This window comes from Micromonospora sp. NPDC049102 (genome assembly GCF_043197485.1).
Lineage (GTDB): Bacteria > Actinomycetota > Actinomycetes > Mycobacteriales > Micromonosporaceae > Micromonospora.
Map to the genome: position 1 here is coordinate 312,258 of NZ_JBICTE010000001.1, position 56,854 is coordinate 369,111.

Here is a 56,854-nt window from a genome sequence, read left to right on the forward strand (position 1 = left end):
GATCTTGGCGTCGAGCAGCAGCAGCCGCCCGTCGCCGTTCTTGGCGAGCGGGTTCACCTCGACCAGGGTGGCGTCCTCGGCGACGAACGCCTGCCACAGGCCGACGGCCACCTCGACGACCTGGTCGGCGACCTCGGCCGGGAAGCCGGCCGCGGTGACGATCTCCCGGGCCTTGGCCTCGTCGACACCGGTGTTCGCGTCGATCGGCGCCTTCACCACGCGGTCCGGGGTCTCGGCGGCGACCTGCTCGATGTCCATACCGCCGGCCACGCTGGCGATGCAGAGGAAGGTGCGGTTCGCCCGGTCGAGCAGGTACGAGAAGTAGTACTCCTCGGCCACGTCCGCCGTCACCGTGATCATGACCTTGTGGACGGTGTGGCCCTTGATGTCCATGCCGAGGATGTCGGTGGCCCGCGCCACCGCCTCATCCGGGCCCTCGGCAAGCTTCACGCCACCGGCCTTACCTCGGCCGCCGACCTTCACCTGCGCCTTGACGACCACTCGACCGCCGAGGCGTTCGGCGATCGCGCGGGCCTCTTCCGGGGTCGTGGCGACGCCGCCGGCAAGCACGGGCAAGCCGTGCCGCTCGAACAGGTCCCGCCCCTGGTACTCGTACAGGTCCACGATTGCGCGTCCCGTCCCGTCTCCGCGGCGCGCCGTCGCGCCGCCACCAGCGTTCAGAAAACAGTTTGACGCCTGTCATCTGTTGAAACAGGCCATTGGCGGCAGCCTAGCGAGGTGGGCACCGCCGGCAACCGAGCGGGTGCGCGGTGTGCGGTAATGCACAACTCCGTGTCGAGCGGAGCAGATTCCGGCCGCGTCGCGCGCGCCGTCAATCGTCCGGAGGATGTTGCCGGGGGTCCGTAACCCGCCCGTCGGGGCGTCGTTGAGTCAGGTGTCGGCGCGCTGAGCAGCGCAAAGACGGGATACGGCCGATGCCCTGTCGGTCGAGGGGTGGCGGCGGGGCATCGTGCATAGAGGGGCCGGACGTGTGAGGGGTGCGTCCGGCCCCTCCCCCGTGCCCGGATTCCGGCGCTCCCGGGCACGACTGCCGTCCGGGGCGGCCGCCCTCAGGCGACCGGCTGCGCCACGTTCTCGCGGACCCACTCGACGATCGCCTGGGTGGTCGCACCCGGCGTGAAGATCTTCGCGACGCCCAGCTTCTGCAACTCCGGGATGTCGTCGTTCGGGATGATGCCGCCACCGAAGACGACGATGTCCCGGGCGTCGCGCTCGCCGAGCAGCTCCAGCACCCGGCGAAAGAGCGTCATGTGCGCGCCGGAGAGCACGGAGAGACCGACAGCGTCGGCGTCCTCCTGGATGGCCGTCTCCACGATCTGCTCGGGCGTCTGGTGCAGGCCGGTGTAGACGACCTCCATCCCGGCGTCCCGCAGGGCGCGGGCGACGACCTTCGCGCCGCGGTCGTGGCCGTCCAGACCTGGCTTCGCGACGACGACCCGAATTCGAGAGCTCATCAGCGCACACCTTTCACCGGCTCCACGGCCTTCACCTGAACGAACGGTAACCCGCCCGAGCAGGGTCGGGAAATCCGGGCCGGAAACACGTACGACATCCCGACGGTCACGGACGCGACCCCTGGCAACCGCCACCGGGCCGACCGTGTCGTCAAGCCGGACGAGTCCGCCGGATCGGTCATGCTCGACGACGAACGGGTGGTTACGGGGGCACCGTTCGACGGCACGATGCGTGACAATCACGGACGCAAACGGACAGATCGACACGCCAATTCGGCGGTCTGGCTTGTGACTCGCCTGGTGGTTGGCTAACGTGTCCACGGTTGTCATCAGGTCCATGGACGGGTGACGACGCGGTCGGCAGACGTTCAACTGAGCTTCACGGACGCTTACCGACCGCCTCGGAACCCCGACAACGGAGGGTGTGCGTGCGCCAGCGCCTGTCGTCTGAGCCCGATCGATATCGCGGTCGCCGCCGCGTCCCCACGCCCCCGCGTAGCCGCTACGCGGCAGTCGTCACCACCGCCTTCGTCGGCGCAGGCATCGTCGCGCTGGGCGCCTCGGCCCTGCCGGACGCCAAGGACGTCAGCCCCTCGGTACTCGACGAGCTCAAGCAGGCGTCGATCACGAGCCAGGACGCCGCGGCCCGTGCCGACAACGCCGACCGCGCCTCCCGGGACAGCCGCACGAAGGACGCGGCCGAGCCCGAGGTCTGGATGCTGCCGCTGCAGGGCTACGACTTCAACTCCCCGTACGGGATGCGGTGGGGCAAGCTGCACACCGGTGTCGACCTGGTCGTCCCCGAGGGCACGCCGTACGTGGCGGTCCACGACGGCCTGGTCACCAAGGCCGGCTGGTTCGGCGGCTACGGCTACACGGTGATCGTTCAGCACGCCGACGGCAGCGAGGCCATCTACGGCCACTCCTCCGCGGTCAGCGTCAAGGAAGGCCAGCAGGTCAAGGCGGGCGACCAACTCGGCCTCGTGGGCCAGACCGGTCACGCGTACGGCACGCACCTGCACCTCGAGCTGCATGTCAAGGGCGCGCCGATCGACCCCGTTCCGTACCTGCAGGAGCGCGGAGTGGACATCAAGCTGCAAGTAGAGGCAATTTACAGCGAGGTAGCCGCGTCCTGACGCTGCGCACTGACCGCTGGCCGCCCGGATCTGTCGATCCGGGCGGTTTTGTTTGCGCCGACCCCCGGCGATGTCTCCTCGGTCACAGCAGGGACTGTGGCCGAGCACACAGGCCAACATGATCGCTTTTGCGGGCAGAACGGTCCAGACAGGTGCGTAACGGTCTGGATTGCCCGGAGCTGGCGAGCAGGTCGTCCGGTCCCGGCGGTCACCCCGAGAGGCCCGGCACCAGTATTTCGAGGTCAAGTGCCCCTCGACTGTGAAGGCCCGCCGTGCAGGAAGACAGCCCCGTCCAGAACGAGAACACCCCCGACACCACCGACGAGCAGCCTCGGCGCGCCCGCCGGCGGAACCGCCTCATCGTGCTCGGCGCGGCCGGTCTGGTCGCCCTCGGGCTGGGCGGCGTCGCCGTCGCCACCACCGGACCCGACCGGCCCGCGCCCACCACCGTCTCGCTCGACGCGCAGTCCCGGGCCGAGGCCGCCAGCCGGGCCGACCGCTCGGCCCGCGAGTCGAGCCCGCCGGCCTCCCCATCCGCCAGCCCGACCGTGAGCCCGTCGACGCCCAGCGCCAGCCCGTCGCCGACGAAGACCGCCACCGCCAAGCCGAAACCGAAACCGAAGAAGACCGTCAAGCCGACGGCCGCCTGGGTCGACCCGATGCCGGGCGCGTCGGTCACCTCCTGCTTCGGCCAGCGCTGGGGCACCCTGCACGCCGGTATCGACCTGGCCCTGCCCTCCGGCACTCCGATCCGTGCCGCGGCGGCCGGTACGGTCACCCAGGCCGGCGACGCCGCCGACGGGTACGGAAACTCCGTCTTCATCGACCACGGCAACGGCTACCTGACCCACTACGCCCACCAGAGCCGCATCGCGGTCACCGTCGGACAGGCGGTCAAAGCCGGCCAGGTGATCGGGTACGAGGGCGCCACGGGCGACGCCACAGGCCCGCACCTGCACTTCGAGGTGCACCAGGGCATGTGGAACCAGATCGACCCCGCCCCGTTCATGCACACCCGAGGCGTAAACCTAGGCTGCTAACCCCCACCCCGCACCCCCACCCGCGCCGATCTTGCACTTTCTGCGGCGACATAAAGGGCAGGAGCCCCCATGTCGACAACCGAAAGTGCAAGATCGACGCGGTAGGTGGAGTGGGACGGCGGCGCGGAGGGGTGGGGTGGGTTTGGGTGGGTTAGAGCTTGTCTACTGGGGCGTGGCGTAGCACCAGCCACATGGTCTGGTCGCCGAAGTCGATCTGTGCGCGGGCGCCTGGGCCGTGGCCCTCGACGGCGAGCACCCGGCCCAGGCCGTAGCGCTGGTGGTTGACCCGATCGCCGGCGGCGACCTTCGGCCCCTGCGGCAACTCGCTGGCCGTGGTCAGGCGACTGCCGTCCACGCCGAGCCGCTGGGCGAGCTGGGCCGCCTTCGGCGTACCCCCGGTGAAGGTGCCGCGCCCGCCGGGCGCGCGGTCCGCGCGGCCACCGACGCCGCCGCCTCCGCCGGCCCACGAGGTGTACGACCCCTCGGTGCGCTCCCAGCGCACCAGCTCCGGCGGCAGCTCCTCCAGGAAGCGCGACGGCGGGTTGTAGGACGGTTGCCCCCACGCGGAGCGGGTGACGGCCCGGGACAGGTAGAGGCGCTGCCGGGCACGGGTGATCCCCACGTACGCCAGTCGGCGCTCCTCCTCCAACTCGCGGGTGTCGCCGAGCGAGCGCAGGTGCGGGAAGACGCCGTCCTCCAGCCCGGTCAGGAAGACCACCGGGAATTCCAGGCCCTTGGCGGTGTGCAACGTCATCAGGGTGACGACACCCTGGTGGTCGGGGTCGTCGGAGGGGATCTGGTCGGCGTCGGCCACCAGCGCGACCTGCTCCAGGAACCCGGCCAGGGTGGCCCGGTCCCCGTCCTCGCCCAGGGCCTCGATCCGCTCGGTGTATTCCCGGGCGACGCTGACCAGCTCCTGGAGGTTGTCGACCCGGCCGGCGTCCTGCGGGTCGAGGCTCTCCTCCAGCTCGGTGAGGTAGCCCGAGCGGGTCAGCAGGGCCTCCAGCACCTCCTCCGGGGTGCCGGTCTCGGCCAGTTCCCGCGCGCCGTCGAGCAGCGCCACGAAGTCGCCGATGCCGTTCGCCGCCCGGGTGGAGATGCCCGGCGCCTCCCGGGCCCGGCGCAGCGCAGCGCCGAAGGAGATCCGGTCGCGGCTGGACAGCGCCTCGACGCAGGCCTCCGCACGGTCGCCGATCCCCCGGCGCGGGGTGTTCAGCACCCGCCGCAGGCTCACGGTGTCGTCGTCGTTGACCACCGAGCGCAGGTACGCCAGAGCGTCGCGGACCTCCTTGCGCTCGTAGAAGCGCACCCCGCCGACGACCTTGTACGGCAGGCCGGCGCGGATGAACACCTCCTCGAAGACGCGGGACTGGGCGTTGGTGCGGTAGAACACCGCGACGTCACCGGGTCGGGTCTCGTCGGCGTCGACCAGCCGGTCGATCTCCCGGCCCACCCAGTCCGCCTCGGAGTGCTCGGTGTCCGCCACGTAGCCGACGATCCGCTCGCCGTCGCCGGCCTCGCTCCACAGCCGCTTCGGCTTGCGGGAGGTGTTGCGGTCGATCACCGCGTTGGCCGCGTTGAGGATGGTCTGCGTGGAGCGGTAGTTCTGTTCCAGCAGGATCGTCCGCGCATCGGTGAAGTCCCGCTCGAACTCCAGGATGTTGCGGATCGTCGCGCCCCGGAACGCGTAGATCGACTGATCGGCGTCACCGACCACGCACAGCTCGGCCGGGTCCAGCCCGTCGGTGCCGGAGACCAGCTCCTTGATCAGGACGTACTGGGCGTGGTTGGTGTCCTGGTACTCGTCCACCAGCACGTGCCGGAACCGCCGCCGGTAGCTCTCCGCCACGTGCGGGTGGGACTGGAGCAGGTGCACCGTCGTCATGATCAGGTCATCGAAGTCCAGCGCGTGCGCCTCGCGCAGCCGGCGCTGGTAGAGCGTGTACGCCTCGGCGAGCGCCCGCTCGTTCGGCCCGCTGGCCCGCGCGGCGAACTGCTCCGGGTCGACCAGCTCGTTCTTGAGGTTGGAGACCTGGGCGGCCAGCCCACGGGCCGGGTAGCGCTTCGGGTCGAGATCCAGCTCACGGGTGACCAACTGCATCAGGCGGCGCGAGTCGTCCGCGTCGTAGATCGAGAACGTCGACTTGAGGCCGGCGTGCTCGTGCTCGGCGCGCAGGATGCGGACGCACGCCGAGTGGAACGTCGACACCCACATCAGGCGGGCTCGCGGGCCGACCAGCGCGGCCACGCGCTCCTTCATCTCGCCGGCCGCCTTGTTGGTGAACGTGATGGCGATGATCTCGCCGGGGTGGACGTCCCGTGCGGCGAGCAGGTATGCGATCCGGTGGGTGAGCACCCGGGTCTTGCCGGATCCCGCGCCGGCGACGATCAGCAACGGGGAGCCGGCGTGGCTGACCGCGTCGCGCTGCGGCCCGTTCAACCCGTCGAGGAGCTGTCGCGGATCGAGGCGCGCGAAGGCCGACCCGGGGCGGTTCGGACGGGCCGGCGCGGACTCCGGCGCGGGCGGGGACGCGGGGATGTCGAAGAGAGGATGCATCGCCCGACAAGTCTATGCCGCCAGTCGGACACTTCCCGACCGGTGCTGACCCGCCCGTCGCGTCGCCTGCGACCGGGACACGACCCGAGGATCGGCGGCGAATCCTTGCGGAGCGGAGACCGACGTGGGCATACTCGACGGCGTGATCGCTGCGCGCTACTACTTTTACTACGGCACCGGGAGTCCGGCTGCCGTGGGTCGCGCCTGATCGATCAGACCTGCGAAAAGCCCCGGGCTCCTGGAGTCCGGGGCTTTTTCGTCCCGGGTTGCGGGCACGGGGCACCACAGCGCGAGAGGTACCCGATGATGACAGACGTGGTGGAGCAGAACGGCGGCCCGGCGCAGCCGGACCCGGCACCGGTCCCGGCCGACGGGACCGTGTCGGAGGCGGGGCCCCCGATGGAACCCGGCGATCCGACCGATGCGCGCACCGGCACCGTGGAGCCGAACGCCGCCGCCCGGATCGTGCAGATCAGGGAGCGGATCGACGAGATCGACCACGCGTTGATCACGCTCTGGCAGGAGCGGGCCGCGCTGTCGCGGGAGGTCGGCGCGACGCGGATGGCCTCTGGCGGCACACGCCTGGTGCTCTCCCGGGAGCGGGACATCCTGGAACGATTCCGGCTCGCCCTCGGCGCCGACGGCACGCAACTGGCGCTCCTGCTGCTGCGAGCGGGCCGCGGCCCGCTCTGAGGGAACTTCCCGGTGGGCCACCGGCACTTCCGGGGCCCACCGGCCACGCCAGCGGGCGACAGGACGCCACCAGGCGGCGTCGGTCCGCTCAGCCGGCCCGGACAGACAGAACCGCCTGCCGTCGTCGTGGTGACGTCGGCAGGCGGTTCCGGTGACTCACGCCTCGTGGGTGGCGACGATCTCGCGTCGCTCCGCGAAGTGGCAGGCGCTCGGGTGATCCGAGTCGCGCCGGATCTCCAGCAGCGGGACCTGCTGGGCGCAGACCTCCTGCGCCTTCCAGCAGCGGGTCCGGAACCGGCAGCCCGAGGGCGGGCTGATCGGCGACGGCACGTCACCCGTGAGCCGGATGATCGTCTTGTTGTTCCGCTGGGTCGGGTCCGGCACCGGCACCGCCGAGAGCAGCGCCTGGGTGTACGGGTGGGTCGGCCGCTCGTAGATCTCGTCCTCGGTGCCGATCTCGACGATCTTGCCGAGGTACATCACCGCCACGCGGTCCGACAGGTGGCGGACCACCGACAGGTCGTGGGCGATGAAGACGTACGACAGACCCAGCTCACCCTGCAGCTTCTCCAGCAGGTTCATCACCTGGGCCTGGATGGAGACGTCCAGCGCCGAGACGGGCTCGTCACAGACGATCACCTCGGGCCGCAGCGCGAGCGCCCGGGCGATGCCGATGCGCTGACGCTGACCACCGGAGAACTGGTGCGGGTACCTGTTGATGTGCTCCGGGTTCAACCCGACCAGGTCGAGCAGCTCGCGGACCTTGGTCCGACGGCTGCCCCGGGGCGCCACCTCCGAGTGGATGTCGAACGGCTCACCGATCAGGTCGCCGACAGTCATCCGCGGGTTCAGCGACGTGTACGGGTCCTGCATGACCAGCTGGATCTGCCGACGCAGCCGACGCAGGGCCCCACCGGAGAGCTTGGAGATGTCCTGGCCCTTGTAGACCACGCTGCCGGCGGTCGGCTTCTCCAGGTTCATGAGAACCCGGGCGAGGGTCGACTTGCCGCAGCCGGACTCGCCGACGACACCGAGCGTCTCGCCGGCCCGCAGACCGAACGAGACCCCGTCGACGGCCTTGACCTGACCGACGGTCTTCTTGAACACCACACCCTGGGTGACGGGGTAGTGCTTGACCAGGTCACGGACCTCGAGGATGTTCTCAGACACGGTTCACCAGCTCCTCGGCGAAGTGGCAGGCGCTGGCCCGGGAGTGGCCCACCTGAAGCAGCGGGGGGACCTTCTCCCGGCACACCGGCTGAGCCATGGGGCAGCGCGGGTTGAACGGGCAGCCCGGCGGGATGTTCATCAGGTTCGGCGGGAGGCCCTTGATCGTCCGGAGCTGCTGCCCCTTCTCGTCGAGCCGCGGGATCGAGTCGATCAGGCCCATCGTGTACGGGTGCGCCGGCTTGGCGTACAGGTCGTACACGTCGGCTTCCTCGACGATGCGGCCCGCGTACATGACGGCGATCCGGTCCGCGACGTCGGCGACCACGCCGAGGTCGTGGGTGATCAGGATCATGCCCATCTGCCGCTCACGCTGGAGCTCCGCGAGCAGGTCCATGATCTGGGCCTGCACGGTCACGTCGAGCGCGGTGGTCGGCTCGTCGGCGATCAGCACCTCGGGGTCGAGCGCCAGCGACATCGCGATCATCGCGCGCTGCCGCATACCGCCGGAGAACTGGTGCGGATAGTTGTTGAACCGACCCTTGGCGTTCGGGATCTTGACCTGGTCGAGCATCTCGATCGCGCGCTTCTTGGCGTCCGCGCGACCCATGCCCCGCCGAACCCGGAACTGTTCGGCGATCTGGAACCCGACCGTGAAGACGGGGTTCAGGGCGGAGAGCGCGTCCTGGAAGATCATCGCGATGCCCTCGCCGCGGATGCGGCGGCGCTCTTCGGCGGACATGCGGAGCATGTCCTTGCCGTGGAAGCGGACCTGCCCACCGGTGACGAAGCCGGGGGGCGTGTCGAGGATGCCCATGATGGTCTGCGCCGTGACGCTCTTGCCGGAGCCGGACTCGCCGAGCACGGCGAGGGTCTCCCCCGCGTCGACGTGGTACGTGACCCCGTTGATGACCTTTGCGACGCCGTCCCGGGTACGGAACTCCACCCGCAGGTCGTCGACCTCGAGCAGCCGGCCGGAGGGACGCCCGGACCCGCCGGATCCCGGCGCGGACTGCTCGGACACGAGAATGTCGGACACTGGATCTCCCCTAGCGGAGTTTCGGATCGAGGGCCTCGCGGACCGCCTCACCGAGCATCACGAAGCTCAGCACTGCGGCGACGAGGAAGGCTGCGGGGAAGAACACCAGCCCCGGCGCGACCCGGATGAAATCCTTGCCCTCGCTGATCATGATGCCCCAGGACACCACCGGCGACTTCAGGCCGACACCCAGGAACGACAGGGTGGCCTCGGCGCCGATGAACGAGCCGACCATGATCGTGCCGTAGACCAGCAGCGGGGCCAGGCAGTTCGGCAGCAGGTGCTTCAGGATGATCCGACCGCTGCCGGCACCCAGCGCGCGCGCCGCGACGATGTAGTCGGCCTCCCTGGTGGCGAGCACCGAGGAACGCATCAACCGCATCACGACCGGCCAGCTCAGCACGATCAGCGAGATGGTCACCAGGCCCATGATCTCGGCCTTGCTGTTGGTGCTGCCCGAGCCGTTGAACGTGGTGAGGATGACGATCGCGCCGAGCACGAACGGAACCCCGAAGAACACGTCGGCGATCCGGCTGAGCACGGTGTCGACCCAGCCACCGAGGTAGCCGGCGATGATGCCCATGGTGCCGCCGACGAGCAGGGTGCCGAGCACGGAGAGCACGGCGACCACGACGGAGGCGCGCGCGCCGTAGATGACCCGGGCGTAGACGTCCCGGCCCTGCAGGTCGTACCCGAACCAGGCGTCCCCGGACGCCTTGTTGAGGCTGCGCGAGAGCGATCCGTTGACCGCGTCGCCCGGGGCGAACAACGACGGGAACGCCGCCATCAACAGGAAGATGACGATGAACGTGGCCGAGATCCAGAACAGGGGCTTGCGGCGCAGGTCGCGCCAGGCGTCGCCGAGCAGGCCACGCGGCTTCTCGTTGCCCTGCGGCCCGGGGGCGGCGGGAGTGTCGGTCACCTGCGCGGGAGGGGTGCTGACGATCGATGCGGTGCTTGGGTCACTCATAACGGATCCTCGGGTCCAGGGCGGCGTAGAGCAGGTCGACCAACAGGTTCATCACCAGATAGACGACCACCAGTACGACCACGATGCCAACCACGGTAGCGCTTTCCTTGGTGACGATCGCGCGGTAGACCTCGCGGCCGATGCCGTTGATGCCGAAGATGCCCTCGGTGACGATCGCACCGCCCATCAGGGCGCCAAGGTCGGTGCCGAGCAGGGTGACCACCGGAATGAGCGAGTTGCGCAGCAGGTGCACACCGACGACCCGGCGCATCGGGAGGCCCTTGGCGATGGCCGTGCGCACGTAGTCGGCACGGCGGTTCTCCGCGATGCTCGTGCGGGCCACCCGGGCGATGTACGCCACCGACGCGCTACCGAGCACGAAGCCCGGGACGATCAGTTCGGACAACCGCATCTCGGACGAGACGGTCGGCTTGACGATGTGCCACTGCACACCCAGCAGCCACTGCAGCACGAAGCCGACGACGAACACCGGCAGCGCGAGCAGGAAGAGAGTGGAGACCAGGACCAGGTTGTCCAGGAAACCGTTGCGGCGCAGACCGGTCAGGATGCCCGCGCCGAGGCCGATGACGGCCTCGATGGCGAGCGCGACCAGGGCCAGCTTCAGCGTGTTCGGGTACGCCGTGGCGATGATGTCGCCGATGTCGCGCTGCGAGAACGTCTGCCCGAAGTCGCCCTGGAGGAGGTTCTTCATGTAGTTGCCGTACTGCACGAAGACGTTCTGGTCCAGGTGGTACTTCTCGGTCATGTACGCGACGTACTGATCTGGGCACCGGCGCTCGCCGCACTTGCCGGCGAACGGGTCGCCCGGGACGGACCAGACGAGCCAGTAGATCAGGAAGGTCGAGCCGATGAAGACGGGCACGAGTTGGAGCAGCCGTCTCAACAGATAACGGCCCATGGGGTGGTCCTCCAGACAGGGGGCGCGTCGGACGGCCGACACGGTGGTGACGACGTGGCGAGTGGGGTGTTGTAGCACCCACTCGCGGAACGGCCCCGGGTCGGGCTCACCGGATGTGGCGAGCCCGACCCGGGGTCAGACCGTACGGATCAGAGCTCGACCGAGGTGATGTCGAGTTCGCCGACGTTGTTCAGCTCGAGCTTCTTGATCTTCTCCGAGTGGCCGGACTGCTGGCCGTAGAAGTAGATCGGGATGGTCGGGACGTCCTGGTCGACAACCTCGACGGCCTTGGCGAACGCCTCGTGCGAGGCCTCCAGGCTCGGCGCGGCGCTGGCCTGCTTGGCCAGGGCGTCGACCTGCGGGTTGCTGTAGAGGCCGTCGTTGGAGGAGCCACCCTTGACGTAGAGCGGGTTGACCCAGTTCTCGACGTCCGGGTAGTCCTGCTGCCAGGCGGCACGGTACGGGCCGGTCATCTTGTGGGCGTTGATGTTCTGCCGGAAGACCGCGAAGGTCGGGATGCCCTCGGCGCGAGCCTCGATGCCCAGGTTGGTCTTGACCTGCTGCGCAACGGCGTCCATCCAGTCCTTGTGGCTGGAGTCGGCGTTGTAGTAGAAGACCATCTCACCGGTGAAGCCGCCGGCCTCGGTCAGCAGTTGCTTGGCCGTGGTCGGGTCGAACTTGCAGGCGGTGCAGTTGCCCGGCTTGGCGCCCGGGGTCAGCGGGTTCGCCCAGCTGTCGGCCGGCTTGCGGGTACCGAAGAAGATCTTGTCCGAGATCTCCTGCCGGTTGATCGACAGCGACACCGCACGACGCAGCTTGGCGTTCTGGAAGCGCTTGTCGTAGATCGGGAACGCGATGAACGCGGTCGACGGGGTGACCGTGTTCAGGCCCCGGTCGCCGAGGTCGGTCTTCCACTTGTCACCGGCGAGCGCCGAGGTGGGGACAACCTCCATGAAGTCGAGGTTGTTGGCCAGCAGGTCGGCGTACGCGGCCGTCTCGTCCTGGTACAGCTTGACGTCGACGTCCTTGATCTTCATCTTGTCACGCAGGCTGTAGTCGTCGAACCGCGTGAGCTTGATGAGGACGTTGTCCTGCCACGAGACGAACTTCACCGGGCCGTTGCCGATCGGCTTCTTGCCGAACTCCTCGGGCTTCATGGTGAAGAACGCGTCCGGCAGCGGCATGAAGGCGCTGTAGCCGAGCTTGGTCGGGAAGACCGCGGTCGGGGCGGCGAGGGTGACCTCGAAGGTCTGGTCGTCGACGACCTTCAGGCCGGAGAGCTCCTTGGCCGTCGGGGTCGGGGCCTTCTGCGGGCCGTCCGCGCCGTCCGGGTCTTCGGTGTAGGTCTTGTCGAAGCCCGCGATGTCCGCGAAGAAGGAGCCGTTCTGCGCGCCGTTCGGCGAGTACGCGGCCCAGTTCCAGGCGTCGACGAAGTTCTTCGCCTTCACCTCGGTACCGTCGTGGAACTTGGTACCCTTCTTGATCTTGATCGTGAAGACCTTGGAGTCCTTGGTGTCGATGGACTCGGCCAGCGCGTTGCGCGGGGCCCCACCGTCGTTCGGGTACTCGACCAGGCCGGTGAACAGCCAGTCGATGACCTTGCCACCGCCGGTCTCCGTGGTGTTCGACGGAACCAGCGGGTTCTCCGGCTGGACGCCGTGGATGACGATGGCGCCATCCTTGCTGGCGGCAGCGTCGCCGTCACCGTCACCGCTCGAGCAACCGCTCGCGACAAGCGCGGCAGCCGCGCTGAGCGCGATCGCGCTCGTCGCCCGCTTCGAGACTCTCATTCCGAGGGGCCTCCTCTTTCTAACCTGGTTCCGTCGTGGGTTTCACGCACGTTTGGGGGTGACACCGCCCGGCCACCCCGGGGCAGAGGTCGCCGGGACCACAGGGAAGTTGGGGACACCCCTGATGTTCCGATCCGCCGGGCTCCCCACCCGACGGGGCACGACCCTACGCAGGCGTCGCGACCACGAACCCGCCGGGAAACAGCGGAGATCATGGTCGTCGGCCGTACGGAGTGCCACACACCGAGGGTGAGGTGCTGCCACTGTGACACCCACTGGCCTCTTCCGTGAAGGTGCCGTTATCAAGCCGTTAGTTGCCCGCCATGATGTCGATACTTGAAAAATGATCATAAAACGGTCGCGCGGAGACTCGACACCTCGACGTACATGACCTGCCGGGGGACCTGAGCAGCGCTCAGATCCGGTTTCTGCACGCCGCCCCACCACCAAGATCGCCCGTCCCGTAGCCGGTCGTGCGCTCACCGTTCTTTGCCCGTCCGGACGATGTCCGCGTCCGCTGCACGGGCACCAGCACCGGCTGGGTGGACGAGGGCGTCTCGGACGGCTCTCTGATCATCGTGGCTGCCGCGACGACATCGGCCCCGGCACCGCTCGCGCGGTACCGGGGCCGATGGTGTGGCGGGGATGGATCAGGCGGTGAAGCGGACCTTGCGGCGACGCACCACCAGGATGGTCACCGCGCCTGCGGCGAGCAGCAGCAGACCGGCGGTCGCCGCCGTCGCGATCGGCGAACCGGTCAGCGGCAGACCGCCACCGTTGCTCGCCGGCGAGGTGGACGGGGCCGGGCTGGCCGGCTGCGCCGACTCCGACGGGGTGGCTTCCGGGGTGGTCGGCGACGGCGACGCGCTCGGGGTCGCCGACGGGGTGGCCGGCGGCGTCGTGGGGACGGCCGTGAAGGTGGCCGCCGCCCGGGCAGTGACGGTCGCGCCGGTGCTGCCACCGAGAATCAGCTTCTGCGCCTTCTTGGGGCCGGTGAACAGGAACACCCGGCCGAAGGAGACCGAGTCCTGCGCGGTCAGGGTCACGTTGACGGTGCCGGCTGCCTCGGCGGCCAGCCAGAACTGCCCGCCGTTGGTGGTCGTGGTGACCGGCTTACCCTCGGCGTCGACGGCGGTGCCGCCGGTGGCCGCGACGGTGATGGTGCCCGCCGGGCCCTTCACCGTGAACGGACCGGCCTTGCCGCCGACCGTCGCGGTGGCGCTGGCCGGGTCGACGGACAGCTCGGCGCGCGGCTCCGGCTGGTCGGTGGCGTTGTTGACGAGGTAGTCACGAACCTTCGTGATCACCTCGTACTGGTTGGGGGGCTGCAGGCCCTTCTCCCAGGCGCCCAGCTCGATGCCGTCGCTGAAGTGCCAGATCGCGGTCTGGGTGCCGAAGTAGAGCAGGTTGTCGAGCTGCTTCTTGCCGATCTTGGCGGTCACGCCCGCGGCGGCGAGGAGCTTGGTGGAGTCGGCGTTCGGGTAGCCGTGGGTGAGCACCCACTGCACCTTGCCGAGGTTCTTCACCTCGGACTCGTCCCAGGTGCCCTCCTCGTACTTGCCGTCGAGCTTCACGCTGGTGCGGTAGTCGATGCAGAACGCCGGCACCAGCTTGCCGTCGATCTTCAGGGCGAGCGCAGCCGTCGGGCGCGTCGTGCCATCGAGCTTCAGGACGACCTCGCTGCCGTCGACCATCTTGGCCACACCGGTGGCCGGAGCGGCGGCGGCGGCACCCGCCACACCGAGCGCCAGAGCCCCGCCGGCGACGGCCGCCAGGGCGACCCGCGCCCAGTGTCGTCCTCGTTGTCCCAACATCAGAAGTGGTACCTCTTCCCCAGGGGTGACCCGCCATCGCGGGTACGCTCGTGAGCCGCCGTTTCCACGGGATGCGAGACCCACGCGCGGAAACGGGACCGGGGCAGTATGGAACCACGGTTGATCTTTTGTCAGCCCCGCCCCGCAACATCCGTGGCATCTGCCCGAAATGCCGGCACAGAGGAATTGATCACACGAGCCGGCGGTCCGCCGCCCAGCGGGAAAGTTCGTACCGGTTGGACATCTGGAGCTTGCGCAGCACGTTCGACACGTGCGTCTCCACCGTCTTGATGGAGATGAACAGCTCCTTGGCGATCTCCTTGTACGCGTACCCCCGGGCGAGCAGGCGCAGCACCTCCCGCTCACGGTTGGTGAGCTGGTCCAGCTCCGGGTCGGCCACCGGCGCGTCCGGTCGGGCCGCGAACGCGTCCAGCACGAACCCGGCCAGCCGAGGGCTGAACACGGCGTCGCCGTCGGCGACCCGACGGATCGCCGCGGCCAACTCGTCCGGAGAGATGGTCTTGGTGACGTACCCCCGGGCGCCGGCCCGGATCAGCCCGATCACGTCCTCGGCCGCGTCGGAGACGCTCAGGGCCAGGAATTTGACCTGCGGATGAGTGCGCCGCATCGCCTCCAGCACCGCGCGGCCACCGCCGTCGGGCATGTGGACGTCGAGCAGCACCACGTCCGGCCCGGTGACGGCGATCCGGGTGACCGCCTCGGCCACGGTGCTCGCCTCGCCCACCACCTCGACGTGGGCGCCCAGCTCGGCACGTACCCCGGCCCGGAACATCGCGTGGTCGTCCACGAGGAAGACCCGCAGGCGTTCGGGGCGGCTGGCCGCCTGGTCGGGCTGTTCCGTCGGCTGCTCGGCCATGGTCATTTGTTCCTCTCCGCCGCGGACGAGTCCCGGGAGATCGGCAGGATCAACCGGACCTCGGTCCCCTCCCCCGGGCCGGACCGGATTTCGGCCCGTCCGCCGTGCCGCTTCATCCGTCCGATGATCGAACCCCGTACGCCGTGCCGGTGGTCCTCCACCGTATCCGGGTCGAAGCCCTTCCCTCGGTCCCGGACGAACACGCTGACCTGATCGGGCTCCACCTCGGCGTAGAGCGACACGGTCTGCACACCGGCGTGCCGTGCCGCGTTCACCAGCGCCTCCCGCGCCGCGGCGACCAGCGCGCCGACCTTCTCGTCGGTCTCGCGGTCCCCCACCACCACCGCCTCCACCGTGATCGCGAAGGTGTCCTCGACCTCGGCGGCGGCCTGCTCCAGGGCTGCGGCGAAACGTTCGTTCGGCGAGGCCGTGGGCTTGTAGAGCCAGTTGCGCAACGAGCGCTCCTGCCCCCGCGCCAACCGCTGCACCGTCTTGACGTCGCCGGCGTTGCGCTGGATCAGCGCCAGTGTGTGCAGCACCTGGTCGTGCACCATCGCGGCCAGTTCGGCCCGCTCCTGTTCCCGGATGCGGCCCTCACGCTCGGCGCGGAGCTGGTTGTACGTCCGCCAGAGCACCGGTGCCGCGACCACTCCGACCCCGGCCAACCCGACCAGCGCGAAGATCACCCCGTTGATCACCGCGTCGAAGTTCTGTGCCGGCGAGTAGACCGCCGCGACACCGATGATGCCGACCGCGACCAGCACCCCGCCCCCGATGAACCGGAGTACGAAGGCCCGCCGGTCGCTCTCCTCGACGACCGCCCCGAGCCACGGGACCGGCATCGCCTCGCCCCAGCGCCGCCGCCGCTCGGGCGCCGACTGGTGCCAGATCACGCCCGCGCCGACCGCGATGATGGCCACCAGCCAGCCGGCGGTGCCCGCCGCGCCCACCGAGTCGAAGACCATCACCTGGATCAGCAGGACACCGAGCCCGATCCCGACGAACGGCAGGAGCTGGGCCACGTCCCGCCGGGGCGGCACGGCGGTGTCACCGGGCCGCAGCGGCACCACCGCCCAGAACGCCGCGTACAGCAGCAGTCCGAGCCCACTCAGCCCGAGCAGCACCATGAACGCGACTCGCACGCGCAGCACCGAGATGCCGAGGTGGTCGGCGATGCCGGCGGCGACGCCGGCGGCCATCCGATGCTCGGGGGCCCGGTAGAGGCGCGGAGGTGGGGTCACGATGCTGATCGCAGGCTCCCTGGTCACGGTGGTGGGCGGGGCGCGGGGCGGTGCATCCGATCGTCACACGCTGCGGCGTCCGACGACCACGGGGACGCCCCCGACATTCCGGCCCCCCGGATCTCAGGGTGGCGTCAGGGTCGGGTCCTGAGGTCGTTCGGGCGAGGTGGGCAGCAGGATCGAGACATGACCGAGGAAGCTGCCCCGCCGCCCCGCCCCGGGTCGGCACAGCCGGGCGGTTCAGTACCGCCCGCACCGCCCACGACGCCCGCCGGCTGGACCGAGCCCACCACGTTCGGCCCGCCGGGCGCGCCGACGCCGGGCGCCACGTCCGGCGCGTACGAGCCGCCGAGCGCGGGCTACGCGCCCGGTGCCGGCTTCGCCGCCGGCACGGGCTACACACCGGGCGGGGGTACGACCGGCACGGGCCACGGCCCCGGCGCAGGTACGCCTCCGGGGCCCGGCGCGCCGCTGGGCGGTGCCGGCTTCACCTCGCGGTACGGGCTGGTCCGGCCCCGTGACGGCCGTTACCTGGCCGGGGTCTGCGCGGCGATCGGGCGGGCCACCAACACCGATCCGGTGCTGTGGCGGGTGCTCCTCGCGGTGCTCGGGTTCTTCGGCGGCATCGGCATCCTGGTGTACGTCGCCGCCTGGCTGATCATCCCGAACGAGGGCGACACGGCGTCCCCGGTGGAGTCGATGCTGGGGCGGGGCCGCTCCAGCATGTCCCCGGTGACCGTGATCATCCTGGGCATCCTCGTGGCCGCGAGCTTCGGCTACATCGTCACCGACGCCTTCCGGGCGGTGCTGCTCGGCGCGGCCATCCTGATCGGCGGCGCGTTGCTGCTCAACCGGGACAACCGGGGGCCACAGCCCCCGGGTGTGCCGGTGCCGCCCTCCCCGGCGGGCACGCCACCCGGCCCGGTCCCCCCGGTCGCCTGGCCGGCTCCGACGTACGGCACGGTCCCACCCGCAGGTCCGCTGGCGACCGCGCCGCTGTCGGGTGGCGCGCCGTCGTACAGCGGCCCGCCGGAGAGCGCGTACGCGTCAGTCCAGGGCGGCCAGCCGGCCACCATGGCGCAACCGACCCTCGGCGCGGAGCCGGTGTCCCAGGCGGCGGTGGTGACCGGGGTAGGCCCGGTGTCCGCACAGCCGGCCGGCGTCACGACCGGACCACAGGGCACCGGCTGGCCGGCGCACGAGCAGGGCTGGCCGGGCAGCGGCGCGCCCACCGTCGCCACGCCCACCAGCGGCTGGCCTTCGGCACCGATGACCGCCGTGCCAGCGGCCGGCCCTGTCAGCCACCCGGGGACGACGACACCGGGCGGGTACCGTCCTCCGTTCGCGCCACACGGCCCATACGCCACACCGGCGCCGCCCGCGTACCCCCCGCCCAAGCCACCGAAGCCGCCGAAGCGGCCCCGGGAGCGTTCGCCGCTCGGCGCGGTGACCTTCTCGCTGATCTTCCTGGCGCTCGGCGTGGTCGCCCTGCTCGACCTGCTGGACGTCTTCGACATCAGCGCCTCGGCGTACTTCGCGGCCGCGTTGGCCACCATCGGGCTGGGGCTGCTGGTCGGCACCTGGTTCGGCCGTGCACGCTGGTTGATCGCGCTGGGCCTGGTGACGGCCGCCGCGCTGGGCACGGCGACGGTCGCCGAGTCCTACGACCGGATCAGGGGTGTCGACGGCGCGGTCACCTGGGCGCCCACCGACTACCGCGACCTCGCCGACCGGTACGAGAACAGCTTCGGTGACGCCGTCCTCGACCTGCGGGGCATCGACTTCACGAAGCGGGACACCCAGGTGACAGTGGCGATCAACTTCGGTCAGGCAACTGTCGTCGTACCGCCCAACGTGGACGTCACCACGGTGGCCGACGTCAACGCCGGCGACGCCACTGTCTTCGGCAACCGCTCCGGCGGGATCGACGGCCGGCTGCGGGAGTCCACCGACCTGGGCGCGGACGGCCCCGGCGGCGGGAAGCTGCGCCTGTACATCCACGTCAATGCCGGCAACCTGGAGGTGACCCGGTGAAGGCTCACCGTACGGACCTGCTCTCGTTCGCATTCGGGCTGCTGTTCCTGGCCCTGTCGGCCTGGTGGCTGCTCGCTCAGATCCTCGGGCTCGCGCTGCCGCCGGTCGGCTGGTTCCTGGCCGGCGCGCTGATCCTGATCGGAGTGTTCGGTCTGGTCGGCGCGCTGCGCTCGGGCCGCTCGGGCCGCCCGGAGCCGAACGAGATCGCCGAGCCGGGTACGACGGACGCCGCCACGGGCACACCCGAGCCGGTCAGCGTCACGCCCGAGCCCAGCCCGGCCGAGCGCGGCACGCCGCAGACCGCCACCTTCGAGCCGGCCACCTTCGAGCCGGCCACCTTCGAACCCACGCCCGGCGCGCCCACGGCCGAGGTGCGGACCCCGGAGGCGCCCACGGCGGACGTGGTACACCCCGCCTGGCTGGCCCACGCCCCGGCAGAGCCGGAAACCCCGCCGGTCACGGCCGAGCCCGCCGAGCCGACCCAGGTCGACCACCCGGTCACCCCGGCCGACGCGAAGCGGGCAACCGGTCCGGCGGTCGGCGACGCTCCGGCCGGTGACAACGCTCCGACGGTCGGCGGGCATCCGGCCAGTGACAACGCTCCGACGGTCGGCGGGCATCCGGCCAGTGACGACGCTCCGGGGGTCGGCGACGAGCGGACGGGGCGGCGCGAAAGTTCCTGAGCCGGCTGTCTGCCCGCGTCGCCCTCGGCGAGGGCTCGGCGGTGCGGTCGGCGCGGGCAGGCGCATATGCTGGCTGGTGGAGATCTCGCCTCCGCCGGCCGGCCCGTCCCGCCATGGCGCCCCCGCCGCGATTCCCGTCTCTACCCCGTCAGGAGCCCGCCCGTCATGACGCAGTCCCCCGCCGTGCGTACCACCGGCCGGTCCGGTCCGGTCCGCATCGGCGAGCGCGCCGCCCGTACGCTCGTCGCCGAGCTGGCCCGGATGAACGACCCGAAGGTCGCCCTGCTGGTCGGCGCGAGCCCGGAGTCCGCGGTGCTGGCCGCGGCGATCGAGGCGTTGCTCCCCGGCGACCGGCTCACCGTGACACCCGCCGAGTCCTCCACCGCCGCCGCGCTCCGCGAGCACGTCACCGCCCAGGGCCGCTGGGTCGCTGACCGGGTACGCGTGGTCGACACGCTCGGCGACGCCGAGGCCGCCGCGGTGGTCATCGCCGGCGAGGCGTTCACCGGCACCGCCGAGGAGGCCCGTAGCGGCATTCAAGGCCTGTCGAAGTACCTCACCGACGGCGCGGTGCTGAGCGTCGCCACCACCGCCACGCCGGGCCGGACCACCGGCGCTGCCGGCGAGCTGGCCCGCCAGGACGCCCTGTACGGCGTCGGCGGGGACCTGGTGCTGCGCAACTCGCCGCCGGTACGGGTCTACCGGCTGCGGTTCACGCCGGCCAGCCCGGCTGCGGCCGACCGGCTGGCCCCCGCGTACCGGCCGTCGAGCGTGCCCCTGACCAAGGGCATGCACATCGACTCGAACGGTGTGGCCGCGGCCGGCATCACGTTGGGTCTGGCGGCGCTGGCCCGGGTGGCGCGTCCGTCGTCCAAGCTGTGGCTGCTGCCGGCGCTGGCGGCCGGCCCCGTCGCCGCGTTCTTCCGTGATCCTCAGCGGGACGTGCCGGAGGACCCGAACGCCGTGGTGGCCAGCGCGGACGGCAAGGTCCTGTCGGTGCAGCGGCTGTACGACGAGCGCTTCGGCGACGGCGAATGGCTGCGCGTGGCGGTCTTCCTGTCGGTGCTGGACGTGCACGTCAACCGTGCTCCGGTCGCCGGCAAGGTGGTGGACTACTTCGTCGCCGACGGCGGCTTCGTCAACGCGATGAAGCCGGACGCCGAGCACAACGTCGCCGCGTACACCGTTCTGGACACCAGCCGCGGCACGGTGGTGGTCGCGCAGCGGACCGGTCTGATCGCCCGCCGCATCGTGCAGCGCGCGCCGATCGGTGCGCTGCTGGCCAGGGGCGAGCGTTTCGGGCTCATCCGGTTCGGCTCGCGGACCGACGTCTACCTGCCGGCCGACGCCGCAGAGCCGCTGGTGGGGCCGGGCGACAAGGTGATCGGCGGTTCCACGGTCATCGCCCGCTGGCGCTGAGACCGGCATGCGAAAACGGGGCGCCGCTGTCCGCGGCGCCCCGTTTTCGTGGGTCTGATCAGGCGGTACGACGCTGGCGCAGCCAGAGCACCGGCCCGCTCACCAGGTAGCCGACCACGATCAGGGCGAACGTGAGCCGGATGTCGACGAGCGCGCCGAGCACCGGGGCGAGCCAGAGCCACGGCGGCAGCTTCACCAGACGCGCCAGCTTGGCGTACGGGAAGCTGGACACCATCGCGAAGGCGAGCAGTGCCACACCGGCCACCAGCACGAGACCGGGAACGGGCAGGCCGATCGCCACGGTGAGGGCGAGCACGGCGGCGGCCATGGTGGTCGGGACGCCGCAGAAGAAGCGACCGTCCTTCGGCGAGACGTTGAAGCGGGCCAACCGGATCGCCGCACACGCCGCGACCAGTGCACACGCCACCGCGGCCGCGGCCGTCGACACGGAGCCGGCGAGCGAGGCGTAGACCACCACGGGTGCGGCGAGGCCGAACGAGCACATGTCGGCCAGCGAGTCCATCTGGGCGCCGAACGGACTGGCGACGCCCAGTCGACGCGCCAACGCACCGTCGAGGCCGTCGAAGATGACGCAGGCGATCAGGCAGAGGGCGGCGATGCGCACCTCACCCTGCATCGCGAGGAAGATCGCCAGCATGCCGAGCATCAGGCTCGACAGGGTGCAGGCGTTGACGAGGGCGAACTTCATCCGGCGGGCCATCGTGCGCTCGCCGGGGAGCAGGGGGATCGATCCGGCGGTGGCCTCGTCGGTGTGCGCCATCGGCAGCGCCGGGCTGACCGGCATGACCGCCTCGATCTCGGCGCGAGTGACAGCCCCCGACCGGCTGAGCCGGTCCAGGCCGTAGCGACGGCGCTGGCGGTCGGCGTACCGGTGCTCGGTCAGTGTCAGGTCGGTGGCCCGAGGGTCACCGTCACGGCGACCCACCCGGACCAGCAGCACCTGGCGGGCGAACGTGCTGCTGCGGCGCAACCGGCCCGCCCAGCGACGCCCTGCGGGGCGCGGACTGTCAGTCGTACGACGCCGGCGCCATGGGGCTCTCGGCACGTTTCCTCCATCACCGGATCGGCTTACCGCCGTAGGGCGGGTGTCCGGCTGTCTCGTGCCGGACCTTGCGTGGCCCGGCAGCCGTTTTGCGGAGTACACCATCGCATAGGGGAACATGGCTTGGCGATAGCTGCCGGCGGTACTTATCTGGTGCAAACCGCGCGAACCGCCTTGTTATTCCCATCCCGGGCTTCATCGCCCGTTTCCCCCACCATTCCCGTCCCTGACTCTACCGGAGGGTAGCCAACTCGGCTCGCTGAGCCGAGTGCTATGAACCCAGCCGTCCGATTGCCGAGGCAGCGATACCGGTCAGCGGCAGGTCAGCGGTCTCGGCGGCGGTGAACCAGCCGGCCCGCGCGGTCGAGCCACCGGCGGACTCCGTCACCACCGCGTCGGTGGGTACGTCCACCAGCACCCGATAGATCACCCGGACGCCGTGCCAGTCCAGCGGACGACCCTCCGGGCCGAACGCGGCCGGGTTGTGCAGGTTGTCCACGCCGAGCAACTCCACCACGCGGCCCACCTGACCACCCTCCTCGATGAGTTCCCGGAGCAGCCCGACGGTCGGCTGCTCGCCGTGGTCGGTGCCGCCGCCGGGCAGGTGCCACTTGCCGGCCCCGGGGTAGCCGTCGGCGATCTGGGTCAGCAGGATCCGCCCCGCCGGGTCGGTGACCAGCCCGTACGCCCCGAAGCGCAACCGCCGGTCCGGATGCGACGCCGGGAGTGGCTCGACGGACGGATACGCGTCGGCCGGGAGTGGGACGACCGGCAGGCCGAGCAGTTCGGCGCTGAACGGCGTCAACGGCAGCTCGGTGGCGGCCTCGGGGCTGACCCAGCGGCCCTCGACCGTGCCCCCGCCGGTGACCTCCGACACATCGCCGTGCACGGTCATCTCGAAGAGCAACCGGTCGGTGTGCATCGGCACACCGTCACCCGCGTCGGCGTCCACGTCCGCGACGACGGATCGCAACCGGTCCACCGAGACGGTCAGCCCGGTCTGCTCGGAGACTGTACGCACCACGGCCCGCTCAGGGTGCTCCGCATGCGCGACGAGCCCTCCAGGCAGCGACCAGACCCGCTCACCACCACCCCGAACGACCAAGAACCGCCCCAGCTGCTCGAAGAACCCATAAACAGCAACCCGCCGCACCAAAACCCCCACGCCCCCCACTCCCCCACTCCCCCACCCACCCGACCCCACCCACCCGACCCATCCCACCGACCCAGCCCACCGACCCAACCCACCCGACCCAGCCCGGTGATCATGAAGTTATTGCCGTCCATCTCGGCGTGTCCTGACAATAACTTCATGATCACCGCAGTGCAGGGGTGATGCCGGGGAGGGGGAGAGGGGGGAGAGGGGGGAGGGGGGAGGGGGGAGGGGGGGAGGGGGATTAGGTTAGTTGGGCTGCTTGGACTGCTTCTGCTGTCACCTCGGTGAGGTGGTCGGTGGGGAGGGCGCCCAGTTCTTCGCGGGCGAACCAGCGGGCCTCGCAGGTGGAGCCACCCACGTCGGCGATGGTCAGCGGGTTGGGCTGGTCGACCACCACCCGGTAGAAGGCGCGTACGCCGTGCCAGTCGATGGGGTAACCCTCCGGGCCCAGCGAGGCGGCGTCACGGTGGCTCGCCACACCCAGCAGCTCGACGAGGCGGCCCGCCTGGCCGGTCTCCTCGACCAGTTCCCGGATGAGCGCCGCGCCGGGCTGCTCCCCGTAGTCGGTGCCGCCGCCGGGCAGGTGCCAGCAGCCGGCGCCCGGGTAGCCGTCGGAGATCCGGGTGAGCAGCACCCGGCCGGCCGGGTCGGTGCACACGGCGTACGCGGCGAAGCGCTGGGCGCGGTGCAGCCCGTCCGGGCCGGGGACCGCGTAGAAGGAGGGGAACTCGGGAGCCTCGTCGGGCACCACGTCGGCCGAGGAGGCGGGCAGACCGAGGGCGCGCGCGGTGAACGAGCGCAACGGCAACTGCCGCGCCTCGTCCAGCGTGTACCAGCGGGCGAGGTCGGTGGGGCGCTCGCCGGCCCGGTCGGCGAGGGTGCCGCCGCGCACCGCCACGCGGTAGATCAGCCGGTCGGTGTGGATGGTGATGCCGCGCTCGGGCAGGGCCCGCATGTCGGCGAGCACGTCCGCCAGGCCGCGGACGGCGACCGAGAGCCCCGTCTCGGCAGCGGTCTCGCGGACCACTGTGTGGTTGGGGTCCTCGCCGTGGTCGACCGCCCCGCCGGGCAGGGACCACGTGCCGGGGGTGCCGGAGCGCTCCGATGCGCGGACCAGCAACACTCGGCCGTCTGAATCAGCACAAACTGCGTATGCCGCGATCCTGCGAAGCGGCTCCAGCATGGTGGTCACGGGTCCAAATTCTCCCCGGGCCGCGTTACCGGAACGGAAAAGAGTCGGATTCCTGACTCCTGGCTTCCCGCTCAGGGATCGATCAGGGTAGGCATCCGGGCGGTCACCGAGGGCGGGGCGGGCCCCGCCGCGGACCGTGGAGACATGACACCTACCGCCGCTTCCCACGCCCCGTACAAGCAGCTCCGGCGACCCACCACCGACCGCATGGTGGCGGGGGTCGCCAGCGGCCTCGGCCGCTACTTCGACGTCGATCCCACACTGGTCCGCGTGACCTTCGCCGTCACCGGCCTGCTCACCGGCGGACTCGCCCTGCTCGCGTACCCGATCATGTGGTTCCTGATGCCTGAGGAGCCCACCGGCGCGCCCGCCTGGCCGCACCCGGCGGGCGTCGCGCCCACCGCCGGGTCCGCGCCCGGCGGTCCACAGCCGGGGTACGCCCCGACGCCGCCCTACCCGCCGACGACCCCGCCGGCGGCGTGAGGACGGCTCACTCCCACTCGATGGTGCCCGGCGGCTTGCTGGTCACGTCCAGCACCACCCGGTTGACCTCGGCGACCTCGTTGGTGATCCGGGTGGAGATCCGGGCAACCACCTCGTAGGGCAACCGGGACCAGTCGGCGGTCATCGCGTCCTCGCTGGAGACCGGCCGCAGCACCACGGGATGCCCGTAGCTGCGCCCGTCACCCTGCACGCCGACACTGCGCACGTCGGCGAGCAGCACCACGGGGAACTGCCAGACGCCCCGGTCCAGGCCGGCGGCCGTCAGCTCCTCGCGGGCGATCAGGTCGGCCTGGCGCAGCAGGTCGAGGCGGTCCCGGTCGACGGCGCCGATGATCCGGATGGCCAGACCGGGACCGGGGAACGGGTGCCGCCAGACCATCGCCTCGGGCAGGCCGAGCTGGAGGCCGAGCGCGCGGACCTCGTCCTTGAAGAGCGTGCGCAGCGGCTCGACGAGCGCGAACTTCAGGTCCTCCGGCAGGCCGCCGACGTTGTGGTGGCTCTTGATGTTGGCGGTGCCGGTGCCGCCGCCGGACTCGACCACGTCGGGGTAGAGGGTGCCCTGGACGAGGAACTCCACGTCGCCGTGCGAGGCGATCTCGCGGGCGGCGGCCTCGAAGACCCGGATGAACTCCCGACCGATGATCTTGCGCTTCTGCTCGGGATCGGTCACCCCGGCCAGCGCGCCGAGGAACCGCTCCGCCGCGTCGACCACCTTCAGCCTGATGCCCGTGGCGGCGACGTAGTCCTTCTCGACCTGCTCGGCCTCACCGGCGCGCAGCAGGCCGTGGTCGACGAAGACGCAGGTGAGCTGGTCACCGACCGCCCGGTGCACCAGCGCGGCGGCGACCGCCGAGTCCACCCCGCCGGAGAGGCCGCAGATGACCTCCTTGTCGCCGACCTGCGCCCGGATCAGGGCGACCTGCTCGTCGATGATGTTCTCGGGGGTCCAGGTCGGCTCGATGCCGGCGATGTCGTAGAGGAAGCGGGTCAGCATCTCCTGGCCGTGCGCGGTGTGCCCGACCTCCGGGTGGAACTGGACGCCGGCCCGACGGCCGGCCACGTCCTCGAAGGCCGCCACGGGAGCGCCCGCCGACTCGGCGGTCACCGTGAAGCCCTCGGGCGCCTCGGTGACGCAGTCACCGTGACTCATCCAGACCGGCAGGTCCGCCGGCAGGTCACGCAGCAGCACGCCCGGCTCGGTGCGGCGGGGACGCAGCGGCGTGCCGCCGTACTCGCGGTTGCCCGTCCGCGCGACGGTGCCACCGAGCGCCTGGGCCATCGCCTGGAAGCCGTAGCAGATGCCGAAGACCGGCACGTCGGACGTGAACAGGCCGGCGTCGATCTGCGGGGCGTCCGGCGCGTACACGCTGGCCGGACCGCCGGAGAGGATGATCGCGGCCGGGTTCTTCGCCAGCATCTCGGCGACCGGCATCGAGTGCGGCACGATCTCGGAGTAGACCTTCGCCTCGCGGACCCGGCGCGCGATGAGCTGGGCGTACTGGGCTCCGAAGTCCACCACGAGGACAGGGCGAGGCAGGCTCATGTGCACAAAGCCTACCGACAGTCACCCCCGACCCGAGCCGCGCCCCACGCACTCGGCGCGGCGGCGGCACCGTTGGTGTTATGCCCCGATATGTCCGGCAGGGCGTCGACGGCGTTCCGCATCTCGATACGGTGCGCGACGACCCCAAGCGGATCGGACGGAGGCGTGCCGATGACCGAGGTGACCGTCCGGGACTTCCGCCCCGAGGACGGCGAGGCGCTGTCGGCCCTGGTCGTCCGCTGCCTGCGGGAGGTGAACAGCCGCGACTACCCGGCCGAGCTGATCGACCGGATGTGCGACCACTTCACCGCCGACCGGTTCCGCGAACTCAGTGCCGAGCGGCGGATCTACGTCGCCGAACACCACGGACGCCCGGTCGGCACGGTGTCCCGCGACGGCAACAAGGTCTACACCATGTTCGTCGACCCGGACGCGCACGGCCGCGGCATCGGCCGCCGGTTGATGCGGCACGTCGAGGAACTGGCCCGGGCCGAGGGGCACACGTTCATGGAGACGGGTGCCAGCCACACCGGGCACGGGTTCTACCACCGGATCGGTTACACCGACGTGCGGGTCAGCGACACCGTCTTCGGCGTCAACCACATCCTCCGCCGGCCCCTGTCAGGGGCGTAGCGCGGCCGGGGCGTCCGCGGGTACCGCCGGCTTGTCCGGGGGTACGGGGGCCACCCGGCGGTACGGGGTGCCCAGGGATGGGCGGGGGTCCTGGGCACCCTTGTTGGGCCAGAAGGACATCGCCCGTTCGGCCTGTGCGGTGATCGTCAGCGACGGGTTCACGCCCAGGTTCGCCGACACGGCCGCGCCGTCCACCACGTGCAGCCCCGGATGGCCGTACACCCGGTGCCAGGGGTCGACCACGCCGTCGGCCGGAGTGGCGCCGATCACCGCCCCGCCCAGGATGTGCGCGGTGACCGGGATGTCGAACGGCTCGGTGAGCGAGCCGCCGGGCGTACCGCCGATCTCCTCGGCGAGCAGCCGCGTGGCGGTGTTGCCGGCCGGGATCCACGTCGGGCTCGGCGTGCCGTGACCCGGCCCGGCGACCAACCGCCGACCCCACAGGCCGCGCCGCCAGCGGGTGGTCAGCGAGTTGTCCACCGACTGCATCACCAGAGCGATCACCGTCCGCTCCGACCAGCCACGCACCGACAGCATCCGGGCGGCCAGCCGCGGCTGCCGGACGATGCTGCCCAGCCACCGCCGGACCCGGTGCGGACCCCCGTCGACAAGCAACGACTGGAGCAGACCCATCGCGTTGGAGCCGCGGCCGTAGCGGACCGGCTCGATGTGGGTCTGCGGATCGGGGTGGAACGAGCTGGTGATCGCCACGCCCTCGGTGAAGTCGGTCCGCTGCTGCCGGGCCCGTTGGCGGGGCATCGACGCGCCGAGGATCGCCTCCGAGTTGGTCCGGGTCAGCGCGCCCAGCCGATCCGACAGGCGCGGCAGCGCACCGGTGGCCTTCATCTCGTGCAGCAGCCGCTGGGTGCCCAGCGCGCCGGCCGCGAAGACCACCTGGTCGGCGTGGATCACCTGCCGCCGTCGGCGCAACCACGCGCCGGTGCGCTCGGTGTGCACCTCGTATCCGCCGCCGGTGGCCGGACGGACGGCCGTCACCGTGGTCAGCGGGTGCACGGTGGCACCCAGCCGCTCGGCGAGCCAGAGGTAGTTCTTGGCCACCGTGTTCTTGGCCCCGTGCCGGCAGCCGGTCATGCACGAGCCACAGTGCAGGCAGCCGGTGCGCTCCGGGCCGACACCGCCGAAGTAGGGGTCGGCGACGCGCTGGCCCGGACGGCCGATGTGCACACCGACCGGGGTGGCGCGGAAGGTGTGCCCCACCCCCATGCGGTCGGCCACCGCCCGCATGGCGCGGTCCGCGCCCGTCTGGATCGGGTACGTGGTGACGCCGAGCATCCGTTTCGCCTGGTCGTAGTGGCGGGCCAACTCGTCACGCCAGTCGGCGACGTCGCGCCACTGCGGATCGGTGTAGAAGGCGTCCAGCGGCTCGTAGAGGGTGTTCGCGTAGACCAGCGACCCGCCGCCCACTCCGGCCCCGGAGAGCACCAGCACACCGCCGGACCGGCCGGCGGTCGCGCGGAGCAGGGTGAGCCGCTGGATGCCGTAGCAGCCCAACTTCGGTGCCCAGAGGAACCGGCGCAGGCGCCACGAGGTCTGCGGGAACTCGTCGTCGGCGAAACGGCGGCCGGCCTCGACGACACCGACCGAGTAGCCCTTCTCCGCGAGCCGCAGCGCGGTGACACCACCGCCGAAGCCGGACCCGATGACGACCACGTCGTACCGCATGGACGCATCATTACCCGCCAGTAGCGCTCGCGCCAGCGCCCGTTTTCGCGCGATCATGCACCGGCCGACCGACCCGGCGCCTCCCGGCCGCAACCTGGAGCACCCGTCGGAGCGTTGTTCCGGATACGGGTGGAAGGAAGCACACGATGATTCTGGGGTCGATGGAGCCGCGCCGACGCTGGCTGCTGCTCGGATTGGCGGCACTCGCCGTCGTCGCGTTGATCGTGGGTGGAGCGACGGTGATCACGCGGCTGAGCGGCGACGACAAGCCCGCCGGCACCCCGCTGGCCGGCTCGCCGAGCCCGTCGTCGGCCGCCCCGGCCACCCCCAGCCCGAGCGGCCCGCCCCCGGGCGCGAACATCAAGGGCCCGTTGACACTGCTGCTGGTCGGCGTGGACACCCGGGTCAGCGTGCCGGGCTGGGAGCCGCACTCCGACGCCGTCCTGGTGCTGCACGTGCCGAAGGGGCTGGATCGGGCGTACCTCTTCTCCCTGCCCCGCGACCTGCTGGTGGACATCCCGGCGTTCCCCAAGGCCGGCTACAAGGGCGGCAAGACCAAGCTCACCCACTCGATGAGCTTCGGCAGCCGGGTGCCCGGCAAGCCCAAGCAGCCGAGCACCGCCCAGGGGTACGAGCTGCTGCGCAGCACGGTGAGCGGGTACACCGGGCTGCGGATCGACGCGGGCGCGGTGCTCACCTTCGGCGGGTTCGACAAGCTGGTGAACGCCCTCGGCGGAGTGGACATCTACGTCGACCAGCGGGTGGCCTCCCTGCACCGCAAGCCGGACGGCAAGTACCGGGACAGCGCGCCCGGCGGCTACACCGGGCCGCAGAAGGTCTACGAGAAGGGCGAGCAGCACCTCAACGGGTGGCAGGCGCTGGACTACGCCCGGCAGCGCTACATCACCGGCGGCGACTACGCCCGCCAGCGCCACCAGCAGCAGCTCGTCAAAGCCCTGACCCGCAAGATCCTCGACGAGGGCCTGGCCCGGCAGCCCGAGCGCGTCGACCAGGTGGTCGCCGCCCTGGGCGACACCCTGGTGTACGTGGGTGGTGACCGGATCGTCGACCTGGCGTACGCCCTCAGCGGGGTGCCGGAGAACCAGTTCACCCTGGTCGGCCTGCCCGGTTCCGGCGTCGGCAAGGGCAGCGCCTACCGCGGCGAACAGCTCACCGGCGAGGGGCGGGCCTTCATCACCGAACTCCGCGCCGGCCGCGCGGAGGCGTACCTGAAGGCCCACCCCAACCTGATGGTCAAGAAGTAACCCCGGCTCAGAGCTTCTTGGGTTGGGCGGGCTTCTTGGTGCCGTACAGCCACGCGTCGAAGAGGGCGTCGAGCTGCTTGCCGGAGATGCGCTCGGCGAGGGCCACGAACTCGGCCGTGGTGGCGGTGCCGTTGCGCTTCTCCGCCGCCCAGGTCTTGACGATCTCGAAGAACGCCTTGTCGCCGACGGCCACTCGCAGCGCGTGCAGGGTCATCCCGCCACGCTGGTAGACCGACTCGCTGAACAGGTCCTTCACGCCCGGCTTGCCGGGCGGGGTCTTCCACACCTTGGCGGGCACCTGCTGGTACCGGACGTCGAACGCCTGCTTGGCGGTGTACTCCTTGGTGTGCTCCGCCCAGAGCCACTCCGCGTACGTCGCGAAGCCCTCGTTGAGCCAGATGTCCTCCCACTTGGCCAACGCCACGCTGTCGCCGAACCACTGGTGGGCAAGCTCGTGGGCGACCACCTCGGTGTTCTCGCCCCGCCGGAAGAAGCCGGCCGAGTAGACCGGGCGGCTCTGCGTCTCCAGTGCGTACCCGATCCGGCTGTCCGAGACCACCACGCCGCCGTACGCGTCGAACGGGTACGGCCCGAACACGGTCTCCAGGTAGTCGGCCACCGTGACGGTCTTCGCGATCGACGCGTCGGACGCGCCCTTGGCCACCTTGGTGGTGACGGCGCTGTAGACCGGCTTGCCCTTGTGCTGACCGGTGGTGATCCGGAACGTGCCGATCACCACGTTGCTCAGGTAGCTGGCCATCGGCGACTTCTCCGACCACTTCCAGGTGGTCCAGCCGTCAGTGGTGCTGTTGCCGCCCGGCACGCCGTTGCTGACGGCGGTCACGCCCTGCGGAACGGTGATCTCGAACTCGTACGCGGCCTTGTCCGACGGGTGGTCGTTGACCGGGAACCAGGTGCTCGCCGACTCGGGCTGGCCCAACGCGATCGCGCCGTCGGCGGTGTGCAGGAACCCGCCCTCGCCGAGCAGCTCGTTCTTCAGCGGCTTCGGCACCCCCTCGTACGCGATGTCGACCACGAAACCGTTGCCCGTGATGAGCCCGGCCGCCGGCTTGATCACCAGCTCGTTCTTGTCCCGGGTGTAGGTGGCCGGGGTGGCGTCCACGGTGACCGTCTTGACGGTCAGGCCGGCCAGGTCGAGGTTGAACGTCGACAGGTCCGCAGTCGCGGTGGCCTGGACGGTGGTCGTACCCGTCAACCGGTCCTTCGCCGGGTCGTAGCGCACCTTCACGGTGTACTGCCCGACGTCGTACCCGCCGTTGCCGTAGCTCGGGAAGTACGTGTCGCCGACCCCGGCGGCTCCGGCGGTGAAGGCCCGCGACGGCGTCGGGGACGCGCTCGGCGACGGCGCCGCCGCCTCCGGTGTGGACGAGTCGCATCCGGACAGCACGAGCGCCCCGGTCACCAACAGGCCGGCGCCCACGCGCAGCCTGTGTCGCGTACCCCGCATCACGAACCTCCCCGTAAGCCCGGCGTGGATGGCCTCGCCACCCCCCGCGCGACCGGCGCTCCTGCCCGATCGCAGGCGGCAGCCTATCGATTGATGATCACGGGGTCGTCACGGCAGTGTGGGTGCGGCGCCGCCGGCCAGCCACGCGTCGAGCAGGGGTCGGAGCGGCCGGTCGGCCACCCGTTCGGCAAGCGCCACGAAGTCCGAGGTGGTGGCGTTTCCGGCGCTCCGCTCGGACGTCCACGTGCGCAGGATGCGGAAGAAGGTGTCGTCGCCGACGGTCCGGCGCAGCGCGTGCACGGCCAGCGCGCCACGCTTGTAGACGGCGGTGCCGAACATCCGCTCCCGTCCCGGCTCGATCGACGGCTGCGACCAGTCGGTCGACGCGTACTGCGACTCGAAGTTGCGCTGCGCGGTCCGGCCGCCGTCGTGCTCCTCCCACAGCCACTCGGCGTAACTGGCGAAGCCCTCGTTGAGCCAGATGTCGCCCCACCGGTACAGGGACACGCTGTCGCCGAACCACTGGTGAGCCAGCTCGTGTGCCACCACGGACGGGTTGGGGTGGTCGCCCGAGAAGAAGGCCGGCCCGTAGACCGGCCGGGACTGCGTCTCCAACGCGTAGCCGATCCGCTCGTCGGCGACGACGATCCCGCCGTACGAGTCGAACGGGTACGGGCCGAAGCGGCTGGCCAGGAAGTCGACGATCTCGCCGGTACGGGCCAACGAGCTGGCCGCGCCACCGGTCGCCGGCAGGCTCGCCGCGACCGCGGTGACCATCGGACGTCCGCCGTGGACGCCGGTGACCACCCGGTAGTTCCCGATCACGAGGGTGCTCAGGTAGCTGGCCATCGGGGTGCGCTCCGACCAGCGCCAGGTCGTCCACCCGTCGGCGCTGCTCTGCGGCCCGGGCACCCCGTTGCTCAACGCGGACACTCCGTCCGGGACGGTCACCGCGATGTCGTAGCTCGCCTTGTCGGACGGGTGGTCGTTGACCGGGAACCAGGTGGCAGCCGAGTCGGGTTGACCGAGAGCGATGGCCCCGTCGGCGGTGTGCAGGAAACCGCCGCTGCCCAACTCGCCGTCGGCGACGGAGGTGGGCACGCCCGCGTAGTCGACCCGCACGGTGAACGACCGTCCCCGCGCGAGCCCGTCGCGTGGGGTCACCACCAACTCGCCGTCCTTGCGGCGGTGCTCGGCGCGCTTGTCGGCGACGGTGACCGCGCCGACGGTCAGGCCGACCAGGTCCAGGTTGAAGCGGGACAGATCCTGGGTGGCCGTCGCCGTGATGGTGGCCCGACCGGTGAGCCGGTCGGTCGTCGGGTCGTAGCGGACGTCCAGCCCGTAGTGCGTGACGTCGTAGCCGCCGTTGCCACGGCCCGGCACGTACGGGTCGCCGGCGTCCGCGGCACCGGGTCGGAAACCGTCGTCGTCGTGGCCCGTGCAGGCGGTCCCGGTCAGCGCGACGGCGCAGCCCAGCGCCGTGAGGGCGGCGGTCAGCCGACGGCGGTGCGGCCTGGGTCCGCTCCGGACCATGCACGACTCCTTCTACGCCATCCCCTGGTCAGGAACGAGCGTAGCCAGCCATCCGTCGTCCGATGGCCGTATCGGGGCGACCGCCTCGCGGCAGGCGACGAAAGGCCGGCCCCGCAGGATCGCGGGGCCGGCCTTCAGCGTCACCTCGTCAGCGGTCGAGGACCAGGCCGACCTTCTGGAACTCCTTGAGGTCGCGGTAACCGCACTTGGCCATCGCCCGACGCAACCCACCGAACAGGTTGAGCTGACCGTCGGCCTCGTCCGCCGGGCCGAAGAGCAGCTGCTCCATCGAGCCGAGCGGCTCACCGGACACCTCGAAGGCGCCCCGGGGCAGCGACGGGTGGCTGGCCGCCGAGTGCCACCAGGCACCACCGGCGGGCGCCTCGTCGCACAGCGACAACGGCTCGCCGAGCATCACCGCGTCCGCGCCGCAGCCGAGGGCCTTGGCGATGTCACCGGACGTCTGGATGTCACCGTCGGCGATCAGGTGCACGTACCGGCCGCCGGTCTCGTCGAGGTAGTCCCGGCGGGCCGCCGCGGCGTCCGCGATCGCGGTGGCCATCGGCACCCGGATGCCCAGCACCGACTCGGTGGTCGACCACTCGTCGCCGCCGATGCCCACGATCACTCCGGCCGCGCCGGTCCGCATCAGGTGCAGCGCCGTCTTGTAGTCCGTGCAGCCGCCGACGATCACCGGCAGGTCGAGGTCGGCGATGAACTCCTTGAGGTTCAGCGGCTCGTCGGTGGTCGACACGTGCTCGGCCGACACGATGGTGCCTTGGATGACCAGGATGTCCACCCCGGCATCCAGGATCACCGGTGCCAGCGCGAGGGTGTGCTGCGGGGAGACCCGCACCGCCACCGTGCTGCCACCGGCGCGCAGCTCGCGCACCCGCTCGGCGATCAGGTCGGGGCGGATCGGCTCCGCGTACACCTCCTGGAGCCGCTTGGTGGCGCGGGCTTCCTCGTCGAGGCTGGCCAGCTCGTCGAGCACCTTCGTCGGGTTCTCGTAACGGGTCCACAGCCCTTCGACGTTCAGCACGCCGAGACCGCCGAGCTGGCCGAGTCGGACCGCCGAGGACGGGCTCATCGTGGCGTCCGAGGGGTGCCCGACACAGGGGATGCCGAACGGGTACGCGTCGAGCTGCCACGCGGTCGAGACGTCGTCGACGTCCCGGGTCCGGCGGCTCGGCACGATGGCGATGTCGTCCAGGTGGTAGCCGCGCTGCGCGGTCTTGCCCAGCCCGATCTCGACCACGTCACGCATGGGGGACTCCAGATTGTTGGGGATGGTCAGCGGGAGTGGTAGTTGGGCGCCTCGACGGTCATCTGGATGTCGTGCGGGTGGCTCTCCTTGAGCCCGGCCGCGGTGATCCGGATCAGCTGGCCACGCCGGTGCAGCTCGGGGATGCTCTCCGCGCCGACGTACCCCATGGCGGCCCGCAGCCCGCCGATGAGCTGGTGGGCGACCGCGGACAGCGGGCCCCGGTAGGGCACCTGACCCTCGACGCCCTCGGGGACCAGCTTGTCCTCGGCGAGCACGTCCTGCTGGAAGTACCGGTCCTTCGAGTACGACTTGGCCTGCCCCCGCGACTGCATCGCGCCGAGCGAGCCCATCCCGCGGTACGCCTTGTACTGCTTGCCGTTGATGAAGATCAGCTCGCCGGGGCTCTCCTCGCAGCCGGCCAGCAGGCTGCCGAGCATCACGGTGTCCGCGCCGGCGACAAGCGCCTTCGCGATGTCACCCGAGTACTGGATGCCACCGTCGCCGATCACCGGTACGCCTGCCGGGCGGGCGGCACGGGCCGCCTCCATGATCGCGGTGATCTGCGGGACGCCGACGCCGGCGACGATCCGGGTCGTGCAGATCGCGCCCGGGCCCACACCCACCTTGATGCCATCGGCACCGGCCTCGACCAGCGCGTTCGCGCCGGCGTACGTGGCCACGTTGCCGCCCACGATGTCGATCGTGACGTCCTTCTTGAGCCGGCGGACCATGTCCAGCACGGCCCGTTGGTGCCCGTGCGCCGTGTCCACGATCAGCACGTCGACACCCGCGTCGACGAGCGTGCGCGCCCGCTTGTACGAGTCCTCGCCGACACCCACGGCGGCGGCCACCCGCAGCCGGCCCGCGTCGTCCTTGGTGGCGTTCGGGTACTGCTCGCTCTTGGTGAAGTCCTTCACGGTGATCAGCCCGCGCAGACGATTGGCGTCGTCCACGATCGGCAGCTTCTCGACCTTGTGCCGCCGCAGCAGCTCCAGCGCCTCGTCCTTACTCACCCCGACCTGGGCGGTGACCAGCGGCGTCCGGGTCATGATGTCGCGGACCGGGGTGTCCGGCTCGGAGACGAAGCGCATGTCGCGGTTGGTCACGATGCCGACCAACTGGCCGTTGCCGTCCACCACCGGGACGCCCGAGATCCGGTACCGCCCGCACAGCTCGTCGACCTCGCGCAGCGTGTCGTCGGGGCTGGCGGTCACCGGGTTGGTGATCATGCCGGACTCGGAGCGCTTGACCAGGTCGACCTGGAGGGCCTGGTCCTCCACGGAGAGGTTGCGGTGCAGCACGCCGATGCCGCCCTGGCGGGCCATGGCGATCGCCATCCGCGCCTCGGTCACCGTGTCCATGGCGCTGGACAGCAGCGGAACGGTCAGCTCGACGTTGCGGGTGAGCTTCGTCCGGGTGTTGACCCGACTGGGCACGACGTCCGACTCGCCCGGCTGGAGCAGCACGTCATCAAAGGTGAGCCCGAGCGGAACGACCCGGGCCGAGCCGGCGGGCAGCTCGGGCAGGTGGCCGCCCAGGTCGGCGCGCTCGACGCCGGCCGGAAGATCAGTGCTGGGCGAATTTTCCACGATTGCTCCCCTGAGCTGCTCGGATGGGCTTCAGCGAGGTGGCACGGGCGGGCACCGGAACACGCCACGGCGCCGGCACGTCGTCCCATCGTACCCAGTGACCTGCGCGACCTGGATCGGCGGCGGCCGCCTCGGCGCGGTGCCGGGGGGCGGACGTCCGCGCCGCGTTGGGTCTACGGTGAGGGGGTGCACGACGAGCCCATCGACCCGTTCAACGGCGACCCGGCCGACCCGACCGCGGGCCTGGACGATCCGGGCGACGACGCGACGCCGGATCCACTGACCGACGTCGAGCGGCAGGACGTGCTGGAGGACCTCGCCGATCTGGAGATCTACCAGGCCCTGCTGGCGCCCATCGGCGTGCGCGGGCTGGTCATCGAATGCGAGGACTGCCGGGAACCGCACTACTTCGACTGGGACCTGCTGCGGGGCAACCTGCGGCACCTGCTCAACTCGGGGCGGCCCCGGGTGCACGAGCCGGCGTACGACCCGGATCCGGATCACTACGTGACCTGGGACTACGCCCGTGGATACGCCGACGGGGTGCACGACACCCTGACCGAGGGCACCGAGGACGAACCGGGCACCACCACCGCCGAGTGAGGTCCCGCCTTCCACCGTCCGGGCGCGTGCGGACCGCTCACGATCGTGCTGAATTGCGGTACGGCGTCAGGAGACCAGGCCGGCTCGGAAACCGGCGGCGACGGCGTGGGCGCGGTCCCGGGCCCCGAGCTTGCGGAACAGCCGTCGCGCGTGCGTCTTGACGGTGTCCTCCGACACGAACAGTTCCCGACCGATCTCCGCGTTGCTCTTACCCTCGGCCATGCCGAGCAGCACCTGGAGTTCCCGTTCGGTGAGCCCGACCGACGCCCGGTTCGCACGGGTGCCAGGGCCGGGCCGGATCGCGTCGGACTGACCGGTGGCGGACCCGTCGGCCGCCGGCTCGACCTCGTCGTCGCCGCGCTGCACGGGCACCGACGCCACGTTGGGCGGCCCGTCGCCGGTCGCGGCCGTCCAGCCGGGCTCGGCGGAACCGCGTACCGACGGCGCGGAGCGGCCCGAACCACCGACCGCCGCCGCATCCCGGGCTGGGTCGGTGACCCGCTGCCGGGAGGCCCGGCCGGGCGCGGTCAGCAGGAGCAGGGCCTTGGCCACGGCGCTGGTCAGATCGTGGTCGGCGTTCTGGATCAATCCCCGGGCGCCGGCGCTGATGGTGGCGGCCGCCGCCTCGGACTCCTCGGTGCCGAGCAGCAGCACCGCGGCCTGCGGCGCGCGGGCCAGCACCCGCCGGACGAAGCCCGCGCTGTCCGGCCGGGTGAGGGCCGTGTCAGCGAGGACCACGTCGGCCGGCCGCTCGGCGAGTCGCAACATCACCTCGGGATCGGAGACGGCGGTACGAACGATCGCGGACAAGCCCAGCCGTGCGGCAGCAGAAGTGAGGTGCTGGGCCGCAAGCGGTGTCCGAACGCACACAAGAACGGTACGCACTGTGGTGGTCTCCTCTCCGCACACGAGCAGACCATGACGGGGTCGGCTGGGGAGGAGGTTCCGGGCAATCATCTGAACTTTTCCGACAGATGGGGCAAAAGCCGCAAGTTGCCAGGCGTTTTCGATCACAGATGTGTGAGCCGGCAACGACCCGGGTACCGGGGGGCCAGGCCGGGAACGGTGCGCCTGCGCGGCCCGCCGCCCGGAAGCCGGCCACAAGCATTCTCGCGGTGCCGCGCGGGAGGAGGGGTGCTGATGTCGAACGTACGTAGACTGCCCGGACCCATCGTCGACCTCTGGGACTGGCAGCGGCTCGGCGCCTGCCGAGGCCGGGACAGCGCTCAGTTCTTTCACCCGGACGGAGAGCGTGGGTCCTCACGGCTGCGGCGGGAGTCCTCCGCCAAGGCGGTCTGCCGCGCCTGCCCGGTCCGCGCCGAGTGCGCGGCCCACGCCCTAGCCGTCCGCGAGCCGTACGGCGTGTGGGGCGGCTTCAGCGAGTCGGAGCGGCTGCGGCTGCTCGCCGTCGGCTGGGAGGACCTGGCGGACCGCCGGCAGATCCGCGTCGACGTGGCACGCCTGGAGGCCCGCCTGGGCCGCCCGCACAAGTCGACGGTCCCGGCCCAGCGCAACGTGGCCTGACCCGACACCCGACTCGGCCGTTCCTTCTCGCCCCACGCCCCGTTTCGCCCCATGCCCTCCGTCGATGTCGACGGAGGGCATGGATGTTCCGGTGGTCCTTTGCTCTGCTTCAGCGGAGGCAACACCGGGGCAGCACCCGTGTTCGCAGTCGGGACGCGTGTGTCCGGACGCCGGGTGTTGCCTGGATTGAAGCAGAGCAAAGGGCGGTGTAACTCTCCCCCGGCCGCCGCGGAATCAGCGGACGTTCACCGGGACCGTGTGCCAGCCTGTTGCGCCGTCGGGGGCGACGCTCTGGGTGCGCTCGGTCTGGGTCTCGCCTGTCGCGTCCGTTGCCCGAACCTGGAGCCGGTGCTCGCCCGGGGTGGCATCCCAGCGCCAGGACCACTGGACCCAGGTGTCCACAGACACCGTCGGGGCCAGCACCGCCTCCTGCCAGGGGCCGTCGTCGACGCGTACCTCGACCCGGCTGATGCCCCGGTGCTGCGCCCAGGCCACCCCGGCCACCGTCACCGGACCGGCGGTCAGCCGGTTGCGCCGCCGTGGCGCGTCGATCCTCGACTGGGTCTTGATCGGCCCCTGGGCGGACCACCCGCGCGGCACCCAGTACGCGTCGAAGTCCGCGAAGCGCGTCAGCTCCAACTCGGTCACCCACTTGCAGGCCGACACGTAGCCGTAGAGGCCGGGCACCACCATCCGCACCGGGAAGCCGTGCTCGACCGGCAACGGTTCGCCGTTCATGCCGATCGCCAGCAGCGCGTCCCGCCCGTCGCGGAGTGCGGCGGTGGGTGTGCCACAGGTCCAACCGTCGACCGACCGGCCGACGACCTGGTCGGCGTCGTCGTCCGGCTGGGCCTCGTCCAGGAGCTCCCGCAGCGGTACGCCGAGCCAGCGCGCATTGCCGATGAGGTCCCCACCGACCTCGTTGGAGACGCAGGCCAGCGTGACATACCTCTCGACCAACGGCCGGGCCAGCAGGTCCGCGTAGCTGTAGGTGCGCTCGGTGCCCACCCGGCCGTGGATGCGCAGCCGCCAGGTGTCCGGGTTCACCTGCGGCACCACCAGTGCGGTGTCGATCCGGTAGAACCCGGAGTTCGGGCTGACGTACGGCGCGAGTTGGGCCAGGGACAGATCCGCGCCCGCTGGCACGGCCGGCGCGGGGGCGGCCGGGGCGGGCAGCCGGATCGCGTCCCGGGCAGCCGAGACGCCCCGCCGCCCGGCCAACCAGCGCCCGCCGAAACCAGCCACGGCCGCCGTCCCCAGCAGCACTCCCGTGCCGGTCAGGAACCGTCGGCGCGACTCCGGATCGACACCCTCGACCGGCGCGGCCGGTGTCACCGGCACCGGCGGCGCGGGTGAGGTCCAGGGCCACGGTTCCAGCTCGAACGGGCCGGCGATGAACAGCCAGAGCACCAGGGCGCCGAGGCCGCCGCCGACAAGTGACGGCAGCGCGTCGAAGACGTCCGCGCCGGAACGGGACAGCGCGGCGGCCACACCGACGACGCCGAACGCCGCGATACCGGCGAGGCCCAGGGCGAGCCGGCGGACCGCCAGCATCCCGAGCAGCGCGGCGAACGCGCCCAGCAGCAGGGCCGTTCCGGTCAGCAGGGCAATTTTGTCGGCGGTGCCGAAGACGTCGATGGCGAACTGCTTGAGCGGTTCGGGAACGGCGTCGACAACCACCCCGCCGACCGCGACCAGTGGGGCCGACCGAGGACCAGTCAGCACCGCCACCGGTTCCGCGACCCCGATCGCGACGGCGGCGGCGGTGACTCCGGCCAGCGCGGCGTACCGCCGCGACGTGGTGCTCATCGGCCCAGTGTGCGCGATCATTCCGGCGGGTCGCCAACGACGTCAGCGGTTGGTAATGATCGCGCAGACGAACCGGGACACACCGCCGTACGACGGTGTGCCCCGGAACAGGTGTCGCTACGGGTCAGAAGCCCGGACCGTGCTGGTGGCCGTGGCCGTGGCCGTGCCCACCACCGGCGGCCGGCTCGGGCTGCTCCGGCTTCTCCACCACGAGGCTCTCCGTGGTGAGCAGCAGGCCGGCGATCGACGCGGCGTTGGTGACGGCGTTGCGGGTCACCTTGACCGGGTCGATGATGCCGGACTTGACCAGGTCGCCGTACTCGCCGGTGGCAGCGTCGAGGCCGTTGCCCCACTGCATGCCGGCGACCTTCTGGGTCACGACGTAGCCGTCGTGGCCGGCGTTCTGCGCGATCCAGCGCAGCGGCTCGACCAGCGCCTTGCGCACGATCGAGACGCCGACCTTCTCCTCGCCGGTGAAGCCCAGGTCGTCGTCGAGCACGGGGAGGATCTGCACCAGGGCGGCGCCGCCGCCGGGCACGGTGCCCTCCTCGACCGCGGCCTTGGTCGCCGCGATGGCGTCCTCGATGCGGTGCTTGCGCTCCTTCATCTCGACCTCGGTCGCCGCACCCACCTTGATCACGGCGATGCCGCCGGAGAGCTTGGCCAGCCGCTCGGCCAGCTTCTCCCGGTCCCAGTCGGAGTCGGAGGCCTCGATCTCCTTACGGATCTGGGAGACCCGGTCGGCCACGTCGGCCTTCTGGCCACCGCCGTCGACGATCGTGGTGTTCTCCTTGTCGACCACGACGCGCCGGGCGGTGCCGAGCACCTCCAGGCCGACCTGGTCGAGCTTGTAGCCCAGCTCCGGGGCGACCAGCTCGGCGCCCGTGGAGATCGCGATGTCCTGGAGCATGGCCTTGCGCCGGTCGCCGAAGCCCGGGGCCTTGACCGCGCAGACCTTGAGAGTCTTGCGCAGCGAGTTGACCACCAGGGTGGAGAGCGCCTGCCCGTCCACGTCCTCGGCGATGATCAGCAGGGGCTTGCTGTTCTGCAGGACCTTCTCCAGCAGCGGCAGCAGCTCCTCGATCGCCGAGATCTTCTGGGTCGTGACCAGGATGTACGCGTCCTCAAGGACGGACTCCTGACCCTCCAGGTCGGTGACGAAGTTCGGCGAGATGAAGCCCTTGTCGAACTGGAGACCCTCGGTCACGTCCAGCTCGGTGGTGAGCATCGAGCCCTCCTCGACGGTGATGACACCGTCGCGGCCGACCCGCTCCATCGCCTCGGCGATCAGCTCGCCGATGGTGGCGTCCTGCGCGGAGATCGTCGCCACGTTCGCGATCGACTCCTTGCCGGTGACCTCGGCGGCCCGGCCGAGCAGCGCCTCGGAGACCTTGGCGGCCGCCGCGTCGATGCCCCGCTTGAGGCCGGCCGGGTTGGTCCCGGCGGTCACGTTGCGCAGGCCCTCACGGACCATGGCCTGCGCCAGCACGGTCGCGGTGGTGGTCCCGTCGCCGGCGACGTCGTTGGTCTTGGTCGCCACCTCCTTGACCAGCTGCGCGCCGAGGTTCTCGTAGGGGTTGGTGAGCTCGATCTCCTTGGCGATGGTCACGCCATCGTTGGTGATCGTCGGCGCACCGAATTTCTTGTCCAGGACGACGTTGCGCCCGCGCGGGCCGAGGGTGACCTTGACCGCGTCAGCGAGGGCGTTGACACCGTGCTCCAGCAGGTGTCGGGCGTCGTCCGAGAAGCTGAGGATCTTCGCCATGAATGTCCCTTCGAAGCGCCGCTGCCCCGGCCCGGCGAGCCGGACCGGGGCAGCGACACTGATCGGTTGCTTACTTCTCGATGACCGCGAGGACGTCGCGGGCGGAGAGCACCAGGTACTCCTCGCCGGCGTACTTGACCTCGGTGCCGCCGTACTTCGAGTAAAGGACGGTGTCGCCGACCTGCACGTCAACCGGAACCCGGTTGCCGTTGTCGTCGACGCGCCCCGGACCGACAGCGAGGACAGTGCCCTCCTGCGGCTTCTCCTTGGCGGTGTCGGGGATCACGATGCCCGACGCCGTGGTGGTCTCAGCCTCGTTCGCCTGGACCACGATGCGGTCCTCGAGCGGCTTGATCGCAACCTTGGTCGCGGTAGTCACGGGCATACCCTCCTGGGGTACTGGTTTCGTTGCTGGCCAGCGGGGCCGACCAGCGTCAATCTGCCTCATGCCACCGGGCGGAGCCGTCGTCGCGGGTGCCGGTCCGCCTGGCGTGCGCACCCGGGTCGCGAGACCCGGAAGCTGGCACCCTCAGGGTGAGAGTGCTAATCGCAGGTTATTCCGTGGCTAGCACTCCGTCAAGGAGAGTGCCAGCACGCCGCCGTCTGTGTCGCCACAGTTCCGCCAGTCGTTACCGCAACACGCCGGTAGCCCCACGCCCCGGCGTGGCCGTCTCCCTACCGTCGGTTGCCATCACCGGTGGCCGCCGGAAGGGGAATCACGTGGCCCGGATACCGACCCTGACGTTCCTACTCGAGCAGCTACGTCGCGCACGCCAGGCGCGCGGGCTCAGCCGGGAGGAGCTGGGCAAGCTGATCAACTACTCACCGTCGTACGTGAGTGCGGTCGAGACCGGGCAGAGTCCGGTCAGACCTGATTACGACGCCCGCATCGACTCGACCCTGGACACCGGCGGTCTCTTCGTCGGCATGCTGGAGCTGATCCGCTTCCACGCCGCGCCCGACTGGTTCCGCACCTGGGAGGACGACGAGCGGAAGGCGGTGGCGCTGCGCTGGTACGACCCGACAGTGATTCCCGGCCTGCTGCAAACCGAGGGGTACGCGCGGGCGATGCTCGGCGCGGGCGGCGAGCTGACCGCCGAGGAGGTGGAGACACGGGTGGTGACCCGACTCGCCCGGCAGACAGTGCTGACCGCCGATCCGCGCCCGCGCCTCATCGCGGTGCTGGAGGAGCACACGCTGCGCCGGCAGCTCGGCGACCCGAAGATCATGTGCGAGCAGCTACAGCACCTGCTGACGGTGGGCACCGAGCCGAACGTGCAGGTTCGGCTCGTGCCGACCGACACCCCTGGCACGTCGGGCTCAACGGCCCGTTCATCCTGGCCCGGCTCGACAGCGGGGCCGAGCTGGCTCACCTGGACAACCAGCTCCGGGGGCAGACCGTGGACGGCCCGAACGACGTTGCCGCCCTGGAGCGCCACTGGGAGACTGTGACAGGCGAAGCGCTGCCGTGCCGGCAGTCCGCCCGGCTGATCGAGGAAGTGGTGCAGACATGGACCTGACCCACGCCACCTGGCGCAAGTCCTCCCGCAGCAACAGCAACGGCGGCGCCTGCGTCGAGGTCGCCGACAACCTGCCCGGCCTGGTCGCCGTGCGCGACAGCACGGACCCGGCCGGGCCGGCCCTCACCTTCACCCCGACGAGCTGGCGGGCCTTCGTCGCCGCCACCCCCACCGACTGACACCACCGTCCGGGCAGCCAACCCGGGCCGGGACAATGACCGGGTGGATCTCGATCAGCTGGCGGCGCTGCGTACCCCCGAGGGGTCGGCCGCGCTCACGGCGGCGGCCGGGCTGGCCGGCGGTGATCCGCTGGTCGCGGCGTCGGCGCTGCGCGCGGCCGGGGTGCCGCCGACGTTGGCCGCGGCGGCGCTCACCCAGGCGGAGCTGCGGCACCGGGCGGTCGGCAAGTTCGGTCCGGTCGCCGCCGGGATGTTCCTCACCCGCCCCGGCCTGGAGCAGGCCACCCGCCGGGTGGTCGCCGACAGTCGGGCCGCCCGGTTGTCCGCGGCCGGTGTGCGCACCCTGGCTGACCTCGGGTGCGGCCTCGGCGCGGACGCGCTGGCCGCCGCCCGTGCCGGCATCCGGGTGCACGGGGTGGAGGCCGACCCGGTGACCGCGGCGATGGCCGCCGCCAACGCCACGGCGGCCGGGCTGACCGAGTTGTTCACCGTCGAGTGCGGGGATGCCACGGCGTTCGACGTGTCCCGGGTCGACGGGGTCTTCTGCGATCCGGCCCGCCGCAGCAGCGGTACCGGTCGACGGATCTTCGATCCGCGCGCCTACTCGCCACCGTGGGACTTCGTCACCGGGCTGGCCGAACGGGTACCGCGCACAGTGGTGAAGGTGGCGCCGGGCCTGGACCACGCGCTCATCCCGGTCGGCGCGGAGGCCGAGTGGGTCAGCGTGGACGGCGACCTGGTCGAGGCCGCCCTCTGGTGCGGGGAGTTGGCGGAGGTGCCCCGCCGCGCCACGCTCTACCGCCAGGAGGGCGGCGAGACCCGCCGCCACCAGCTCACCGGCTCGGGTGCCGACGAGGCGCCGGTCGGGCCACCCCGGCGCTACCTGTACGACCCGGACCCGGCCGTGGTCCGCGCGCACCTCGTCGCCGAGTTGGCCGCCGACCTGGACGCCAACCTGGGCGATGCGAGCATCGCCTACCTCTACGCCGACCAGCCGACCCGCACCCCGTACGCGCGCTGCCTGGAGATCACCGACGTGCTGCCGTTCTCGCTCAAGCGACTGCGGGCACTGCTGCGCGAGCGCCGGGTGGGCCGGGTGGAGATCCTCAAGCGGGGTTCCGCGCTCACGCCGGAGCAGCTCCGGCGAGATCTGCGACTGGCCGGCGACGCGGCGGCGAGCCTGGTGCTCACCCGGGTCGCCGGCGCACCGACAGTGCTGATCGCTCGGCCGGTGAACTAGCGTCGCGGGTGTGGCAGGACAGGTCACCGGCGAGCGTGCGGCGCTGGCAGACCGGCGGTCGCCGAGCGGGCCACCGGCTGCGTACGCGGTGGGATCAGCCCGCTCGGGCAGCGCAAACGACTGCCGACCGTGCTTGACGAATCCGCACTGGACCTTCCGACGATCTACGTCTCGGGTGGTCGGCACGGTCTGCAACTCGAACTGGCCGCGACGGATCTGGTGGCGCTGACCGACGCCCGTACCGCACCGTTGCAGACCCGCTGACCACAGTCGTTACGTCGACCACGCCGTGGGATACCCGCGGAGTAACAGTCGCGTTGCTGAATTGTTATCGCTGCCAACAAACTAGGCACCGGAGCGGTCTTGTGGAGGCGGTGTGACGCGCAATACGTTGCCGGACACAACAAAAACAACACCTCCCCCACCCCCGAAAGGACCCTGCACATGCGTAAGGGGATCCTCACCATCGCCGCCGTGGGCCTGCTCACAACCGGCGGATTGACCGCCTGCAGCGACGACTCCGGCACCGGCTCGGCCGACTCCAAGAAGACTCCCAAGATCGGCGTGATCCTTCCGGACAGCAAGTCCTCCCCCCGCTGGGAGACGGCGGACCGTCGCTTCCTGGAGGAGGCGTTCAAGGCCGCCGGCGTCCAATACGACATCCAGAACGCCCAGAACGACAAGGCCGCATTCCAGACCATCGCCGACCAGATGATCACCAGCGGCGTCACCGCCCTGATGATCGTCAACCTGGACTCCGGCACCGGCAAGGCCGTGCTCGACAAGGCCAAGTCGCAGGGCGTCGCCACCATCGACTACGACCGGCTCACCCTGGGCGGCTCGGCCCAGTACTACGTCAGCTTCGACAACGAGGTCGTCGGCAAGCTCCAGGGCGAGGGCCTGTCGAAGTGCCTGACTGAGAAGAACGCCAAGAACCCCGTCGTGGCGTACCTGAACGGCTCCCCCACCGACAACAACGCCACCCTGTTCAAGGCCGGCTACGACTCGGTGCTCAAGCCGAAGTTCGACTCGAAGGAATACACCAAGGGCCCGGACGACGCCGTGCCGGGCTGGGACGGCCCCACCGCCGCGACCATCTTCGAGCAGCAGCTCACCGCGACCAAGGGCAAGATCGACGGCGTGCTGGCCGCCAACGACACTCTCGGCAACGCCGCCATCTCGATCCTGAAGAAGAACAAGCTCAACGGCAAGGTGCCGGTGACCGGCCAGGACGCCAGCGTGGAAGGCCTGCAGAACATCCTCGCCGGTGACCAGTGCATGACCGTCTACAAGGCCGTCCGGGAAGAGGCCAAGGCCGCGTCCGACCTTGCCATCGCAGTGGCCAAGGGCGAGAAGAAGGACACCGGCCAGACGGTGAAGGACCCGGAGGGTGGCCGGGACGTTCCCTCGGTGCTGCTCACCCCGAAGGCCATCTACAAGGACAACGTCAAGGACGTCGTCGCCGACGGCTACGTGACCAAGGAGCAGATCTGCGCCGACGCGTACGCCAAGTTCTGCGCCGAAGCCGGCATCAGCTGACCGACGCCGCAGTACCCGCCGGGACGACCATCGCCGCCCGGCACGGGAGCACCCTCCCGTGCCGGGTGGCGCCCGCCGGACGGGCCCCGCCCCTCCCTTAAGAAGGAGACCCCGTGTCCGCGACTCCCCTGCTGGAACTCCGCGGGATCGACAAGAGCTTCGGTCCCGTCCAGGTGCTCCGCGACGTCGCCCTGAGCGTCCACCCGGGCGAAGTGACCGCACTTGTCGGCGACAACGGCGCCGGCAAGTCGACCCTGGTGAAGTGCATCAGCGGCATCTACCCCACCGACGCCGGTGAGGTCCTGTTCAACGGCGAACAGGTGCACATCGGCAGTCCCCGCGACGCCGCCACGCTCGGCATCGAGGTCGTCTACCAGGACCTCGCGCTCTGCGACAACCTGGACATCGTGCAGAACATGTTCCTCGGCCGGGAGAAGCACAGCGGCATCGTCCTGGACGAGCCGACAATGGAACAGCTCGCCGCCGAGACCCTGGCGGGGCTCTCCATCCGCACCGTCACCTCGCTTCGCCAGCACGTCTCCAGCCTCTCCGGCGGTCAGCGCCAGACCGTGGCCATCGCCAAGGCGGTGCTCTGGAACAGCAAGCTCGTCATCCTGGACGAGCCGACCGCCGCCCTGGGCGTGGCACAGACCGCCCAGGTCCTCGAACTCGTCCGCCGCCTCGCCGACAACGGCCTGGCAGTGGTGCTCATCTCGCACAACATGAACGACGTCTTCGCCGTCTCCGACCGGATCGCCGCGCTGTACCTCGGCCAGATGGTCGCCCAGGTGAAGACCACCGACATCACCCACGCCCAGGTGGTCGAGCTGATCACCGCAGGGCGCTCGGGCGGGCTCGGTCTCGCCACCGACCCGGGCAGCAACGGCGACGGCCCGCAGCCGGCCGACTCGATTTCAGGAGGCGTCCGATGACCACCACCGCCGTGCGGAAGGACGGCCCCGCGGCCGTCACACCGCCGCCGACCGTCGGGAGCCACGTCCGCAACTACGTGAGCCGGGTACGCGGTGGCGACGTCGGCGCGCTACCGGCCGTGCTCGGCCTGATCGTGCTCTGCACCGTCTTCGCCATCATGCGGCCGACGTCGTTCCTGTCGGCGGGCAACTTCGCGAACCTCTTCACCCAGGGCGCGGCGGTCACGCTGATCGCGATGGGCCTGGTCTTCGTGCTGCTGCTCGGCGAGATCGACCTCTCCGCCGGCTTCGCCAGCGGTGTCTGCGCGGCGGTACTGGCCAACGTGGTCACCGTGCTCGGCTACCCCTGGTGGGTCGCCGTCCTCGCCGCAGTCGCCACCGGTGTCATCATCGGCACCACGCTCGGGATGCTGGTCGCGAAGATCGGCATTCCGTCCTTCGTGGTCACTCTCGCCGGCTTCCTCGCCTTCCAGGGCGTCGTGTTGCTGCTCGTGCAGGAGGGCACCAACATCTCCGTCCGCGACGAGGTGCTGGTCGCCATCGCCAACCGCAACCTCGCCCCCGCGCTGGGCTGGGCGCTGACCGCCGTCGCCGTCGTCGGCTACGCGGCGGTGCAACTGCTACGCCACCGCAACCGGGCGGCCCGTGGTCTGATCACCGACCCGATCGCGGTGGTGGCGCTGCGGATCGGCGGGCTCGCCGTCATCCTCGGCACCGCCGTGTACGTGCTCAACCTGGAGCGCAGCCGCAACGTCCTCATCGTCTCGCTCAAGGGTGTGCCGATCGTGGTGCCGATCATCGCGGTGCTGCTTGTCATCTGGACCTTCGTGCTCCAACGCACCAGCTACGGCCGGCACATCTACGCCGTGGGCGGCAACCGGGAAGCGGCCCGCCGGGCCGGCATCGGAGTCGACCGGATCCGGATCTCCGTCTTCGTGATCTGCTCGTCCATGGCCGCCGTCGGTGGCATCGTGGCCGCCAGCCGGGCCAACTCGGTCGACCCGAACACGGGGGGCAGTAACGTACTGCTCTACGCGGTCGGCGCGGCGGTGATCGGCGGCACCAGCCTCTTCGGCGGCAAGGGCCGGGTATTCGATGCCGTGCTGGGAGGCGCGGTGGTCGCGGTCATCGAAAACGGAATGGGCCTGATGGGGTACAGCGCGGGAGTCAAGTACGTGGTGACCGGCGTCGTGCTGCTGCTCGCCGCCAGCGTCGACGCCCTCTCCCGCCGCCGCGCGGCAGCCACCGGCACCCGCTGACCGCGCGGGAGGTAGCACGAGCATGCGCCCGGCACCCAGCCAGGAGGAGGTCCGGCGGCAGAACCTCGGGGCCCTGCTGCGGCACGTGCACGTCCACGGCGCGACCACCCGCGCTGAACTCACCACCACCCTGGGGTTGAACCGGAGCACCATCGGCGCGCTCACCGCCGACCTGGCCGGCGTCGGACTGGTAAGCGAGGGAACACCGAAGGAGACCGGCCGGGCCGGACGGCCGTCACTTGTCGTCCGGCCCGAATCGACCCGGGTGTACGCGTACGCGTACTCCGTCGAGGTGGACCGGCTACGCGCCGCCCGGGTCGGCCTGGGCGGCGCGGTGCTCGACCGCCGGGAGCTGGACCGCCCTCGCGGTCTGCTCGCCGCGGAGGCCGCGCCGCTGCTGGCCGGCGCGGTCAAGGAGATGCAGCAGACGGTGCCCGGTGACGCGATCTGCGTCGGCACCGGCGTCGCCGTCTGCGGCATGGTCCGTCGGGAGGACGGCCTGGTCCGGCTCGGCCCCACCACCGGTTGGGTGGACGAGCCGATCGGAGCGGCGCTCGTCGCCGAGATGGGCCTCGACGTACCGGTGACGGTCGGCAACGTGGCGGACGTGGCGGCGTTCGCCGAGCACATCAGGGGCGTCGCGGCGGACTGTGACAACGTCATCTATCTGTACGGCGACGTCGGTGTCGGCGCGGGGATCATCGCCGGAGGGCGCCGGCTCACCGGACACGGCGGGTACGGTGGCGAGGTCGGCCACATGAAGGTGGTCCGCGACGGCAGGCCCTGCGAGTGTGGCGCCCGCGGCTGCTGGGAGACCGAGATCGGCGAGCACGGTCTGCTGCGCGCGGCCGGACGGTCCGACGCACGGGGACGCGACGCCCTGCTCGCGGTCTTCGACGCCGCCGACCGAGGGGACGCCCGCGCCCAGACCGCAGTACGCCAGGCCGGCGACTGGCTCGGCTTCGGGGTGGCCAACCTGGTCAACGTCTTCAATCCCGAGATGGTCATCTTCGGTGGCACCATGCGCGACCTCTACCTCGCGGCGGCGGCCCAGATCCGCAGCCGGCTCAACTCCAACGCCCTCGGCGCCTGCCTGGAACACGTCCGGCTGCGCACCCCGCAACTCGGTGCGGACGCGCCACTGATCGGTGCCGCCGAACTAGCCTTCGAACGGCTCCTCGCCGACCCCCTCGACGTGGGTTGAGCCGCGTACCCTGTCCGGCGTGGACGTCGAGCTGCGCGCCTCCGACGACGACCGCCACCGGGTGGTCGCCGATCTGCACCGGCACACGACGGCGGGCCGCCTCACCCTGGACGAGTTCTCCGAGCGGGTCGGCGCGGTGTGGACCTCCCGCACTCTCGGCGACCTGGCCGCGCTGACGCGGGACCTGCCGGCGCTGCCCGACCCCGCGGCCGCGGCGACGGACGACGGTGGGCTCGGGCACGGACGCCGGGAGTTGCTGGTCCTCTTCGCCGTCGCCGCGCTCACCCTGCTGCTGCTCGGCGGCTTCCTCGCTGTCACCCGCTGATCCGCGTCGCCGCTGCCCCCGCGCGCCGTGAGGTCCGCAGATCGCGGCCCGCACCGATGAACTGATCGGACGATCAGTCCGTACCAGTGGGCGGACGGGCAGCCGGCAGGATGCGGCTGCCCGGTCCAGACGCGTTTCGGTCCGGACCGAGGAGGCACCGCAGACATGGCACCGCTCAGATTGGCCCGCCGCCGGCCGGGCAACCGGACGCACCGAGCGGCGATGTTGCTCATCGCGATCGTCGCGGGGATCGGTGTCCTGCCCGGCGTGGCCATCGCCGCCCCCGCCGGGGGGCAACAGCTCAACGCCGCCGACATGACGCTGCTCAACGGTGTGCGGTTGGCCGGGCTGTGGGAGATGCCGGCCGGCCAGATGGCCACCGAAAAGGGACAGTCGGCGAAGGTACGGGAGATCGGGGCCGGCATCGCCGGCGAGCACCAGAAGCTCGACCAGCTCGTCGTGGACGCCGCGAACAAGCTCGGCGCGTCCATTCCCACCGAGCCGACCGCCGAGCAGAAGGGCTGGCTGGCCGAGATGCAGAAGGCCTCCGGCGCCCGGTTCGACCAGATCTTCGTCACCCGGCTCCGGGTGGCCCACGGCAAGATCTTCCCGGTGATCGGCGCGGTGCGGGCCAGCACCCGCGACGCGACAGTTCGCAAGCTCTGCGAGACGGCCAACGCCTTCGTGCAGCACCACATGCAGATGCTGGAGTCCACCGGACTGGTCCGCTGGCCCGAACTGCCGCCGGCCGCGCTGCCCGCCCCTGGCAAGGACGGTCTGCTGGCCGCCGCCTCGGCGAACACCGGCCCGCAGGTCGGGGTCAGCAGCACCGTCGTCTGGCTGGTCTTCCTCGCCGCGCTCGGCACCGGCGGGATCGCCACCTACCGGATGCTGCGCCGCAGCTGACCAACCGTCGAGGTGGCCCCCGTCAGCGGTCGACCTGGGTGAAGTCCCAGGAGTGCGGGGCGCGGGCCACCAGTACGGCGGGCGGTTCCGGCAGCGGACGCGGGTTGCTGCGCCACTTGGAGATGACCACCACCCGGTGGTCGGTGGACGAGAAGACCTCGCTGGACACGTGTAGCGGGTCGTGCTCCAGCTCGGGCAGGGCGGTGTCGCACACCCAGGTGATCAGGTCGGCGACGCCGTACGCCTCGGCGCGCGCCTCCCACATCCGCACGATCATCTTCGGTGTCCCCGTCACACGCTGACCGTGGTCAACGGCAGCGCCGAGTCGGCCGGCAGGTCCAGCCGGCTCGGCGCGACACCGGCGGCGACCAGGTGCGATCCGAGCGCGGCCACCATCGCCCCGTTGTCGGTGCAGAGCTTCGGCCGCGGCACCCGCACCCGGATGCCGTACTTCTCGGCCCGTTCCTCGGCCAGCGCCCGCAACCGGGAGTTCGCCGCCACTCCCCCGCCGATCACCAACGTGTCGATGCCCTGTGCCCGGCAGGCGGCGATCGCCTTGTTGGTCAGCACGTCGCAGACCGCCTCCTGGAAGGACGCGGCCACGTCGGCCACGGGCACCGGCTCACCGGCACGCTGCCGTGCCTCCACCCAACGGGCCACCGCCGTCTTCAACCCGGAGAACGAGAAGTCGTACCGGTGGGCGGCCAGGTCCTTCGCGGCGGTCAGGCCCCGCGGGAAGGCGATCGAGGCAGCGTCACCGGCCCGGGCCTCCCGGTCGATCGGCGGGCCGCCGGGGAACGGCAACCCGAGCAGGCGGGCGACCTTGTCGAACGCCTCGCCGGCCGCGTCGTCGATGGTGGCGCCGAGCGGGGTGACGCCCCGGGCCAGGTCGTCGACCAGTAGCAGGGACGAGTGCCCGCCGGAGACCAGCAGCGCGATGGCGGGCTCCGGGAGCGGACCGTGTTCCAGGGTGTCCACCGCCACGTGCGCGGCGAGGTGGTTGACGCCGTACACCGGCTTCTCGGCGGCGAGCGCGTACCCCTTGGCGGCGGCGACTCCGACGAGCAGCGCGCCGGCCAGACCGGGCCCGGAGGTGACCGCGATGGCGTCGATGTCGGCCAGCGTGACGCCGGCGTCGGTCAGCGCCCGCTGCATGGTCGGCACGATGGCCTCGAGGTGGGCACGGCTGGCCACCTCGGGCACCACTCCCCCGAATCGGGCGTGCTCCTCGACGCTTGACGCGAGCGCGTCGGCCAGCAGGGTGTGTCCGCGCACGATGCCGACGCCGGTCTCGTCGCACGAGGTCTCGATGCCCAGGATCAGCGGTTCGTCAGCCATGGTCGTGTGGTCCGTCCCCGGTCGGCTCGGCGTCGCGCCGCATGACCAGCGCGTCGGTGTTGCTCGGTTGGTAGTAGCCGCGACGCACCCCGATCGGCTCGAACCCGTACGTCGCGTAGAGCCGCTGGGCGGCGGCGTTGTCCACGGCCACCTCCAGCAGGGTGCTGCGGGCGCCCCGACGGTCCGCCTCGGCGAGCAGTTCCTCCAACAGCACGCGGCCGATGCCACGCCGCTGGACGTCCCGCCGGACGGCGATGACCTGCACCCACACCTCGTCCGGAGGAGCGCCGGCCAGCCCTGCGTACCCGAGCACCGTCCCGTCGGTGTCGACCGCGATCCGGTAGTGGTGCCCGTTGGCCAGTTCGTTCCAGAACATGCCGGGCGACCACTGTCCGGCGCCGAACAGGTCCGCCTCGATCGGCATCGCCTGCTCGACGTGCCACCAGCGGAACCGTTCCAGCCGTACCGGCGTCACGGCAGGACCGGTTTGCGGCCGGTGGCCGCCACGGCGTCGGGACGGCGCAGGTAGAGCGGGGTGAGCCCTTCACCGGGCGCTCCGGCACGGATTCGTTCGGCGGCGAGCAGCGCCAGCACGGTGGCATCTGGGTAACGCGGCTCGAACCGCACCGGCAGGTCCAGAGCTTCGGCGTACCGGTGTGCTCCGTCGCCGACCGCGACCGTCGCTCCCAGCTCCCGGGCCCGCGCGGCGGCCACCGCAGGCGCGGACACCTCGGGTCCGACGATCCGCTGACCGGCGCCGTCGTAGACAGCCCAGTACAGCTCCTTGCGGCGGGCGTCGCTGGCGGCCAGCACCGGCTCGCCGGCGGCCGCCGGGTACCCGATCGCATCGAGCGAACAGACGCCGTACGTCGGCACGCCGAGCACCTGCCCCATCGTGGCGGCGGTGACCAGGCCGACCCGCAGCCCGGTGAACGGTCCTGGGCCGAGCCCGGCGACGATCGCGCCCAGGTCACGCGGGCGCGCGCCGGCGTCGGCGAGGACCGCGTCGATCTGAGGCGCGAGCAGTTCACCGTGCGCGCGGGCATCGACCGTGCACCGGTGGGCCCGGGACGTCACGCCGTCCGCCGAGATCTCCACCAACGCTGCGGTCACCGCGGGGGTCGAGCTGTCCACCACGAGTACGAGCACGGTTAGCCAGCCTAGCGGCCCCGCCACCGCCCAGGTTCACGCCCCGCCCCCGTGACCGCGGGGTCGGCCGCGGGCCGCCGCCGCGGACCCTCGACCAGTGGCTGCATCCATACTCGCGGTCGGTGGGCGCGTACCCCGCCGGAGCCGGCACCGCCAGCGGGACCCGGCGGGTGACCGCCGCTGCGGATTCTCGTGCCGCACCGCCCCCGCGACACGCCCGGGCCACCGGCGGCGGGCGGGGCCGCCAATCACCGGAGCGACCACCGCCGACCAGCCGGAGGCACGAACCCACGCTGTTCTCGGCCCGGATCGCGACGAGTCGTCAATCCGCCGCAGGGCTGTCGGGAACGCCGCGATCTGAGCCAGCATGCCGGGATGCCATCGACTCACCTCGGCAACCTGCTCGGCGCCGCACTCCGGCACCAACGTCAACGACGCGAGCTGAGCCAGCGTCAGCTCGCCGGGCTCGCCGAGGTCAGCCAGACGGCGGTGGCCCGGATCGAACGCGGCGAGCGCTCGCCGAGCATCCCGGTGCTGGAGCGGTTGTTCGCCGCGATGGACGTGCAGTTGGTGGTCGGGGTCGAGCCGCTGGACACGCACCTCGACGCCCGCATCGACGAACTGGCGGCCCGGCCGATCGCCGAGCGCATCGACGATCTGGGACTGGATCGGATGATGGACGCGCTCAAGGACTTCCCCCAGGCACTGACCGGCAGCACGGCGGCCGTGTTGCAGGGCGCGCCGCTGCCGGTCGACGCGGTGGAGATCGCGCTGCGCTGGGAGGACTCGAAGCGGTTCACCGCGTGGCTGGCGGCGCACTACGGTCAGCGCTGGAACGCCCGCTGGGAAGAGTTCGGTGGCGTGTGGTTGGAGCCGGAGGAGCCGGGCGAGCACCGCTGGTCGACCCTGTACGGCGAGATCAGGGCGACCATGTGCGACGAGCTGCCCGAGACGGTCGAGGTGCGCCACGGCGGGCGGGACTACCGGGTGGTGCCGCTGGTCGAACTGGAGCTGACCGAGCCGCGGGCCGCCGACCTGCTGCGCCGCTACCGGGACCGGCGCCGCGCCACCGGGGACTGACCCGGCGGTGCGGGCCGGGGGCCAACCGGCGGTGCGGGCCAGAGTCAGCCGGCTGTGCGCTCCCAGTCGACGGTGGGTCGGCCGGCGTCGGCGAGGGCCTTGTTGGCCGCGCTGAACGGACGACTGCCGAGGAAGCCGCGCGGGTTCATCGGGCTCGGGTGCCCGGCCTCCAGGACGACATGCCGCGGGTTGGTGACCAGGCCCGCCTTCTTGCGGGCGTAACCGCCCCAGAGGAGGAAGACCACCCGGTCCGGCAGAGCGTCCAGCGCTCGGATGGTGGCGTCGGTGAACTCCTCCCAGCCCGAGTTGGCATGCGAGCCGGGGGTGGCCTGACGCACGGTCAGCACCGCGTTGAGCAGCAGCACACCCTGCGCTGCCCAGCCGTCGAGGTTGCCGCTGCGCGGCTTGGGCACGCCCACGTCCTCGCCCAACTCCTTGAAGACGTTGCGCAGCGACGGAGGCACCGACACACCCTCGCGGACGCTGAAGCTCAACCCGTGCGCCTGCCCGGCCCGGTGGTAGGGGTCCTGACCGAGGATGAGAACCCGCGTGGCCTCCGGCGGGCAGAGCCGGTACGCCGAGAAGAGATCCTCCACCGGCGGGAAGACGGTCTGCGTCGCGTACTCCCGGGCGACGAACTCGGCCAGCGCGGCGGTACGGGCCGGATCGAGGTGCGGGGTGAGCACGGCACGCCACTGCTCCGGCAGCAGCGCCAGCAGATCCAGGGCGGGGGCATCGTCGGACATCAGGAACCTCTTCCAGCGCGGGTCGGTCCCCCGCACTCTAGGCACCAGGTCCGACAGCGCCGCGCCGACCTAACCCAGCCCGGCCAGCCGCCGTGCCCAGTCGCCACCGACCGGATCCAGCTCGACGACCCGGGTGTCGTCGTCGCGGCGGTCGATGCGGACCCGCAGGTGCGCGTCGACCAGCTGCTCGACCAGGCCCTCGCCCCACTCGACCACGGTCACCGACTCGTCCACCGAGGCGTCCAGGTCCAGGTCGTCGATCTCGGCGCGCGGGTCGCTGGCGGCGCCCAGCCGGTACGCGTCGGCGTGCACGAGTGCCACCCGGCCACCTCGGGCCGGGTCGGGCCGGTGCAGGCGGGCGATCACGAACGTCGGCGAGGTGACGTCACCGAGGACGTTGAGCCCGGCGCCGATGCCCTGGGTGAGCGCGGTCTTGCCGGCGCCCAGCGGGCCTGTCAACAGCACCAGGTCACCGGCCCGCAGCAGCCCGGCCAGCCGGCGGCCGAACTCCCGAGTGTCCTCGACGGTCGACAGTTTGACGACGAAACTCACCGGTCCTCCATGCTCTGCAGTGACTCGAGGAACCGCTCCAGCGCGGCGTTGACCTCGTCGGCGTGCTCCAGCATCACCACGTGACCACTTTCTTTGATCTTGATGAACTCGGCGTGCGGCAGCCGCCGGACGATCTCCTCAGAGTGGGTCACCGGCGTGATCATGTCCTTGTCGCCGACGACCACCAGCACCGGCGCGTTCGCCAACGCCGCCAGCGCCGGGAAGCGCGAGTGCGTGGCGAGCGTCCGCAGGTAGCGGGTCACCGTGTCGGCCGAGGTCCGGGAGTTCATGGTCTCCACGTAGGACACCAGCCGAGAGCTGGGCTTGCGGGTGCCGAAGCCGTACTTGCGGGTCAGCAGCCAGGCCACGTTCGACGTCGACTTGCGGGCCTTGTCGATCACCGGGCCGCCGTACCGGGTGGCGTTGCTGACCATGTACAGCACCGGGCCACCGACCCGGCCCAGCAGCGCCGGAGCAACGAGCTTGGTCTCCGCGACGAGCCCGCCCGACGTGGCCATCAGCACCGTGCCCACCACCCGGTCGCCGAACAGCTCCGGGAACAGCTCGGCGAACGCCATGATGGTCATGCCGCCCATCGAGTGGCCGACCAGCACCAGTGGCCCCTCCGGGGCGACCCGGTCGATCACCTGGCGCAGAGTCCGGCCGAGCACGGCCAGATCGTACTCACCGGTCTCCAAGCGGCCGGACTGGCCGTGACCGGGCTGGTCGTACGCCACGATCCGGTAGTCACCGCGCGCGGCGAGCATCTTGCGCTGGAAGTGGAAGGTGCCCATGTCCAGGCAGAAGCCGTGCACCAGCACCACCGTCGGGTGCCCCCGCACCGGGCGGGTCGGCTCGACCACCTCGACGTGGATGTCGGTGCCGTCCGGCAGCTCCAGTCGGAACGCCTCGTCGTACCGCTGCTCGCCGAACGTCTCCTGCGCGTACCGGTCGGTCGGGTCGGTCTTCAGCCGGCGGACCAGGGTGCGTTCGGTCGCGACGCCGGCGGCCAGACCGGCCGCCGCCACCCCGACCGCGGCACCGACCAGGCCGGCGACGCGGCCGGCCGCGGTCCGCGGGCGCGGGATGCGGTACGCCATCAGGGGCGCTCACCGTCGTAGACGCGCGGCACCCGCGTGCCACCGAACCGGGTGACGATCTCGTAGTTGATCGTGCCGACCGCCTCGGCCCAGTCGTCGGCCGTCGGCTCGCCGTCGGCGCCACTGCCGAACAGGGTCGCCACGTCGCCGTCGGCCACCGGGTCGTCGCCGCAGTCGAGCACGAACTGGTCCATGCAGACGCGTCCGGCGATCGTGCGCCGTGCGCCGGCGAGCTGCACCGGGCCGCTGTTGGACGCGTGTCGGGGCACACCGTCGGCGTACCCGAGCGGCACCACGGCGAGATTGGCGTCGGACCGTGTGGTGTAGGTGTGGC

General features: G+C 71.2%; 51 protein-coding genes and 3 pseudogenes (2 of these 54 only partly in view). 22 read left to right on the forward strand and 32 right to left on the reverse strand.

What is annotated here, in order from left to right; all coding sequences use genetic code 11:
• Positions 1-624, reverse strand: partial view of an ADP-forming succinate--CoA ligase subunit beta gene (gene sucC / locus ACGFH9_RS01480; protein WP_393213665.1) — the 5' portion only. It extends 555 nt beyond the left edge of the window; 624 of the gene's 1,179 nt are visible here — the first part of the coding sequence; the start codon lies at positions 622-624; the stop codon falls past the left edge of the window.
• A gap of 446 nt (positions 625-1,070) precedes the next feature.
• Positions 1,071-1,475: a cobalamin B12-binding domain-containing protein gene (locus ACGFH9_RS01485; RefSeq protein WP_393213668.1), complete on the reverse strand. Its 405-nt coding sequence runs from the start codon at positions 1,473-1,475 to the stop codon at positions 1,071-1,073.
• 428 nt (positions 1,476-1,903) lie between these two features.
• Between ACGFH9_RS01485 and ACGFH9_RS01490 the strand changes: the two genes are divergently transcribed.
• Together ACGFH9_RS01490 and ACGFH9_RS01495 are read left to right on the forward strand one after the other, a co-directional pair.
• Entirely contained in the window at positions 1,904-2,611 is a 708-nt protein-coding gene (locus ACGFH9_RS01490) for a M23 family metallopeptidase (RefSeq protein WP_355247025.1), read from the forward strand.
• A gap of 272 nt (positions 2,612-2,883) precedes the next feature.
• Positions 2,884-3,651, forward strand: coding sequence for a M23 family metallopeptidase (locus ACGFH9_RS01495; RefSeq protein ID WP_393213672.1), 768 nt, complete (start codon positions 2,884-2,886; stop codon positions 3,649-3,651).
• Between the two features lie 151 nt (positions 3,652-3,802).
• Here the strand turns inward: ACGFH9_RS01495 and pcrA are convergent, their stop codons facing one another.
• Positions 3,803-6,208 carry a DNA helicase PcrA gene (gene pcrA, locus ACGFH9_RS01500; protein WP_355247020.1) on the reverse strand — a complete coding sequence of 802 codons (2,406 nt, stop codon included), beginning with the start codon at positions 6,206-6,208 and terminating at the stop codon, positions 3,803-3,805.
• A 315-nt stretch (positions 6,209-6,523) separates the two neighbouring features.
• Between pcrA and ACGFH9_RS01505 the strand changes: the two genes are divergently transcribed.
• Complete coding sequence (locus tag ACGFH9_RS01505) at positions 6,524-6,901, forward strand: chorismate mutase (RefSeq protein ID WP_393214215.1); 378 nt, start codon at positions 6,524-6,526, stop codon at positions 6,899-6,901.
• A 156-nt stretch (positions 6,902-7,057) separates the two neighbouring features.
• Here the strand turns inward: ACGFH9_RS01505 and ACGFH9_RS01510 are convergent, their stop codons facing one another.
• The 8 genes from ACGFH9_RS01510 to ACGFH9_RS01545 all read right to left on the reverse strand — a co-directional run bounded on the left by ACGFH9_RS01510 (position 7,058) and on the right by ACGFH9_RS01545 (position 16,745).
• Positions 7,058-8,071, reverse strand: a complete 1,014-nt coding sequence (locus ACGFH9_RS01510; RefSeq protein ID WP_393213676.1) for an ABC transporter ATP-binding protein — start codon at positions 8,069-8,071, stop codon at positions 7,058-7,060.
• Positions 8,064-9,092 (reverse strand): ABC transporter ATP-binding protein, encoded by a 1,029-nt coding sequence (locus ACGFH9_RS01515; RefSeq protein ID WP_393214218.1) that lies wholly within the window; start codon positions 9,090-9,092, stop codon positions 8,064-8,066. The genes ACGFH9_RS01510 and ACGFH9_RS01515 overlap by 8 nt, the downstream gene beginning before the upstream one ends.
• Before the next feature lie 25 nt (positions 9,093-9,117).
• Complete coding sequence (locus ACGFH9_RS01520; RefSeq protein ID WP_393213679.1) at positions 9,118-10,077, reverse strand: ABC transporter permease; 960 nt, start codon at positions 10,075-10,077, stop codon at positions 9,118-9,120.
• Positions 10,070-10,996 (reverse strand): ABC transporter permease, encoded by a 927-nt coding sequence (locus ACGFH9_RS01525; RefSeq protein ID WP_355247009.1) that lies wholly within the window; start codon positions 10,994-10,996, stop codon positions 10,070-10,072. Before ACGFH9_RS01525 ends, ACGFH9_RS01520 begins: the two co-directional genes overlap by 8 nt.
• 149 nt (positions 10,997-11,145) lie before the next feature.
• Positions 11,146-12,786, reverse strand: a complete 1,641-nt coding sequence (locus tag ACGFH9_RS01530; protein ID WP_393213683.1) for an ABC transporter substrate-binding protein — start codon at positions 12,784-12,786, stop codon at positions 11,146-11,148.
• Positions 12,787-13,436: 650 nt separating this feature from the next.
• Positions 13,437-14,600, reverse strand: a complete 1,164-nt coding sequence (locus tag ACGFH9_RS01535; RefSeq protein WP_393213686.1) for a Cys-Gln thioester bond-forming surface protein — start codon at positions 14,598-14,600, stop codon at positions 13,437-13,439.
• A gap of 190 nt (positions 14,601-14,790) precedes the next feature.
• Positions 14,791-15,477, reverse strand: a complete 687-nt coding sequence (locus ACGFH9_RS01540; protein WP_355247000.1) for a response regulator transcription factor — start codon at positions 15,475-15,477, stop codon at positions 14,791-14,793.
• Between the two features lie 2 nt (positions 15,478-15,479).
• Positions 15,480-16,745 (reverse strand): PspC domain-containing protein, encoded by a 1,266-nt coding sequence (locus ACGFH9_RS01545; protein ID WP_355246997.1) that lies wholly within the window; start codon positions 16,743-16,745, stop codon positions 15,480-15,482.
• A gap of 159 nt (positions 16,746-16,904) precedes the next feature.
• Here ACGFH9_RS01545 and ACGFH9_RS01550 point away from each other — a divergent pair, with 159 nt between their 5' ends.
• The 3 genes and pseudogenes from ACGFH9_RS01550 (at position 16,905) to ACGFH9_RS01560 (ending at position 20,854) form a co-directional block, all read left to right on the forward strand.
• On the forward strand, positions 16,905-18,752 hold the full coding sequence (locus ACGFH9_RS01550) for a PspC domain-containing protein (protein WP_393213690.1): 1,848 nt from the start codon (positions 16,905-16,907) through the stop codon (positions 18,750-18,752).
• Positions 18,749-19,036, forward strand: a pseudogene (locus ACGFH9_RS01555) (hypothetical protein); the annotation flags it as partial. The gene ACGFH9_RS01550 and the pseudogene ACGFH9_RS01555, both read left to right, overlap by 4 nt.
• Before the next feature lie 564 nt (positions 19,037-19,600).
• On the forward strand, positions 19,601-20,854 hold the full coding sequence (locus ACGFH9_RS01560; RefSeq protein ID WP_393213693.1) for a phosphatidylserine decarboxylase: 1,254 nt from the start codon (positions 19,601-19,603) through the stop codon (positions 20,852-20,854).
• Between the two features lie 58 nt (positions 20,855-20,912).
• On the opposite strand, the gene ACGFH9_RS01565 is transcribed toward ACGFH9_RS01560, so the two are convergent.
• The 3 genes from ACGFH9_RS01565 to ACGFH9_RS01575 form a co-directional block, all read right to left on the reverse strand.
• Complete coding sequence (locus ACGFH9_RS01565; protein WP_393214223.1) at positions 20,913-21,845, reverse strand: CDP-alcohol phosphatidyltransferase family protein; 933 nt, start codon at positions 21,843-21,845, stop codon at positions 20,913-20,915.
• Positions 21,846-22,188: 343 nt separating this feature from the next.
• Complete coding sequence (locus ACGFH9_RS01570) at positions 22,189-23,073, reverse strand: NUDIX hydrolase (RefSeq protein WP_393214226.1); 885 nt, start codon at positions 23,071-23,073, stop codon at positions 22,189-22,191.
• A gap of 241 nt (positions 23,074-23,314) precedes the next feature.
• A complete protein-coding gene (locus ACGFH9_RS01575; RefSeq protein ID WP_393213696.1) occupies positions 23,315-24,265 on the reverse strand; it encodes an NUDIX hydrolase in 951 nt (316 codons plus the stop codon).
• Positions 24,266-24,409: 144 nt separating this feature from the next.
• Between ACGFH9_RS01575 and ACGFH9_RS01580 the strand changes: the two genes are divergently transcribed.
• Positions 24,410-24,748, forward strand: coding sequence for a PspC domain-containing protein (locus ACGFH9_RS01580; RefSeq protein ID WP_393213699.1), 339 nt, complete (start codon positions 24,410-24,412; stop codon positions 24,746-24,748).
• A gap of 7 nt (positions 24,749-24,755) precedes the next feature.
• Here the strand turns inward: ACGFH9_RS01580 and guaA are convergent, their stop codons facing one another.
• Positions 24,756-26,312, reverse strand: coding sequence for a glutamine-hydrolyzing GMP synthase (gene guaA / locus ACGFH9_RS01585; RefSeq protein WP_393213702.1), 1,557 nt, complete (start codon positions 26,310-26,312; stop codon positions 24,756-24,758).
• A gap of 171 nt (positions 26,313-26,483) precedes the next feature.
• Here guaA and ACGFH9_RS01590 point away from each other — a divergent pair, with 171 nt between their 5' ends.
• Complete coding sequence (locus ACGFH9_RS01590; protein WP_393213705.1) at positions 26,484-26,945, forward strand: GNAT family N-acetyltransferase; 462 nt, start codon at positions 26,484-26,486, stop codon at positions 26,943-26,945.
• Here ACGFH9_RS01590 and ACGFH9_RS01595 read toward each other — a convergent pair.
• Positions 26,934-28,628 carry an FAD-dependent oxidoreductase gene (locus ACGFH9_RS01595; RefSeq protein ID WP_393213708.1) on the reverse strand — a complete coding sequence of 565 codons (1,695 nt, stop codon included), beginning with the start codon at positions 28,626-28,628 and terminating at the stop codon, positions 26,934-26,936. The two genes, ACGFH9_RS01590 and ACGFH9_RS01595, sit on opposite strands and share 12 nt — an antisense overlap.
• A 146-nt stretch (positions 28,629-28,774) precedes the next feature.
• Here ACGFH9_RS01595 and ACGFH9_RS01600 point away from each other — a divergent pair, with 146 nt between their 5' ends.
• Positions 28,775-29,893: an LCP family protein gene (locus ACGFH9_RS01600; RefSeq protein WP_393213711.1), complete on the forward strand. Its 1,119-nt coding sequence runs from the start codon at positions 28,775-28,777 to the stop codon at positions 29,891-29,893.
• Between the two features lie 7 nt (positions 29,894-29,900).
• Here the strand turns inward: ACGFH9_RS01600 and ACGFH9_RS01605 are convergent, their stop codons facing one another.
• The 4 genes from ACGFH9_RS01605 to guaB form a co-directional block, all read right to left on the reverse strand.
• Positions 29,901-31,361, reverse strand: coding sequence for a M1 family metallopeptidase (locus ACGFH9_RS01605; protein WP_393213714.1), 1,461 nt, complete (start codon positions 31,359-31,361; stop codon positions 29,901-29,903).
• 108 nt (positions 31,362-31,469) lie between these two features.
• Complete coding sequence (locus tag ACGFH9_RS01610; protein ID WP_393213717.1) at positions 31,470-32,894, reverse strand: M1 family metallopeptidase; 1,425 nt, start codon at positions 32,892-32,894, stop codon at positions 31,470-31,472.
• A 148-nt stretch (positions 32,895-33,042) separates the two neighbouring features.
• Positions 33,043-34,161, reverse strand: a complete 1,119-nt coding sequence (locus ACGFH9_RS01615) for a GuaB3 family IMP dehydrogenase-related protein (protein WP_393213720.1) — start codon at positions 34,159-34,161, stop codon at positions 33,043-33,045.
• 26 nt (positions 34,162-34,187) lie between these two features.
• Entirely contained in the window at positions 34,188-35,750 is a 1,563-nt protein-coding gene (guaB, locus tag ACGFH9_RS01620) for an IMP dehydrogenase (protein WP_393213723.1), read from the reverse strand.
• A 186-nt stretch (positions 35,751-35,936) separates the two neighbouring features.
• On the opposite strand from guaB, the gene ACGFH9_RS01625 reads away from it, so the two are divergent.
• Positions 35,937-36,353 (forward strand): DUF5319 domain-containing protein, encoded by a 417-nt coding sequence (locus ACGFH9_RS01625; protein WP_393213726.1) that lies wholly within the window; start codon positions 35,937-35,939, stop codon positions 36,351-36,353.
• Between the two features lie 66 nt (positions 36,354-36,419).
• Here ACGFH9_RS01625 and ACGFH9_RS01630 read toward each other — a convergent pair whose 3' ends face one another.
• Positions 36,420-37,238, reverse strand: a complete 819-nt coding sequence (locus tag ACGFH9_RS01630) for a response regulator transcription factor (RefSeq protein ID WP_393213729.1) — start codon at positions 37,236-37,238, stop codon at positions 36,420-36,422.
• Positions 37,239-37,493: 255 nt separating this feature from the next.
• Between ACGFH9_RS01630 and ACGFH9_RS01635 the strand changes: the two genes are divergently transcribed.
• The gene (locus ACGFH9_RS01635; protein ID WP_355246957.1) at positions 37,494-37,877 is read left to right on the forward strand and encodes a WhiB family transcriptional regulator; all 384 of its coding nucleotides are present in this window, start codon (positions 37,494-37,496) and stop codon (positions 37,875-37,877) included.
• A 234-nt stretch (positions 37,878-38,111) separates the two neighbouring features.
• On the opposite strand, the gene ACGFH9_RS01640 is transcribed toward ACGFH9_RS01635, so the two are convergent.
• The 3 genes from ACGFH9_RS01640 to groES all read right to left on the reverse strand — a co-directional run bounded on the left by ACGFH9_RS01640 (position 38,112) and on the right by groES (position 41,836).
• The gene (locus ACGFH9_RS01640) at positions 38,112-39,686 is read right to left on the reverse strand and encodes a molybdopterin-dependent oxidoreductase (RefSeq protein ID WP_393213732.1); all 1,575 of its coding nucleotides are present in this window, start codon (positions 39,684-39,686) and stop codon (positions 38,112-38,114) included.
• Positions 39,687-39,810: 124 nt separating this feature from the next.
• Positions 39,811-41,451, reverse strand: a complete 1,641-nt coding sequence (gene groL, locus ACGFH9_RS01645; RefSeq protein WP_393213735.1) for a chaperonin GroEL — start codon at positions 41,449-41,451, stop codon at positions 39,811-39,813.
• Between the two features lie 70 nt (positions 41,452-41,521).
• Positions 41,522-41,836, reverse strand: a complete 315-nt coding sequence (gene groES, locus ACGFH9_RS01650) for a co-chaperone GroES (RefSeq protein ID WP_030330046.1) — start codon at positions 41,834-41,836, stop codon at positions 41,522-41,524.
• A gap of 335 nt (positions 41,837-42,171) precedes the next feature.
• Between groES and ACGFH9_RS01655 the strand changes: the two are divergent.
• The 10 genes and pseudogenes from ACGFH9_RS01655 (at position 42,172) to ACGFH9_RS01700 (ending at position 50,555) form a co-directional block, all read left to right on the forward strand.
• Positions 42,172-42,971 (forward strand): annotated as a pseudogene (locus ACGFH9_RS01655) (Scr1 family TA system antitoxin-like transcriptional regulator).
• Complete coding sequence (locus ACGFH9_RS01660) at positions 42,962-43,150, forward strand: DUF397 domain-containing protein (RefSeq protein ID WP_393213740.1); 189 nt, start codon at positions 42,962-42,964, stop codon at positions 43,148-43,150. Before ACGFH9_RS01655 ends, ACGFH9_RS01660 begins: the two are co-directional and overlap by 10 nt.
• 43 nt (positions 43,151-43,193) lie before the next feature.
• Complete coding sequence (locus ACGFH9_RS01665) at positions 43,194-44,390, forward strand: methyltransferase domain-containing protein (protein WP_393213743.1); 1,197 nt, start codon at positions 43,194-43,196, stop codon at positions 44,388-44,390.
• 28 nt (positions 44,391-44,418) lie between these two features.
• Positions 44,419-44,654, forward strand: a pseudogene (locus tag ACGFH9_RS01670) (YbaK/EbsC family protein); the annotation flags it as partial.
• A gap of 180 nt (positions 44,655-44,834) precedes the next feature.
• Complete coding sequence (locus ACGFH9_RS01675) at positions 44,835-45,929, forward strand: sugar ABC transporter substrate-binding protein (RefSeq protein ID WP_393213746.1); 1,095 nt, start codon at positions 44,835-44,837, stop codon at positions 45,927-45,929.
• 113 nt (positions 45,930-46,042) lie between these two features.
• A complete protein-coding gene (locus tag ACGFH9_RS01680) occupies positions 46,043-46,861 on the forward strand; it encodes an ATP-binding cassette domain-containing protein (RefSeq protein WP_007465114.1) in 819 nt (272 codons plus the stop codon).
• Positions 46,858-48,120 (forward strand): sugar ABC transporter permease, encoded by a 1,263-nt coding sequence (locus ACGFH9_RS01685; RefSeq protein ID WP_393213750.1) that lies wholly within the window; start codon positions 46,858-46,860, stop codon positions 48,118-48,120. The genes ACGFH9_RS01680 and ACGFH9_RS01685 overlap by 4 nt, the downstream gene beginning before the upstream one ends.
• Positions 48,121-48,142: 22 nt before the next feature.
• Positions 48,143-49,324, forward strand: coding sequence for an ROK family protein (locus tag ACGFH9_RS01690; RefSeq protein WP_393213753.1), 1,182 nt, complete (start codon positions 48,143-48,145; stop codon positions 49,322-49,324).
• A 19-nt stretch (positions 49,325-49,343) separates the two neighbouring features.
• The gene (locus ACGFH9_RS01695) at positions 49,344-49,649 is read left to right on the forward strand and encodes a DUF1707 domain-containing protein (protein WP_393213756.1); all 306 of its coding nucleotides are present in this window, start codon (positions 49,344-49,346) and stop codon (positions 49,647-49,649) included.
• Between the two features lie 165 nt (positions 49,650-49,814).
• Positions 49,815-50,555: a DUF4142 domain-containing protein gene (locus ACGFH9_RS01700; protein ID WP_393213758.1), complete on the forward strand. Its 741-nt coding sequence runs from the start codon at positions 49,815-49,817 to the stop codon at positions 50,553-50,555.
• A gap of 22 nt (positions 50,556-50,577) precedes the next feature.
• Here the strand turns inward: ACGFH9_RS01700 and ACGFH9_RS01705 are convergent, their stop codons facing one another.
• The 4 genes from ACGFH9_RS01705 to tsaB are packed head-to-tail and all read right to left on the reverse strand — an operon-like array spanning position 50,578 to position 53,042.
• A complete protein-coding gene (locus tag ACGFH9_RS01705) occupies positions 50,578-50,832 on the reverse strand; it encodes a hypothetical protein (RefSeq protein ID WP_393214229.1) in 255 nt (84 codons plus the stop codon).
• Positions 50,833-50,846: 14 nt separating this feature from the next.
• Positions 50,847-51,893: a tRNA (adenosine(37)-N6)-threonylcarbamoyltransferase complex transferase subunit TsaD gene (tsaD, locus tag ACGFH9_RS01710; RefSeq protein WP_357126354.1), complete on the reverse strand. Its 1,047-nt coding sequence runs from the start codon at positions 51,891-51,893 to the stop codon at positions 50,847-50,849.
• A complete protein-coding gene (gene rimI, locus ACGFH9_RS01715) occupies positions 51,886-52,368 on the reverse strand; it encodes a ribosomal protein S18-alanine N-acetyltransferase (RefSeq protein ID WP_393213760.1) in 483 nt (160 codons plus the stop codon). Before rimI ends, tsaD begins: the two co-directional genes overlap by 8 nt.
• The gene (gene tsaB / locus ACGFH9_RS01720; protein WP_393213763.1) at positions 52,365-53,042 is read right to left on the reverse strand and encodes a tRNA (adenosine(37)-N6)-threonylcarbamoyltransferase complex dimerization subunit type 1 TsaB; all 678 of its coding nucleotides are present in this window, start codon (positions 53,040-53,042) and stop codon (positions 52,365-52,367) included. The genes rimI and tsaB overlap by 4 nt, the downstream gene beginning before the upstream one ends.
• A 375-nt stretch (positions 53,043-53,417) precedes the next feature.
• On the opposite strand from tsaB, the gene ACGFH9_RS01725 reads away from it, so the two are divergent.
• Entirely contained in the window at positions 53,418-54,122 is a 705-nt protein-coding gene (locus ACGFH9_RS01725) for a helix-turn-helix domain-containing protein (RefSeq protein WP_393213766.1), read from the forward strand.
• Between the two features lie 44 nt (positions 54,123-54,166).
• Here ACGFH9_RS01725 and ung read toward each other — a convergent pair whose 3' ends face one another.
• From ung to alr, 4 genes are all read right to left on the reverse strand, one after another.
• Positions 54,167-54,868 (reverse strand): uracil-DNA glycosylase, encoded by a 702-nt coding sequence (gene ung / locus ACGFH9_RS01730; RefSeq protein WP_393213769.1) that lies wholly within the window; start codon positions 54,866-54,868, stop codon positions 54,167-54,169.
• Between the two features lie 69 nt (positions 54,869-54,937).
• Positions 54,938-55,420 carry a tRNA (adenosine(37)-N6)-threonylcarbamoyltransferase complex ATPase subunit type 1 TsaE gene (tsaE, locus tag ACGFH9_RS01735; protein ID WP_393213772.1) on the reverse strand — a complete coding sequence of 161 codons (483 nt, stop codon included), beginning with the start codon at positions 55,418-55,420 and terminating at the stop codon, positions 54,938-54,940.
• Entirely contained in the window at positions 55,417-56,520 is a 1,104-nt protein-coding gene (locus tag ACGFH9_RS01740) for an alpha/beta fold hydrolase (RefSeq protein WP_393213775.1), read from the reverse strand. The genes tsaE and ACGFH9_RS01740 overlap by 4 nt, the downstream gene beginning before the upstream one ends.
• Positions 56,520-56,854, reverse strand: partial view of an alanine racemase gene (gene alr / locus ACGFH9_RS01745; RefSeq protein WP_393213778.1) — the end only. Its footprint extends 784 nt past the window's final position; only the last 335 of its 1,119 coding nucleotides appear in the window; its start codon lies off the right edge, out of view; its stop codon occupies positions 56,520-56,522. Before alr ends, ACGFH9_RS01740 begins: the two co-directional genes overlap by 1 nt.

What these genes read in the sequence shown, in the direction of transcription:
- ACGFH9_RS01485 (WP_393213668.1), bottom strand. Translation starts at nt 1,475, where the DNA reads ATGAGCTCTCGAATTCGGGTCGTCGTCGCGAAGCCAGGTCTGGACGGC.
- pcrA (WP_355247020.1), bottom strand. Translation starts at nt 6,208, where the DNA reads ATGCATCCTCTCTTCGACATCCCCGCGTCCCCGCCCGCGCCGGAGTCC.
- ACGFH9_RS01520 (WP_393213679.1), bottom strand. Translation starts at nt 10,077, where the DNA reads ATGAGTGACCCAAGCACCGCATCGATCGTCAGCACCCCTCCCGCGCAG.
- ACGFH9_RS01525 (WP_355247009.1), bottom strand. Translation starts at nt 10,996, where the DNA reads ATGGGCCGTTATCTGTTGAGACGGCTGCTCCAACTCGTGCCCGTCTTC.
- ACGFH9_RS01530 (WP_393213683.1), bottom strand. Translation starts at nt 12,786, where the DNA reads ATGAGAGTCTCGAAGCGGGCGACGAGCGCGATCGCGCTCAGCGCGGCT.
- ACGFH9_RS01535 (WP_393213686.1), bottom strand. Translation starts at nt 14,600, where the DNA reads ATGTTGGGACAACGAGGACGACACTGGGCGCGGGTCGCCCTGGCGGCC.
- ACGFH9_RS01540 (WP_355247000.1), bottom strand. Translation starts at nt 15,477, where the DNA reads ATGGCCGAGCAGCCGACGGAACAGCCCGACCAGGCGGCCAGCCGCCCC.
- ACGFH9_RS01550 (WP_393213690.1), top strand. Translation starts at nt 16,905, where the DNA reads ATGACCGAGGAAGCTGCCCCGCCGCCCCGCCCCGGGTCGGCACAGCCG.
- ACGFH9_RS01560 (WP_393213693.1), top strand. Translation starts at nt 19,601, where the DNA reads ATGACGCAGTCCCCCGCCGTGCGTACCACCGGCCGGTCCGGTCCGGTC.
- ACGFH9_RS01580 (WP_393213699.1), top strand. Translation starts at nt 24,410, where the DNA reads ATGACACCTACCGCCGCTTCCCACGCCCCGTACAAGCAGCTCCGGCGA.
- guaA (WP_393213702.1), bottom strand. Translation starts at nt 26,312, where the DNA reads ATGAGCCTGCCTCGCCCTGTCCTCGTGGTGGACTTCGGAGCCCAGTAC.
- ACGFH9_RS01590 (WP_393213705.1), top strand. Translation starts at nt 26,484, where the DNA reads ATGACCGAGGTGACCGTCCGGGACTTCCGCCCCGAGGACGGCGAGGCG.
- ACGFH9_RS01595 (WP_393213708.1), bottom strand. Translation starts at nt 28,628, where the DNA reads ATGCGGTACGACGTGGTCGTCATCGGGTCCGGCTTCGGCGGTGGTGTC.
- ACGFH9_RS01600 (WP_393213711.1), top strand. Translation starts at nt 28,775, where the DNA reads ATGATTCTGGGGTCGATGGAGCCGCGCCGACGCTGGCTGCTGCTCGGA.
- ACGFH9_RS01605 (WP_393213714.1), bottom strand. Translation starts at nt 31,361, where the DNA reads ATGCGGGGTACGCGACACAGGCTGCGCGTGGGCGCCGGCCTGTTGGTG.
- ACGFH9_RS01610 (WP_393213717.1), bottom strand. Translation starts at nt 32,894, where the DNA reads ATGGTCCGGAGCGGACCCAGGCCGCACCGCCGTCGGCTGACCGCCGCC.
- ACGFH9_RS01615 (WP_393213720.1), bottom strand. Translation starts at nt 34,161, where the DNA reads ATGCGTGACGTGGTCGAGATCGGGCTGGGCAAGACCGCGCAGCGCGGC.
- ACGFH9_RS01635 (WP_355246957.1), top strand. Translation starts at nt 37,494, where the DNA reads ATGTCGAACGTACGTAGACTGCCCGGACCCATCGTCGACCTCTGGGAC.
- ACGFH9_RS01640 (WP_393213732.1), bottom strand. Translation starts at nt 39,686, where the DNA reads ATGAGCACCACGTCGCGGCGGTACGCCGCGCTGGCCGGAGTCACCGCC.
- groL (WP_393213735.1), bottom strand. Translation starts at nt 41,451, where the DNA reads ATGGCGAAGATCCTCAGCTTCTCGGACGACGCCCGACACCTGCTGGAG.
- groES (WP_030330046.1), bottom strand. Translation starts at nt 41,836, where the DNA reads ATGCCCGTGACTACCGCGACCAAGGTTGCGATCAAGCCGCTCGAGGAC.
- ACGFH9_RS01660 (WP_393213740.1), top strand. Translation starts at nt 42,962, where the DNA reads ATGGACCTGACCCACGCCACCTGGCGCAAGTCCTCCCGCAGCAACAGC.
- ACGFH9_RS01675 (WP_393213746.1), top strand. Translation starts at nt 44,835, where the DNA reads ATGCGTAAGGGGATCCTCACCATCGCCGCCGTGGGCCTGCTCACAACC.
- ACGFH9_RS01685 (WP_393213750.1), top strand. Translation starts at nt 46,858, where the DNA reads ATGACCACCACCGCCGTGCGGAAGGACGGCCCCGCGGCCGTCACACCG.
- ACGFH9_RS01690 (WP_393213753.1), top strand. Translation starts at nt 48,143, where the DNA reads ATGCGCCCGGCACCCAGCCAGGAGGAGGTCCGGCGGCAGAACCTCGGG.
- ACGFH9_RS01700 (WP_393213758.1), top strand. Translation starts at nt 49,815, where the DNA reads ATGGCACCGCTCAGATTGGCCCGCCGCCGGCCGGGCAACCGGACGCAC.
- ACGFH9_RS01705 (WP_393214229.1), bottom strand. Translation starts at nt 50,832, where the DNA reads ATGATCGTGCGGATGTGGGAGGCGCGCGCCGAGGCGTACGGCGTCGCC.
- tsaD (WP_357126354.1), bottom strand. Translation starts at nt 51,893, where the DNA reads ATGGCTGACGAACCGCTGATCCTGGGCATCGAGACCTCGTGCGACGAG.
- ACGFH9_RS01725 (WP_393213766.1), top strand. Translation starts at nt 53,418, where the DNA reads ATGCCATCGACTCACCTCGGCAACCTGCTCGGCGCCGCACTCCGGCAC.
- ung (WP_393213769.1), bottom strand. Translation starts at nt 54,868, where the DNA reads ATGTCCGACGATGCCCCCGCCCTGGATCTGCTGGCGCTGCTGCCGGAG.
- ACGFH9_RS01740 (WP_393213775.1), bottom strand. Translation starts at nt 56,520, where the DNA reads ATGGCGTACCGCATCCCGCGCCCGCGGACCGCGGCCGGCCGCGTCGCC.